The 53,224-nt window shown below is 70.0% G+C and carries 57 protein-coding genes; all 57 read left to right on the forward strand.

The genetic code is table 11. From position 1 onward, the window contains the following. The coding region (locus HYV93_24130; GenBank protein ID MBI2529060.1) for a hypothetical protein at positions 1-630 on the forward strand (630 nt) is incomplete at its 5' end. Then, the gene (locus HYV93_24135; protein MBI2529061.1) at positions 627-878 is read left to right on the forward strand and encodes a hypothetical protein; all 252 of its coding nucleotides are present in this window, start codon (positions 627-629) and stop codon (positions 876-878) included. The genes HYV93_24130 and HYV93_24135, both read left to right, overlap by 4 nt. Then, entirely contained in the window at positions 875-2,134 is a 1,260-nt protein-coding gene (locus tag HYV93_24140; GenBank protein ID MBI2529062.1) for a c-type cytochrome, read from the forward strand. Before HYV93_24135 ends, HYV93_24140 begins: the two co-directional genes overlap by 4 nt. A gap of 14 nt (positions 2,135-2,148) precedes the next feature. After that, positions 2,149-2,493, forward strand: coding sequence for a cytochrome c (locus HYV93_24145; protein ID MBI2529063.1), 345 nt, complete (start codon positions 2,149-2,151; stop codon positions 2,491-2,493). Between the two features lie 80 nt (positions 2,494-2,573). Further along, complete coding sequence (locus HYV93_24150; protein ID MBI2529064.1) at positions 2,574-3,101, forward strand: cytochrome c; 528 nt, start codon at positions 2,574-2,576, stop codon at positions 3,099-3,101. A gap of 12 nt (positions 3,102-3,113) precedes the next feature. Beyond that, complete coding sequence (locus HYV93_24155; GenBank protein MBI2529065.1) at positions 3,114-3,767, forward strand: c-type cytochrome; 654 nt, start codon at positions 3,114-3,116, stop codon at positions 3,765-3,767. Positions 3,768-4,062: 295 nt separating this feature from the next. After that, positions 4,063-5,373, forward strand: coding sequence for a citrate synthase (locus tag HYV93_24160; GenBank protein ID MBI2529066.1), 1,311 nt, complete (start codon positions 4,063-4,065; stop codon positions 5,371-5,373). Further along, positions 5,370-6,461, forward strand: a complete 1,092-nt coding sequence (locus tag HYV93_24165; GenBank protein MBI2529067.1) for a radical SAM protein — start codon at positions 5,370-5,372, stop codon at positions 6,459-6,461. Before HYV93_24160 ends, HYV93_24165 begins: the two co-directional genes overlap by 4 nt. 369 nt (positions 6,462-6,830) lie before the next feature. Further along, positions 6,831-9,578 carry a cation-transporting P-type ATPase gene (locus HYV93_24170; protein MBI2529068.1) on the forward strand — a complete coding sequence of 916 codons (2,748 nt, stop codon included), beginning with the start codon at positions 6,831-6,833 and terminating at the stop codon, positions 9,576-9,578. Positions 9,579-9,605: 27 nt separating this feature from the next. Next, positions 9,606-9,980, forward strand: a complete 375-nt coding sequence (locus tag HYV93_24175; GenBank protein MBI2529069.1) for a TraR/DksA family transcriptional regulator — start codon at positions 9,606-9,608, stop codon at positions 9,978-9,980. Positions 9,981-10,222: 242 nt separating this feature from the next. Next, a complete protein-coding gene (locus HYV93_24180) occupies positions 10,223-10,528 on the forward strand; it encodes a cytochrome c (protein MBI2529070.1) in 306 nt (101 codons plus the stop codon). A gap of 20 nt (positions 10,529-10,548) precedes the next feature. Beyond that, positions 10,549-10,995 carry a universal stress protein gene (locus HYV93_24185; protein MBI2529071.1) on the forward strand — a complete coding sequence of 149 codons (447 nt, stop codon included), beginning with the start codon at positions 10,549-10,551 and terminating at the stop codon, positions 10,993-10,995. 262 nt (positions 10,996-11,257) lie between these two features. Then, positions 11,258-11,539: a hypothetical protein gene (locus HYV93_24190; GenBank protein ID MBI2529072.1), complete on the forward strand. Its 282-nt coding sequence runs from the start codon at positions 11,258-11,260 to the stop codon at positions 11,537-11,539. Continuing rightward, the gene (locus HYV93_24195) at positions 11,536-11,988 is read left to right on the forward strand and encodes a universal stress protein (GenBank protein MBI2529073.1); all 453 of its coding nucleotides are present in this window, start codon (positions 11,536-11,538) and stop codon (positions 11,986-11,988) included. The genes HYV93_24190 and HYV93_24195 overlap by 4 nt, the downstream gene beginning before the upstream one ends. 13 nt (positions 11,989-12,001) lie before the next feature. Next, complete coding sequence (locus tag HYV93_24200) at positions 12,002-12,424, forward strand: CBS domain-containing protein (GenBank protein MBI2529074.1); 423 nt, start codon at positions 12,002-12,004, stop codon at positions 12,422-12,424. Positions 12,425-12,614: 190 nt separating this feature from the next. Next, positions 12,615-13,499: a universal stress protein gene (locus HYV93_24205; GenBank protein ID MBI2529075.1), complete on the forward strand. Its 885-nt coding sequence runs from the start codon at positions 12,615-12,617 to the stop codon at positions 13,497-13,499. 68 nt (positions 13,500-13,567) lie between these two features. After that, complete coding sequence (locus HYV93_24210) at positions 13,568-14,137, forward strand: universal stress protein (protein MBI2529076.1); 570 nt, start codon at positions 13,568-13,570, stop codon at positions 14,135-14,137. Between the two features lie 234 nt (positions 14,138-14,371). Next, positions 14,372-16,579, forward strand: coding sequence for a cytochrome-c oxidase, cbb3-type subunit I (gene ccoN, locus HYV93_24215; protein ID MBI2529077.1), 2,208 nt, complete (start codon positions 14,372-14,374; stop codon positions 16,577-16,579). Then, positions 16,576-16,749: a hypothetical protein gene (locus HYV93_24220; GenBank protein ID MBI2529078.1), complete on the forward strand. Its 174-nt coding sequence runs from the start codon at positions 16,576-16,578 to the stop codon at positions 16,747-16,749. Before ccoN ends, HYV93_24220 begins: the two co-directional genes overlap by 4 nt. Further along, positions 16,742-17,350, forward strand: a complete 609-nt coding sequence (locus HYV93_24225) for a c-type cytochrome (protein MBI2529079.1) — start codon at positions 16,742-16,744, stop codon at positions 17,348-17,350. The genes HYV93_24220 and HYV93_24225 overlap by 8 nt, the downstream gene beginning before the upstream one ends. Further along, positions 17,350-18,957, forward strand: a complete 1,608-nt coding sequence (locus tag HYV93_24230; protein MBI2529080.1) for a 4Fe-4S binding protein — start codon at positions 17,350-17,352, stop codon at positions 18,955-18,957. The genes HYV93_24225 and HYV93_24230 overlap by 1 nt, the downstream gene beginning before the upstream one ends. Continuing rightward, complete coding sequence (locus HYV93_24235; protein MBI2529081.1) at positions 18,954-19,439, forward strand: FixH family protein; 486 nt, start codon at positions 18,954-18,956, stop codon at positions 19,437-19,439. Before HYV93_24230 ends, HYV93_24235 begins: the two co-directional genes overlap by 4 nt. Next, positions 19,436-20,182 (forward strand): sulfite exporter TauE/SafE family protein, encoded by a 747-nt coding sequence (locus HYV93_24240; protein MBI2529082.1) that lies wholly within the window; start codon positions 19,436-19,438, stop codon positions 20,180-20,182. Before HYV93_24235 ends, HYV93_24240 begins: the two co-directional genes overlap by 4 nt. After that, positions 20,169-22,664, forward strand: coding sequence for a heavy metal translocating P-type ATPase metal-binding domain-containing protein (locus HYV93_24245; protein MBI2529083.1), 2,496 nt, complete (start codon positions 20,169-20,171; stop codon positions 22,662-22,664). The genes HYV93_24240 and HYV93_24245 overlap by 14 nt, the downstream gene beginning before the upstream one ends. After that, entirely contained in the window at positions 22,655-22,807 is a 153-nt protein-coding gene (gene ccoS, locus HYV93_24250) for a cbb3-type cytochrome oxidase assembly protein CcoS (GenBank protein ID MBI2529084.1), read from the forward strand. The genes HYV93_24245 and ccoS overlap by 10 nt, the downstream gene beginning before the upstream one ends. 104 nt (positions 22,808-22,911) lie before the next feature. Beyond that, on the forward strand, positions 22,912-23,598 hold the full coding sequence (locus HYV93_24255; protein ID MBI2529085.1) for a formylmethanofuran dehydrogenase: 687 nt from the start codon (positions 22,912-22,914) through the stop codon (positions 23,596-23,598). A gap of 138 nt (positions 23,599-23,736) precedes the next feature. Continuing rightward, entirely contained in the window at positions 23,737-24,036 is a 300-nt protein-coding gene (locus HYV93_24260; GenBank protein MBI2529086.1) for a hypothetical protein, read from the forward strand. 98 nt (positions 24,037-24,134) lie between these two features. Beyond that, the gene (locus HYV93_24265; GenBank protein MBI2529087.1) at positions 24,135-25,160 is read left to right on the forward strand and encodes a trypsin-like peptidase domain-containing protein; all 1,026 of its coding nucleotides are present in this window, start codon (positions 24,135-24,137) and stop codon (positions 25,158-25,160) included. Positions 25,161-25,168: 8 nt separating this feature from the next. After that, positions 25,169-25,579, forward strand: coding sequence for a hypothetical protein (locus HYV93_24270; GenBank protein MBI2529088.1), 411 nt, complete (start codon positions 25,169-25,171; stop codon positions 25,577-25,579). Positions 25,580-25,583: 4 nt separating this feature from the next. After that, a complete protein-coding gene (locus HYV93_24275; protein MBI2529089.1) occupies positions 25,584-28,784 on the forward strand; it encodes an efflux RND transporter permease subunit in 3,201 nt (1,066 codons plus the stop codon). Further along, positions 28,781-29,257: a hypothetical protein gene (locus HYV93_24280; GenBank protein MBI2529090.1), complete on the forward strand. Its 477-nt coding sequence runs from the start codon at positions 28,781-28,783 to the stop codon at positions 29,255-29,257. The genes HYV93_24275 and HYV93_24280 overlap by 4 nt, the downstream gene beginning before the upstream one ends. Beyond that, positions 29,254-30,741 (forward strand): efflux RND transporter periplasmic adaptor subunit, encoded by a 1,488-nt coding sequence (locus HYV93_24285; GenBank protein ID MBI2529091.1) that lies wholly within the window; start codon positions 29,254-29,256, stop codon positions 30,739-30,741. The genes HYV93_24280 and HYV93_24285 overlap by 4 nt, the downstream gene beginning before the upstream one ends. Then, the gene (locus tag HYV93_24290; protein ID MBI2529092.1) at positions 30,725-32,116 is read left to right on the forward strand and encodes a TolC family protein; all 1,392 of its coding nucleotides are present in this window, start codon (positions 30,725-30,727) and stop codon (positions 32,114-32,116) included. Before HYV93_24285 ends, HYV93_24290 begins: the two co-directional genes overlap by 17 nt. Before the next feature lie 131 nt (positions 32,117-32,247). After that, positions 32,248-32,472 carry an SHOCT domain-containing protein gene (locus HYV93_24295; protein ID MBI2529093.1) on the forward strand — a complete coding sequence of 75 codons (225 nt, stop codon included), beginning with the start codon at positions 32,248-32,250 and terminating at the stop codon, positions 32,470-32,472. Positions 32,473-32,506: 34 nt separating this feature from the next. Then, the gene (locus tag HYV93_24300; GenBank protein ID MBI2529094.1) at positions 32,507-32,794 is read left to right on the forward strand and encodes a hypothetical protein; all 288 of its coding nucleotides are present in this window, start codon (positions 32,507-32,509) and stop codon (positions 32,792-32,794) included. 201 nt (positions 32,795-32,995) lie between these two features. Next, positions 32,996-33,160 carry a methyltransferase domain-containing protein gene (locus HYV93_24305; GenBank protein MBI2529095.1) on the forward strand — a complete coding sequence of 55 codons (165 nt, stop codon included), beginning with the start codon at positions 32,996-32,998 and terminating at the stop codon, positions 33,158-33,160. Beyond that, the gene (locus HYV93_24310; protein MBI2529096.1) at positions 33,160-33,456 is read left to right on the forward strand and encodes a DUF2933 domain-containing protein; all 297 of its coding nucleotides are present in this window, start codon (positions 33,160-33,162) and stop codon (positions 33,454-33,456) included. Before HYV93_24305 ends, HYV93_24310 begins: the two co-directional genes overlap by 1 nt. 65 nt (positions 33,457-33,521) lie before the next feature. Continuing rightward, entirely contained in the window at positions 33,522-33,806 is a 285-nt protein-coding gene (locus tag HYV93_24315) for a hypothetical protein (protein ID MBI2529097.1), read from the forward strand. A gap of 244 nt (positions 33,807-34,050) precedes the next feature. Next, a complete protein-coding gene (locus HYV93_24320) occupies positions 34,051-34,302 on the forward strand; it encodes a hypothetical protein (protein MBI2529098.1) in 252 nt (83 codons plus the stop codon). A gap of 44 nt (positions 34,303-34,346) precedes the next feature. After that, positions 34,347-36,776 (forward strand): heavy metal translocating P-type ATPase, encoded by a 2,430-nt coding sequence (locus HYV93_24325; protein ID MBI2529099.1) that lies wholly within the window; start codon positions 34,347-34,349, stop codon positions 36,774-36,776. After that, on the forward strand, positions 36,773-37,150 hold the full coding sequence (locus HYV93_24330) for a cupredoxin domain-containing protein (protein ID MBI2529100.1): 378 nt from the start codon (positions 36,773-36,775) through the stop codon (positions 37,148-37,150). Before HYV93_24325 ends, HYV93_24330 begins: the two co-directional genes overlap by 4 nt. Positions 37,151-37,157: 7 nt before the next feature. Beyond that, complete coding sequence (locus tag HYV93_24335) at positions 37,158-38,072, forward strand: hypothetical protein (protein MBI2529101.1); 915 nt, start codon at positions 37,158-37,160, stop codon at positions 38,070-38,072. A 180-nt stretch (positions 38,073-38,252) separates the two neighbouring features. Next, on the forward strand, positions 38,253-38,552 hold the full coding sequence (locus tag HYV93_24340) for a hypothetical protein (protein ID MBI2529102.1): 300 nt from the start codon (positions 38,253-38,255) through the stop codon (positions 38,550-38,552). Positions 38,553-39,023: 471 nt separating this feature from the next. Next, positions 39,024-40,265, forward strand: a complete 1,242-nt coding sequence (locus HYV93_24345; GenBank protein MBI2529103.1) for a hypothetical protein — start codon at positions 39,024-39,026, stop codon at positions 40,263-40,265. Then, the gene (locus tag HYV93_24350) at positions 40,262-41,623 is read left to right on the forward strand and encodes a sigma-54-dependent Fis family transcriptional regulator (GenBank protein ID MBI2529104.1); all 1,362 of its coding nucleotides are present in this window, start codon (positions 40,262-40,264) and stop codon (positions 41,621-41,623) included. Before HYV93_24345 ends, HYV93_24350 begins: the two co-directional genes overlap by 4 nt. Positions 41,624-41,970: 347 nt before the next feature. Then, on the forward strand, positions 41,971-43,068 hold the full coding sequence (locus HYV93_24355) for a hypothetical protein (GenBank protein MBI2529105.1): 1,098 nt from the start codon (positions 41,971-41,973) through the stop codon (positions 43,066-43,068). Next, positions 43,065-43,820 carry a hypothetical protein gene (locus HYV93_24360; protein MBI2529106.1) on the forward strand — a complete coding sequence of 252 codons (756 nt, stop codon included), beginning with the start codon at positions 43,065-43,067 and terminating at the stop codon, positions 43,818-43,820. Before HYV93_24355 ends, HYV93_24360 begins: the two co-directional genes overlap by 4 nt. 122 nt (positions 43,821-43,942) lie before the next feature. Beyond that, entirely contained in the window at positions 43,943-44,338 is a 396-nt protein-coding gene (locus HYV93_24365; protein MBI2529107.1) for a transposase, read from the forward strand. Between the two features lie 8 nt (positions 44,339-44,346). Next, a complete protein-coding gene (locus tag HYV93_24370) occupies positions 44,347-45,444 on the forward strand; it encodes a hypothetical protein (GenBank protein ID MBI2529108.1) in 1,098 nt (365 codons plus the stop codon). After that, positions 45,441-45,767, forward strand: coding sequence for a cytochrome c3 family protein (locus HYV93_24375; protein MBI2529109.1), 327 nt, complete (start codon positions 45,441-45,443; stop codon positions 45,765-45,767). Before HYV93_24370 ends, HYV93_24375 begins: the two co-directional genes overlap by 4 nt. A 67-nt stretch (positions 45,768-45,834) precedes the next feature. Beyond that, a complete protein-coding gene (locus HYV93_24380) occupies positions 45,835-47,790 on the forward strand; it encodes a hypothetical protein (protein ID MBI2529110.1) in 1,956 nt (651 codons plus the stop codon). Further along, entirely contained in the window at positions 47,790-48,845 is a 1,056-nt protein-coding gene (locus tag HYV93_24385; protein MBI2529111.1) for an SMP-30/gluconolactonase/LRE family protein, read from the forward strand. The genes HYV93_24380 and HYV93_24385 overlap by 1 nt, the downstream gene beginning before the upstream one ends. After that, a complete protein-coding gene (locus HYV93_24390) occupies positions 48,838-50,532 on the forward strand; it encodes a cytochrome c3 family protein (GenBank protein MBI2529112.1) in 1,695 nt (564 codons plus the stop codon). Before HYV93_24385 ends, HYV93_24390 begins: the two co-directional genes overlap by 8 nt. A 333-nt stretch (positions 50,533-50,865) precedes the next feature. Next, a complete protein-coding gene (locus HYV93_24395) occupies positions 50,866-51,129 on the forward strand; it encodes a hypothetical protein (GenBank protein MBI2529113.1) in 264 nt (87 codons plus the stop codon). Positions 51,130-51,466: 337 nt separating this feature from the next. Beyond that, a complete protein-coding gene (locus HYV93_24400) occupies positions 51,467-51,910 on the forward strand; it encodes a tetratricopeptide repeat protein (protein ID MBI2529114.1) in 444 nt (147 codons plus the stop codon). Next, the gene (locus tag HYV93_24405) at positions 51,907-52,425 is read left to right on the forward strand and encodes a DUF3105 domain-containing protein (GenBank protein MBI2529115.1); all 519 of its coding nucleotides are present in this window, start codon (positions 51,907-51,909) and stop codon (positions 52,423-52,425) included. Before HYV93_24400 ends, HYV93_24405 begins: the two co-directional genes overlap by 4 nt. 30 nt (positions 52,426-52,455) lie before the next feature. Beyond that, a partial coding sequence (locus HYV93_24410; protein ID MBI2529116.1) for a multicopper oxidase domain-containing protein occupies positions 52,456-53,224 on the forward strand: 769 nt, incomplete at its 3' end.

A 53,224-nucleotide genomic window follows, 5' to 3' on the forward strand; every position in this document is an offset into this window, starting at 1 on the left:
GGCATCGCGGCGTTGATCGTCGCCATGGCGATCATCCGCCGGGTCTTCCATCTCGGGGAGTTCTTTCGCCCGATCCACTTCAACAACCTGGGCCTGCTGCTGCTCACGATGGCGTGTCTCTGGTTCTACTTCACGTTCGCCGCGTACCTGACGGGCTACTACGGCAACGAGCCGGAGGAGATGAAGGTCTTCTGGTCGAAGTTCACCGGGCCCTTCTGGATGACCTTCTGGGCCATGCTGGCCTGCAACTTCGTGGTGCCCATGGCCTGCCTCGTCCATCTTGGCCGTCACGCGGTCGGCAAGACGGTGGTGGCCTCGGTCGCGGTGGTCATCGGGATGTGGCTGGAGCGCCTGAACATCATCGTGCCCACGCTCTCCAACCCCCGGCTCCCGTTCCCCGAGGGGCAGTACTGGCCGACCTGGGTCGAGTGGGGGGAGACGGCGGGGAGCTTCGGCGTGTTCATCCTGCTCTATGTCCTCTTCGTCAAGCTCTTCCCCATCATCTCGATCTGGGAGATCAAGGAAGGGCGCGAGGTCGGGCTCAAGGAGGTGGAGGAACGCCTGCGGACATACCTCCCCGACGCGACGGAGCCCGAGCCCGCCCGCGATCGGGCGAAGGTGCTCACATGAGCGACGAGCGATCGGGGTTCGACAGGAAGGTCAGAGCCGCGCAGTGGGCGATCGCGGCCCTGGCCGTCGTCTTCATCGGCGGGATCGTCACGTGGATCGCGCATCTCATCCGCACCGCGTGGCGCCTCGGGGACGTCCCCTCGGCATCCATCGGCATTTCGCTGGTCGCGGTCCCCGTCTTCCTCGTCCTCCTGGGGGTCATCGTCTCCGTGTTCTGGGGGCTCCTCAGGGAGGGGGGCACGCGATGACGGCCCGTTTGCTGGTGGCCGGGCTGAGCCTGCTGGCAGGGATGGCGTTCGGCGCCGGTCCGGCGTTCGGCGGCCACGAGGGACTCTCGGTGCTCCTGCCCGCCAGCCCCCTGGAGGGAAGCCGGCTGTTCGCCGAGAAAGGGTGCGTCGGCTGCCATGGCGTCCACGGCGCTGGCGGCACCGCGGGGCCCGATCTCGGGCGCGGGATCCTGAACCGTCCGCTGCTGGAGATCGCCGCCGTCATGTGGAACCACGCGCCCGGCATGGAGCACCTGTTCCAGGAGAAGCGCGTGACTCGGCCGACGTTCGAGCCGCCGCAGATGGCGAGCCTGCTGGCGTTCCTCTACTACCTCGGCTCGCTGGATCCTCCCGGTGACGCGGACAGGGGCGCCATGCTCTTCGAGCAGAAGGGGTGCCAAACCTGCCACAAGGTGGGGGGGCGAGGCGGGAACGTAGGGCCAGACCTCACCGGGTACAGCCGATATGCGTCGCCTCTCTTCCTCACCGCCGGTCTGTGGAACCGGGGGCGGGCGATGGCGAGCGCCATGGAGCAGAGAAAGGTCCCGCGCCCCACGTTCCAGGGGAACGACATCCCCGACCTCTTCGCCTACATCCGGAGCGCGGGCGTGGGAACCGAGCGGGTCTATGCCCCTCCGGGGAGTCCGAAGCGCGGCGAGGCGCGCTTCACGCAGAAGCGGTGCGTGGAGTGCCACTCGGTGAGAGGCCACGGCGGCAAGGTGGGTCCCGACCTCGCGATCGGGGTCAAGGGAAGCTTCACGAGGATCGCGGGAACCATGTGGAACCACGGTCCCCGGATGTGGGCGAGGATGACCGAGGGCGGGATCGAGGTGCCCTCGCTCAGCACCGGCGAGATGTCGGACCTCATCAGCTACGTCTATTTCCTCCAGTTCATCGACCCGCCCGGTGACGCGCGGCGGGGGGCAGCGGTCTACAAGGAAAAGCGCTGCGGCAGCTGTCACGGGGCGGGCGGCACGAAGCTGGTGGCTCCCGCGTTCGCGCGCGTGGTCGAGAAGCTCAGCACGCCGCTGGCGATCATCACCGCCATGTGGAATCACGCGGGCCAGATGACCGAGACGACCGTGGAGGAGAACGTGGCCTGGCCGATGCTGAAAGGAGGAGAGATGGGCGACCTGATCGCCTACCTGCTGGGACGAGAGCGTGGACCCGGCGCGACGCCAACTGCACCCGCGCCGGCTTCATCCCGTGCGAGGAAGGACACCGCTCCGGCGAAGTGACAAGGAGGAGAACCATGCGCTCGCTTGCGATGGTCGCGGTCCTGCTGGGGGCCTTCACGTGGGCCTCCACCGCGGCCGCGGCCGACCTCGAGATCGGCAAGAAGGTCTACGAGAAGAAGTGCGCCTCGTGCCACGGCGCCGACGGCAAGAGCAATGCCAAGATGGAGCAGGCGCTCAAGGTCAAGATCCCGGCGCTCGCCGGCTCGGCCCTGAAACCCGACGCGGAGCTGCTGAAGCTCGTGTCCGATGGCAAGAAGCCCATGCCGGGCTTCGGGAAGAGCCTCAGTAAAGATGAGATCGACGCGGTGGTTCAGTACGCGAGGGCGCTTGCCACGGGAAAGGTGACTGGCGGCAAGTGAACGCCCGGGCCCGGCCTTCAGGGAGAGAACGATGAACGGCCCGTGATCACCGTCGGCGGCCCGGCAAGGGGGGGGCGCCCATGAGTAAGACCGTGAAATGGACTCTCGTCGCCGTCGCGCTCGTTCTGTGGCCTCTGGATCCGGCGTGGGGCCAGCAGCCCGTGTTCGGCCCGAGCCAGGACCCGCTGGCCGGCTCGCGCGTCTTCGGGACCAAGGGCTGTGCTACGTGTCACGCCGTGAACGGGCTCGGCGGCACCGTGGGGCCCGATCTCGGCCGCATCGCGCGGCCCCGCTCCTTCTACGACCTCGCCACCGCCATGTGGAATCACCTGCCGAGGATGGTGGAGCGCATGCAGCAGCGGGGCCTGTCCCGCCCCCACCTCGGCGTCCAGGAAACCGCGGACCTCATCGGGTTCCTCTACACTCTCAATTACTTCGACACGCCCGGGAACCCGGCCGTCGGAGCGCGGTACTTCGCCGAGAAGCGTTGCATCAGCTGCCATCAGGTCGGGGGCTCCGGGGGAGTGGTCGGCCCGAACCTGGACTTTCTCAAGCAGTTCGCCTCGCCGCTCTTCGTCGCCGCGGCGCTGTGGAACCACGGGCCATAGATGATGGAGGCGATGAAGGCCGGAGGCATCGAGCGGCCTGCCTTCATCGGTCCGGAGCTGCACGACCTCCTGGCCTCTCTCGTCCCCGCCTCCGCCGGCCCCCGAGAGGGGCCGCTCTACGTGCTGCCCGGGCGCGCCGATGAAGGGCGCCGGCTTTTCACCGACACGCGCTGCATCGGGTGTCATACCGTGGCCGGCGAGGGCGGCCGGGTGGGCCCGGACCTCGTCGGGCGCGGCGTGCGTCGAAGCCTCCTGGAGTTCTCGGCGGCCATGTGGAACAAGGCGCCGGCCATGGTCGCGGCGATGAAGGCGCGAGGCATCGCCGTCCCTCAGCTCCGAGCCGAAGAGATGGCGGATATCGTTGCCTATCTCTACGCGGTACGGTACTTCGCGGACCCCGGCAACGCGAGCAATGGCAAGGCACTGGCGAAGGAGAAAGGGTGCCTGCGCTGCCACGGCGCGTCCCGCGCGGGCGCGAAGCTGGCGAGGGACCTCGCCACGATGAAGGGGGCCCAAGCGCCGGCAGCGGTGATCGCGGCGTTGTGGAACCACGCGGGACTCCCGCTCCCGGGCCTGGCCGGGCAAAAGGGCGTGTGGCCGGAGTTCCGCCCGGAAGAGATGGCGGATCTGGTGGCGTGGCTCCAGTCATCCGGGCGACAGGGATGATTGCTCGGCCCACGTCATTGCGCTGACCCTCGGCTACCGGTTCATGTAGCGGCTGTCCCCCGAGCCCCCCGGGCCCTGGGGAGCGCCGTGGGGCAGCCGCGCCCCGGGGGGCCACCGCCGCCCCACCCGTTGCTGCGATCGTTCGCCCGGAGCCCGGAAGCTGTGCTAGTTTATCAAGGACTTGGGCTGCTGCCCTTAAGGGGTTATGGTGGCACCCCTCTTGCTCGCTGCGGGGGGGTAGCGCCCTGTGGTGGGGCGCTCAGGTTTCCGGGGCGTTGAAAACGGAGGGAGATCCATGGCTGCCAGCACGCTGACGATCACGGACAACCGGACCGGCAAGTCGTACGAGATCCCCATCGCCAACGGGGCCATACGGGCCATGGACCTCCGGCAGATCCGGACCGGTCCGGAGGACTTCGGGCTTCTCTCCTACGATCCCGCCTTCACCAACACCGCCTCCTGCATCAGCCGGATCACGGAGATCGACGGGGAGCGCGGCATCCTCCGCTACCGCGGCTACCCCATCGAGGAGCTGGCCGAGCGGTCGAACTACCTGGAGGTCGCCTACCTGGTCCTCAACGGCGAGCTGCCGACCATGACCCAGATGGACGAGTGGGTCTACGAGGTCACCCACCACACCTGGGTCCACGAGAACGTGAAGAAGTTCATGGATGGCTTCCACCACGACGCCCATCCCATGGGCATGCTCTGCTCGGCCGTGGCGGCGCTCTCGACCTTCTACCCCGAGGCGAAGAACGGGGGCGATCCGGGGATGCGGAAGCTGCAGATCGTCCGGCTCGTCGCCAAGATGCCGACGCTGGCCGCCTTCGCCTACCGCCACAGCCTCGGGATGCCCTACGCCTATCCCGACAACGAGCTGTCCTACACGGGCAACTTCCTCAACATGCTCTTCAAGACCACCGAGGTGAAGTACCAGCCCAACGCGACGCTCGAGCGGGCGCTGGAGGTGCTCTTCATCCTCCACGCCGACCACGAGCAGAACTGCTCCGCCAACGCGGTGCGGAGCGTGGGCTCCTCGGAAGCGGACCCCTACTGCGCGCTCGCGGGTGGGGTGGCGGCGCTCTACGGGCCGCTGCACGGCGGGGCCAACGAGGCCGTGCTCCGCATGCTGGGCGCCATCGGCTCCAAGGCGCATATCCCCGAGTTCATCAAGGAGGTCAAGGACGGCAAGGCCAAGCTCATGGGCTTCGGGCACCGCGTGTACAAGAACTACGATCCGCGGGCCAAGATCATCAAGCGCATGGCCGACGAGGTGTTCGAGGTGACGCGCCCGAGCCCGCTCCTGCCCATCGCCCTCGAGCTCGAGCGCATCGCGCTTCAGGACGACTACTTCGTCTCCCGCAAGCTCTACCCGAACGTGGACTTCTACTCCGGCCTCATCTACCAGGCCATGGGCTTCCCCGTCGAGATGTTCCCGGTGCTCTTCGCCATCCCGCGCACCAGCGGCTGGCTCGCCCAGTGGCAGGAGATGCGGAACGACTCCGAGCAGAAGATCGCCCGGCCGCGCCAGCTCTACCTCGGAGCCGGCAAGCGGAGCTACGTCGAGATCGGGAAGCGGGACGAGGAATCCGGGACCGACGGATGATCCCCGGACCGGTCTTCGCCTCGGCGCCGCAGCGGGTGTACTGGGAGATCACGCGGGCCTGCGATCTCGCCTGCCGCCACTGCCGTGCCGAGGCGGTCCGCGATCCGGACCGAGACGAGCTCAGCACGGCGGAGGGGCTCGCGCTCCTCGACAGTCTCGCGCGCTTCGGCCAGCCGGCGCCGCACCTCGTCCTCACGGGCGGGGACGCCCTCAAGCGCCAGGACCTGTTCCTCCTGATCGAGCGGGCCCGGGCGCTGGGCCTGTCGGTGTCGGTGGCGCCCAGCGCCACTCCGCTCCTGACCGGCGAGGCCATCCACCGGCTCCGGGCGGCGGGGGTCGAGGCCATCTCGCTGAGCCTCGATGGGGCGACGGCCGCCAGTCACGACGCTCTCCGGGGAGTGCCCGGGTGCTTCGGGCGGACGCTCGAGGCGGCGGGCACGGCGCGGGCCGAGGGGCTGCCCTTCCAGGTCAACACGCTGGTGAGCCGGGAGACGCTCGGCGACCTGCCCGCGATCTACGCCGTGGCGCGGGGGCTCGGCGCCCAGCGCTGGAGCCTCTTCTTCCTGATCTCCGTGGGACGGGGAACGGTATTGGCGCCGATCTCGGCCGGCGAGTGCGAGGATCTCTTCTCCTGGGCGGCGGGGCTGCCGCCGGGCGAGGGTCCCGTGGTGACGACCACGGAGGCCCCGCACTTCCGCCGGGTGCTGCTCCAGAAGCGGAAGGGCTCGCCGGGAGGGCGGCACGCCGCGGGCATCCGCGACGGTAACGGGATCATGTTCATCTCCCACACGGGGGAGATCACCCCGTCGGGCTTCTTCCCGCTCCCGGCGGGCTCGGTGAGGCGCGACGACCCCGTGACGGTGTACCGCGAGTCGGCGATGTTCCGTGGGCTCAGGCGCGTGGATCTCTTCGGCGGGCGCTGTGGCCGCTGCGAGTTCCGCGGCGTCTGCGGCGGCTCGCGGGCGCGCGCCTACGCCGCCAGCGGTGACCCGCTGGCCGAGGACCCGCTCTGCGCCCATGAGCCCGGCACGGGGGGCCCCGACAGGGCGCGGGAAGTGGCGGAGGCCGGACTGCCCCGCCGCCAGTAGCCAGCCCGGGAGCGGCGCATGGCGAGCCTGGCGCGCTCGGTGGCGGTGTCGCCGTTCCTCGTCGGTGATCCGCTGAGACTCGGGCCGGACGTCACCTCCGTCGCCGCCGTGATCCGGGAGAGCGGCGCCCACCCGGCGGCGGAGCCTGCCGCCCTCCGCGTGGCCCCGGGCGTGCTGCTGATCCACGCACTCGCGGAGGGGGCGGGCGGCATCGAGCTGCGCTGGGCCCAGCTTCCCCACGCGCCCGCGCTCCTCCAGGGCGGTGAGCCCATCCGAGCGGTGGCGATCCTGACCGCGTCGCTGCCGGAGAGCGGCCACGCCATGCGCGTCGCGGGCCGCCTCATGGCCTGTCTGCGCGACCCGGCGGGGATGGAGTCCTTGGCCTCCGCCGCGACCCGCGAGGAGCTGGTCACGATCTTCTCGCGCGTCGAGGTCGGGGCGGGGGAGAGCCCGCTCTCGACTGCCGATCTCCTCGCCCTCCTCCGAACCGCAGCCGGTGGGCTATCGGCCGCCGAGGCGGCGCGGCGCCGGGCCGCCTGCGGGTCCAACCGGCTGGAGCGCATCGGCCGCCGCTCGCTGGCTGCCCGCCTCCTCGATCAGTTCACGAGTTTCTTCGCCGTTCTCCTCTGGGTGGGAGGCGCCTTCGCCTTCCTGGCCGGCTTGCCCGAGCTGGGCTGGGCAATCTTCGGAGTCATCGTCATCAACGGCATCTTCAGCTTCTTCCAGGAGTACCGCGCCGAGCGGGCAGTGGAGGCCCTCCAGCAGCTGCTCCCCCTGGAAGTCGCCGTGCTTCGCGACGGGGCCGAGCTGCGCGTTCCGGCGGCGGACCTTGTCCCCGGCGACATCGTCAGGCTCGAGGAGGGAGACCAGGTGCCCGCGGACGGCCAGCTGCTCCAGGCCGCCGGCCTCAGGGTGGATCAGAGCGCGCTCACAGGGGAGTCGCATCCGGTGTTCAAGCTGCCGGCCCTCGGCGACGAGCGCGAGAACGTGCCGGTGGTCGAGCGTCACGAGTTGCTCTTCGCGGGAACCGCCGCCGTGGCGGGAGGCGGGACGTTCGTGGTCTCGGCGACGGGGATGCGGACGGAGATCGGGGGGATCGCCGGACTCACCCAGAGCGTGCCGGAGGAGCCGAGTCCGCTGCAGCGCGAGATGGTCCGCGTGACGCGCCTGGTGACCCTGCTCGCGGTGGGCTTCGGCGCTGGCTTCTTCGTGCTGGGGATGGCCACGCGAGCGCTCACGGCGGGCGAGGGCTTCCTCTTCGCCCTGGGCGTGATCGTGGCGAATGTCCCTGAAGGGCTCCTCCCCACACTGACGCTGGCCCTGGCGCTCGGGGTCCAGCGCATGGCGCGTCACCAGAGCGTGATGAAGCGGCTGTCGTCAGTGGAGACCCTGGGCGCCACGACGGTGATCTGCACCGACAAGACGGGTACCCTCACCCAGAACCGGATGGCGGCGCGCTCGCTCTGGGCCTCGGGGCGGTGCTGGAGGTCGGAGGAGGTGGGCGCAGTCCCCGAGCCCGATGTGGCCGAGCTGCTGGAGGCGGCCGTGCTCGCCTCGCAGGCGACGCTCGAGCGCGGCGATCCCACGGAAGTGGCGCTGCTCGCCACAGCGGCTGCGGCGGGGATCGAGTGGGACAAGGTCCGGTCCCGGCACGAGCTCCTGACTCCATACCCGTTCGACTCCTTCCGCAAGCGCATGACACTGGTTCGCGCCGTGGAGGCGGGGGCCTGCGCCTACGTCAAGGGGGCGGCGAGAGAGACCCTGCTCCTCTGCGAGACCATGCGCTGCGAGGGAAGGACAGTGCCGCTCACGGAAGAGCGCCGGCGGGTGATCCTCGCCGACCACGACCGGCTGGCGGCGGAGGGGCTGAGGATCCTGGCGGTCGCGCTCCGCCCACTCCCCGACGGCCTGGTCGGTCAGCCGGGGCCCGCCGTGGAGCGGGAGCTGACCTTCCTCGGGCTCGTCGCCTTGTGGGATCCGCCGCGTCCCGAGGTGGAGGAGGCTGTGAGCCTCTGCCGCCGGGCCGGAATCCGTGTCGTGATGGTCACCGGGGATTACGGCCTCACGGCGCAGGCCATCGCCCGGCGGATCGGCCTGCCGGCGACGAAGGTCGTGACGGGCGAGGAGCTCGAGCGGCTCTCCGCGGAGGCCCTGCGGCGGCTCGTGGCCGAGCCGGGCGTGCTCTTCGCGCGCACCTCGCCCGCGCACAAGCTGGCCATCGTCTCTGCCCTCAAGGCCAGCGGCGAGGTGGTGGCGGTGACCGGCGACGGCGTCAACGACGCTCCCGCCCTCCGTGCGGCCGACATCGGCGTCGCCATGGGGAAGCGCGGCAGCGATGTGGCCAAGGAGGCGGCGGTGATGGTGATCACCGACGACAACTTCGCGTCCATCGTGGCCGCCGTCCGTCAGGGGCGCGCGATCTACGCCAACATGGGGAAGTTCGTGACGTACATCTTCGCCTCGAACGTGCCGGAGCTGGTGCCGTTCCTGGCCTTCGTCTTCCTGGGCATCCCGCTTCCGCTCACCGTGATGCAGATCCTCGCCGTGGACCTCGGCACGGATCTGCTGCCGGCGCTGGCGCTGGGCGCCGAGCCCCCCGAGCCGGACATCATGGACCGCCCGCCGCGACCGCGCAACGAGCGGCTCCTCGGGACAGGGCGCCTGCTCCGCGCGTACGGCTTCCTCGGCATGGCCGAGGCCGCGTTCTCGCTCCTGGGCTTCTTCTGGACCTACTGGCTCGCCGGCTGGCGGCCGGGACTGGCCATGGCAGCGGCGGGGGGCCTCTACCGGCGCGCGACGACCATGACGCTGGCCGGAATCGTGGCCGCCCAGGTCGGCAACGTGTTCGCCTGCCGCACGGACCGAGAGTCCGTCTTCCGCGCCGGGCTCCTCCGCAACCGGGGGGTGCTGCTGGGCATCGCCGCCGAGGTCGGCCTGCTACTGGCGCTGATCTTGGTCCCGCCGCTCCAACACGTGTTCGGCCTAGCGCCGCTGAGGCCCGAGGAGTGGGGGATGCTGCTGCTCTTCCCGCCCATGATGCTGGCGCTCGAGGAGAGCCGGAAGCACGCCGTGCGACGGCTGGGTCGGGCCGGCCGGCAGCCTCACGCAGGGACCTGATCGACGCAGTTGGGAGGGAGATCACTCATGACCACCAGGCGGGAAGCGGGGGATCCGGCGCTCCTGGAGGAGTTGAGGCGCAGCCTGCGGGAGGCGCGCGCGCGGCTGCTGGCGGCAGTGGCCCGGACGGAGGAGGAGCTGGCGACGCTCGAGGCGCATCAGCCGGGCGGGCCCATGGAGGACGTGGACAAGGAGACTGTGACGGCCATCCTGTCACGGCTCGATGGGCGGGAGCGACACGAGCTGGACGAGATCCACGCGGCCCAGGCGAGGCTCGAGACCGGCACCTTCGGTGTCTGCGAGCAGTGCGGGCAGCCCATCGACCTGGCGCGGCTCCGGGCGCTCCCGGTGGCCCGCCACTGCCTCCCGTGTCAGCGTCGCCAGGAATCCGCCCCCCGATGAGCCCCGAAGGGGCGAAGAGGCCGAGCCGCGACGCGGCATGTGCCACGGTAAGGCGAGCTGAAGAGAGCCCCGAAGGGGCGAAGAGGCCAAGCCGCAACGCGACGTCCTCCACGTTCAAGCCAGATGAAGAAAGCCCCGGAGGGGCGAAGAGGCCAAGCCGCAACGCGACGTCCTCCACGTTCAAGCCAGATGAAGAATCCCCCGAAGGGGCGAAGAGGCCAAGCCGCGACGCGGCATGTGCGGTGCTACTGGTCGGAGCGCTCGCCCTGGGCGCGGCCTGCGCTGCCGCCCAGGAGAGGTCCGCACTCATCGCCCGGGGCCAGCAACTGTTCGTGGAGCAGGGGTGCCACGGCTGCCACACCGCGGGCCGGCTCGGCACCCCGCTGGCGACCGATCTCTCGCGGATCGGCGGCAAGTATTCCGAAAGCTACCTGACCCAGTGGCTGCGAGACCCGGCCGTGCAGAAGCCCACGGCCCACATGCCGCGGATAAATCTGAGCGACAGTGAGGTGCGCGCGCTGGCGGCCTATCTGGCCTCACTCCGCTAGGCAAACGGGAGGAAGCGACCATGAGACAGCTGCGCCGGATCCTGCACGCCACCGACTTCTCGCGTGCCTCGCGGCGAGCCTTCGAGGAGGCCGTGGCGCTGGCCAGGCGCGGACATGGCCGGCTCGTGCTGGCGCATGTCCTGACGCCGCCGTCGCCCTTCGTCGCCGAGGATGGCCTCGGGCAGCCATCCTGGGAAGATCTGCAGCGCCGGGCGAGGAGTGCGGCGACGCGACGGCTCGACCTCCTGCTTGGTGCGGCCAGAGGGGCCGGAGTGAGGGCCGAGTCGGCGCTGCTCGAGGGCCTTCCCTTCGAGGAGATCGTGCGCCTCGCCCGGCGGCGGCGGTCGGACGTGGTCGTGATCGGCACGCACGGCCGGAGCGGTGTCGGCCGGCTCCTCATGGGTAGCGTCGCGGCGCGGGTGTTGCGGCTGGCCCCCTGCCCGGTCCTCACCGTCCGTGGCCGCTAGCCTCCCGCAGGCGGGGACGGGAGGGGTGGGGTCGGCCCGCCCCTCTCTCGGCCCACGGGTGACCCACGTCGGGCGGCCACCTGCCGCGTAAGCCGGCGCCGAAGCGTTCTCCGGCGGTGGCATCCGCGTTGCACACTCAGGGGCGCGGGCAGGAGGAGTCTGCCCGGAGAGGGCATCCATCATGACGCGCAAGGGCAGGAAGCGGACGCGAACAAAGGCGGCCAAGCGCCGGACAACGAGGTCGAGGGAGGCGCCGGTGCCCGTGGCTGAGCTATTCGAGGCGGTCGTGGGCCGTTCGGAGAACGGCCCGACGCTGAGCGGAGGGGACGTGGACGCCGACTGGCAGCGCGCCGGGAGCTCCGGCGAGGAAGCCGTGGGCGGAAGTGTGGCGACACCGGACCAGGATGTCGTGGATGAGATCGGGCGCGCCCTCGGCGTGGAGCAGCCCACCGATGCGCCCGTGAGGCCGTCGGAGGAGATCCTGCGGGACCGGGACCGCCGCTACTGGAAGCTCGAGCGGAAGGCCGCGCGGGAGGAGCCATGACGGAAGCCGTCTTCTATCGCGTGATCGTTCCCACGGACTTCTCGAGCGGCTCGGAGGAAGCCTTCGGCATCGCCCTGCGGCTCGCCGGCGTCGCGGGATCCGAGCTGGTGCTGCTGCACGTCCTGGTCGAGACACCGCTCTTCTCGGAGGGCCCCTTCGCGAAGGACCGGAGCCGCGACGTCTTCGAGGCGGCCCGGCGCTGGGCCGAGCAGAGCCTGGAGGAGTGGGCCGCCAGGGCCCGAGCCGCCGGAGTGAGCGCGAGGATCGCGCTCAGGACGGGCGTGCCGTTCCAGGAGATCGTGGCGGCGGCCGCCGACGAGCGCGCCGACCTCATCGTGCTTGGCACCCATGGGCGCGGTGGGATCAACCGCGCCCTCCTGGGCAGCGTGGCGGACCGGGTGATCCGGCTGGCGCCTTGCCCCGTGCTCACCGTGCGTGAGCTCGGGTGAGGATGGGATGGCGGTGAGGCCCGACGGGCAGGAACGCTACGGCCAGGTGCGGGACTGGATGACGCGCGCCCCGGCGACCGTGGACGACGCCTGTCCGATCGGCGTGGCGCTGGCGCGGATGCGCAGCGCCGAAATCCGCCATTTGCTGGTCTTCGACGGCGACCGCCTCGTGGGAATCGTCTCGAGCCGCGATCTCGGGCGGCTCGCCGGCGCCCTGGGACGTGATCCTCTCGCCTCGGAGCCTGTGCGGCGGATCATGACGGAGAACCCGATCACGGTGGCGCCGGAGATGCCGGTGACCCGGGCTGCCCGGCTGCTGCTCGAGTCCAGGATCGGCGCCCTGCCCGTCCGTGACGACGACGCGATCGTCGGCATCTTCACTTTGTCTGACGCCCTCGAGGCGCTACTCTCGATGGTCGAGGGGCCGGGCGCGTGAGCGAGGTGCCCGCGCCCGCGAACGGCCACGACCGCCTTCAACAAGAGGAGGAGCGCCCGTGGGCATCCGGAAGAGCCAGGGGAAGAACAAGAAGTCGAAGCGACCCGCGGCCGCCGCGACGGTGAGACGCGAGGAGACCCTCCGGAAGGGCGCGCGGCGCGCGCGCCCCGCCTGACCGGCGCGGCCAGCCATGGCGTCTGGCAAGGGCTTTCAGGTGGTGGTGGCCACTGACGGGTCGCCTCAGGGACAGGCGGCGGTGGCGACGGCGGCAGGCTTCCCCTGGCCGACGGGCGCGAGGGCGCGAGTGGTGATCGCGCGGGGCGCGGTGGCCTGGGGCAAGATGCCCGGTGGGCTCTTGGCGGCTCTCGGTGCGAACCTCGGGCGCATCGCCGCCGATGCCCGCCGCACGCTGGCTCGTCGCCTCCGGCGCGCCGAGGCCGTCGTTCTCCCTGTGGATCCTGTGGAGGCCATCATCTCTCAGGCCCGGCGGCTCCAGGCGGGGGCGATCGTCGTGGGCTCCCGGGGCCACGGCGCCCTGGGGCGCCTCGTCCTCGGCAGTGTCTCCCGTGGAGTGGTGAGGCGAGCCCGGTGTCCCGTGCTGGTGGTCAAGGGGCGGGCGCGCGGGGCGGGCCGCGCGGTCATCGGCGTGGACGGGTCTGCAGGGGCGCGCCGGGCCGTGGACTTCGTCTGCGGTCTCCTTCCACCTCCAAGGGGCCGCGTCACTCTGGTGTCCGTGCTGGAGCCGATGCGCGCCCCTTCGCTGGGGCTACTGCCGGCCCCGGTGCGGTCGGCCCTGCGAGGGGAGGTGGCGGCAGTCCACCTCGAGCGCCTGCGCCGGAGCCGCAAGGATCTCGACGAGGCCGCGGCGAGGCTCCAAGCGGCGGGCTGGAAAACCGAGACCTGGGTCCGCACGGGAGTGCCGGCGCCTGAGCTGCTCAGGGCCGCGAAGGCGGCCCGGGCCGACTTCGTGGCGGTTGGGGCACGCGGCGTGGGCGGTGTCGAGCGGCTTCTCCTGGGGAGCGTCGCGGAGTCCGTGCTGAATGACGCTTCCGTACCGGTGCTGGTCGCCCGGTGAGGCCAGTCGCCGGAACCACGAGGGGTGTGCTGCTCTTGCGGAGCGCTTGAGTTCGGAGGGAACGAGCCATGGACATTCATCGGGTGCTGTTTCCCACGGACTTCTCGGCCAGCGCCGAAGCGGCAGGACGCGTGGCCGTGGACATGGCGCGGCAGTGGGGCGCCACGCTGCACGTGGTTCACGTGGTGCCGCCCGTCACCGACGCGGCGAACGCAGCGGATCGCCTGAGCCGCGCGGCGCAGTCGCTGGCCCCGGGCCCGGCCCCCGAGACAGCGCTCCTCTCGGGACGCGCGGCTCGCGAGATCGTGGCGTATGCGCGGGACAAGCACGTGGATCTCATCGTGCTCGGCAGTCACGGCCGCACAGGGGTGAGTCGGGCCATCCTCGGCAGCGTGGCCGAGGGAGTCGTGCGCCTGGCGTCCTGCCTCGTCCTCACGGTGCCTGCCGGGGCCGCCGTGCTCAAGGGGGCAGCCAGCGCGCCGGTCGAGGCCCCGGCTCACCCATCGCCACGCTGCCTGGTCTGCGCGGAGGGGACAGATACGCTGATCTGCGAGCCGTGCCGGACCAAGATCCGGGGCGAGGCGCTCGAGCAGAAGCTCGAGGCCGAGCGGGCCGGTCGGCGCGGCTCCGCGACTTGATGCCCTCGCCTGGGACGAACGAACCAGCACTCTGATCCGCTGCCTCGTCCGCCCGGGCGAGTGCCCGCGGGACAGCCTCCCCACGGCGCATCCGGCGTGGGGGCGGATTCCAGGCCGTGCTCATGCGGGAGCCCGAGGCGGTGACCGAGCAGGATCTCGCCCGGGCGCGATCCCGGTGTCCGCGCCCCCGGCGCGCCAGGACGGGGCGAACACGAGGAAGGAGACGGGCAAGGCATGAGTGATCGAGCCGAGCGGTTCGTCTACGACGATGGCATCGTCCGCATGTTCCTGTTGGCGACCGTGGTCTGGGGGGCCGTCGGCACGGCCGTGGGGCTCCTGATCGCGCTCCAGCTGGTACACCCGCTCTTCAACTTCGAGACGCCGTGGCTGTCCTTCGGGCGCCTCCGCCCGCTGCACACCAACGCGGTGATCTTCGCCTTCGCGGGCAACGCCATCTTCACCGGCGTCTACTACTCGGCGCAGCGCCTCCTGCGGGCGCGCATGTGGAGCGACCTGCTGGGGCGGATGCACTTCTGGGGCTGGCAGGCGATCATCGTGGCCGCCGCCGTGACGCTGCCGCTGGGCTACAGCCAGTCGAAGGAGTACGCCGAGCTGGAGTGGCCCGTCGACATCGCCATCACGCTCGTCTGGGTGATCTTCGCGGTGAACTTCTTCGGCACCGTGGCGCGGCGTCGCGAGCGCCACCTCTACGTGGCGCTCTGGTTCTACATCGCCACCCTCGTTGCCATCGCCGTGCTGCACATCTTCAACAACCTCGTGGTCGTCGCGGGCCCCATGAAGAGCTACACCGTCTACGCCGGGGTGCAGGACGCCTTCATGCAGTGGTGGTACGGGCACAACGCCGTGGCCTTCTTCCTGACCACACCGTTCCTCGGGCTCATGTACTACTTCCTGCCGAAGGCCGCGGAGCGGCCGATCTTCTCCTACCGGCTGTCCATCCTCCACTTCTGGACGCTGGTCTTCATCTACATCTGGGCCGGGCCGCACCATCTCCACTACACGGCGCTGCCGGCCTGGGCCTCCACGCTCGGCATGCTCTTCTCGATCATGCTCTGGATGCCCTCGTGGGGGGGGATGGTCAACGGCCTCCTGACGCTCCGCGGGGCGTGGCACAAGGTCACGGAGGACCCCGTCCTCAAGTTCTTCGTGGTCGCCGTCACCTTCTACGGCATGTCCACCTTCGAGGGGCCGACGCTTTCCATCAAGAGCGTGAACGCGCTCTCGCACTACACGGACTGGACCATCGCGCACGTGCACGCGGGGACGCTGGGGTGGGTGGGCTTCATGGTGTTCGGGATGGTGTACTGGCTGCTGCCGCGCGTGTTCCAGGCGGAGCTGTGGAGCCGGAAGGCGGCGGAGCTGCACTTCTGGCTCGGCACCGTGGGGATCCTCCTCTACATCGTCGCGATCTACGCCGCCGGCCTCACGCAGGGCCTCATGTGGCGGGCCTTCGACGAGACCGGGCGGCTCGCCTACCCGGACTTCGTCGAGACGACGCTCAGGCTCATCCCCATGTACTGGGTCCGGGTGGTCGGCGGCGCCCTCTACGTCGCGGGCGTGCTGCTCTGCCTGGTCAACGTCGCCATGACGTGGCGGGGCCGGCCGGCGCGGTACGCCGAGCGCGTCCAGGAGGCGCCTGCGCTCTCGCCCGGCTACCCGGCCGGGGAGGGGCAGCCGGAGGCGGCCGGTCTCTCGGCGCTGGCGCGCTTCAGACGCGCCGCGTGGCACCGGCGCTGGGAGGGCCTCCCCGCCACCTTCACCGCGTGGGTGGTGGTGGCCGTGGTGAGCGCCTCGCTCTTCGAGATCGTGCCGATGTTCCTCGTCCGGTCGAACGCGCCCAGCATCGCCGCGGTGCGGCCGTACACGCCGCTGGAGCTGGCAGGACGGGACATCTACGTGGCCGAGGGGTGCAACAACTGCCACTCGCAGATGGTGCGTCCGATCCGCGCCGAGACCGTCCGGTACGGCGAGTACAGCAAGCCGGGCGAGTTCGTCTACGACCACCCGTTCCTGTGGGGCTCACGGCGGATCGGCCCCGACCTGCACCGGGTCGGGGGGAAGTACCCGCACCTCTGGCACGTGCGGCACATGGAGGACCCGCGCTCGACGACGCCGCAGTCCATCATGCCCGCCTACGAGTGGCTGCTGCGCCAGCCGCTGGACTGGGGCTCGCTGGCGGCCAACGTCAGGGCCCAGGTGAGCCTCGGCGTGCCCTATCGGCCCGAGGAGGTGGAGCGGGCCGCCGACCTCGGGCGGCAGCAGGCGCACGGCATCGCCCGGGAGGTGGTCCGGCAGGGCGGGCCTCCGGGGCTCGAGGAGAGGAAGATCGTGGCTCTCGTCGCCTATCTGCAGCGCCTGGGGACGGACATCAAGGCGCCCCGCCCGGCCACGGCCCAGGCGCGGGCGCAGGCTCTCCGATGAGCCTCGCCGACGTCATGGGCGGCACGGGCCTCCAGCTCTTCGCGGAGGTCGGCCTGCTCCTCTCCGTCGGCGCCTTCCTGGCCGTCGGGGTCAGCACCTTTCTTTGCAGGAATCGCGACGCGCTCGAGCGCGCGCGTCACCTGCCACTGGAGCGCGACGACGATGACTAGCAGAGACACCCGCGCGGAGCGGGACCGGCTGCTCGCGCACGACTATGACGGGATCGAGGAGTACGACAACCCGCTGCCGGGCTGGTGGGTGTGGCTCTTCTGGGCCACCATCGCCTTCTCGGGTGTCTACGTGGCCGTGTACCACGCGGGCCCCGGGGCCTCCGTCATCGCCGAATACGAGGAGGAGGTCCGCCTGGCCGCCGAGCGGGAGGCACGCCAGATAGCGGCCGACGGGACGGTCACGGAGGAGGTGCTGGCCGTGCTGGAGAAGAACCTGCCGGCCATGGCGAAGGCCAGGGAGACCTTTGTCCAGCGCTGCGCCGCCTGCCACGGCGACCGCGGTCAGGGCATCATCGGACCGAACCTGACCGACGACTACTGGCTGCACGGGGGGAAGCTCACCGACATCTATCGCACCATCCGCGAGGGCGTGCCGGACAAGGGGATGGTCCCGTGGAAGGGCCAGCTCCAGCCCGCGGAGCTGTCCTCGATGGCGGCCTTCGTGGGAACGCTGCACGGGAGCAACCCGCCCAACGCCAAACCGCCCCAGGGCGTGAACGCCGCCGGACAGCCGGCGCCGGGGGCCAGGGCGGGGAGCTGATGCCGGCAACGCTGCCAACCTCCTCGGCGGCGAAGCGCATCCTCCCCACCCTCAACCAGGACGGGACGCGGCGCTGGCTCCGGCCGAAGCTGTCGCGCGGCCGCTTCCTGCGCAGGCGCCGCGTGGTGGCCTGGGTGCTCGTTGCCCTCTTCACCTTGATCCCCTACCTGCGGATGGGCGGCAAGCCGCTCATCCTGCTCGACGTGACGCGTCGGCAATTCACGCTCTTCGGGACCACCTTCCTGCCCACGGACACGGCGCTCCTGATGCTGCTGCTCGTGGGGCTCTTCCTGACCATCTTCTGGCTCACCGCAGTCTACGGTCGCGTCTGGTGCGGGTGGGCCTGCCCGCAGACCGTCTACATGGAGTTTCTGTACCGGCCCGTCGAGCGGCTCATCGAGGGAGGGGCGAGGGCGCAGTCCGGGCTGGACGGCCGCCCGTGGTCGCCGCGCCGGCTCCTCAAGCACGCGGTGTTCCTCGGGCTGTCCATGTTCCTCGCCCACACCTTCCTCGCCTACTTCGTGGGCGTGGAGGAGCTGCGGCAGTGGGTGACGCGTTCGCCGCTGGAGCATCCCGCGGCCTTCCTCGTCATGGCCACCACGACGGCCCTCATGTTCGTCGACTTCGGCTGGTTCCGCGAGCAGGTGTGCATCGTCGCCTGTCCCTACGGGCGGCTGCAGTCGGTGCTCCTGGACCGGCGCTCGCTGATCGTGGGCTACGACCAAGGGCGCGGCGAGCCCCGCGCCACTTACAGGCAGCGCAGAACCTCGCCCGCCGAATCCGCGGAGACGCGGGCGGGCGACAGCCCGGGTGCCCGCGTCGTGGTGGCGGGCGACAGCCCGGGTGCCCGCGTCATGGTGGCGGGCGACAGCCCGGGCGCCCGCGTCGTGGTGACGGGCGACAGCCCGGGTGCCCGCGTCTGGGGAGATTGCATCGACTGCGGGGCCTGCGTGGTGACATGCCCCACCGGCATCGACATCCGTCAGGGGCTGCAGATGGAGTGCATCCACTGCACGCAGTGCATGGACGCCTGCGACGCCATCATGGCCAGAATCGGCCGGCCGCGCGGGCTGATCCGCTACTCCTCGAAGGATGAGCTGGCCGGCGCGCCGCGCCGTCTCCTCAGGCCGCGCATCGTGGTCTATCCGGCGCTGGTGCTGCTGGTGTGGGGCGTCCTGGGCGTGGCGCTGGCCGAGCGCGCTCCGGCCGAGGTCACGGTGCTCCGGGGCCTCGGCAGCCCGTTCACCGTGTTGCCCTCGGGGGAGGTATCGAATCAGCTGCGGGTCAAGATCGTCAACCTCCGCAGCGCCGACCGGGATTTCCGGATCGAGCTGACCGGGGCCAACTCGATCCGGCTGGTGGCCCCGGAAAACCCGCTTCGGGTCGCTGGCGGCCAGGCCGCGACAGCGACCGTTTTCCTCCTCGCCCCGCGGGGCGCCTTCGCCCATGGCCGGCGCGACGTGCGCCTCCGCGTGGAGGACGGGGCGGGTTTCGGTACGGAGGTGGAGTACCGGCTCATCGGGCCCGACGACGAGGACGACGACGACGACGAGGACGAGGAAAAGAAGAAGAAGGACAAGAAGGACAAGGAGGGCAAGAAGAAATGAGGGGGCGGGGATGGTACTGGCCCGCGGGACTGATCGCGCTGCTGGCGGTGTCGGCCGCGGCCAACATCGTGTTCATGCTCGTGGCGACGGACGATCCGTCCTTCGCGGTGGAGCGCGACTACTACCGCAAGGCGATCCTGTGGGACGAGACGATGGCGCAGGCCGAGCGGAACGGCGCGCTGGGATGGTCCGTCACACCGCGTCTCGAACCGGTGCCGGGCTCGCCCCGGCTGATGACGCTGCGGGCGCGCGTCACGGACCTCTCCGGCGCCGGCCTGCGCGATGCCCTCGTCCGCGTGGAGGCCTTCCATGGCGCAAGGGCCGGGCAGGTGGTGGGCGGCACGCTCCGGCCCGGGGCGGGCGGCTACGTGGCGGCGCTCCCCATGGCGCGGCCCGGACTCTGGGAGCTGCGCTTCCGGGTGGAGCGAGACGGCGCAGTGTTCACCCAGGTGCTGACCCACGAGGTCACGGCGGCGCCATGACGGCGCTCCTGGTGACGGTGCTGGGCTCGAGCCTCCTCGGGAGCCTGCACTGCGCTGGGATGTGCGGGGGGTTCGTGGCGCTCCACTCGGGTGCGGCCACCTCGTGCCGGCGGTCGCGGAGCGCCGTTCTGGCCCACGGGGCCTACAGTGGAGGCCGTCTCGTGGCCTACGCGCTCCTAGGGGGCGGCGCGGGGGCGCTCGGGGGGGCTCTCGACCTGGCGGGGGCATCGGGTGGGATCCATCGTCTCGCGGCCCTTGTGGCGGGGTTCTTCATCGTCGTCTGGGGCGTGGCGGGGCTGGCGGAGGCGCTTGGCTTGCGTCTCCCGTTGCCCGGCTCCCCACGGGCTCTCGGGCGCGTTCTGGGCCGCGGCATGGAGCTGGCTGGGAAGTGGCCGGTTCCAGCCCGCGCGCTGGTCACCGGGCTTCTCGCCGCGCTGCTCCCATGCGGCTGGCTCTGGGCCTTCATCGTCACCGCCGCCGGCACGGGCAGCGCCGCCGCAGGGGCTCTGGTGATGGCGGTGTTCTGGGCCGGCACGCTGCCGATGCTCGCCGGCGTCGGGGTGCTGCTCGAGACCGGGGTCGGGAGGCTTCGCCGGCAGCTGCCGGCGGCCACCGCCGTGGCGATGATCCTGGTGGGGCTGCTGGCCGTCGCCGGACGGGGCGGGTCCGCGGCTCCACACACTGCTCACGTTCCGGCGGCTCCCGCGGCCGCGCATGGTCCTGCCTCCCATGCCGGTCGCTGAGAAGCCCGCGCCCGAGACCTCCTCCGCAGCCCGGGGGAAGGAGAGCGCGTGCGCCCATTGCGGGCTGCCCGTGCCCGCGGCGCTCAGGGAGGCCGATGCGCCCAGACAGTTCTGCTGCGCGGGGTGCAGGGAAGTGCACGCGCTGCTGCAGGAGCATCGGCTCGGGCGCTACTACGAGCTGCGCGCCGCCGCAGAGCCCCGCGCCCCGGCCGCCCTCGCGGGAGGCGGTGACAAGTCCTACGCCGAGATGGACGACCCCGGCTTCCGGGGGCGTTGCTGCTGGGCGGCTCCGGGGGGTCTCGAGGCCACTGAGCTCTACCTCGAGGGCGTGCACTGCTCGGCCTGCGTGTGGCTGCTGGAACGCTTGCCGCGCCTCTGCCCGGGGCTCGTGGAGGCGCGGCTCGACCTGCCGCGCTCGCGGGCGCGCCTTCTGTGGGACCCGCGCTCCGTGTCGCTTTCGGCCATCGCCCGGCGGCTCCACTCGATCGGCTACCCGCCGCATCCCTGCCGGGGACGTCGCGCCAGGGAGGCGCAGCAGCGCGAGGACCGGATGATGCTGGCCCGCATCGGGCTGGCCGGGGCGGCGGCGGGCAATGTGATGGCCATCGCCTTCGCGCTCTACGGCGGGATGTTCCACGAGATGGAGCCCGAGCTGGCGGCACTCTTCCGCTGGGCGAGCCTCGTGGTGGCGCTGCCGTCGGTGATCTGGGGAGGCGGCGTCTTCTTCAGGGGCGCCTGGGCGGCGCTGAGGCTCCGGATCCTGCACATGGACGTGCCGATCAGCATCGGGCTGCTCGCGGGCTTCCTCCACGGCGCCTGGAACACTGCACGCGGCGGAGGCGAGGTCTACTTCGACTCGGTGACCACGCTGGTCTTTCTCTTGCTGGTGGGGCGTTATCTCCAGCAGCGCCAGCAGCGCCTGGCGGCCGAGTCGGCCGAGCTGCTGGCCTCGCTGGCTCCTTCCTCGGCTCGGGTCATCGAGGGCGCGGCGACCCGGGAGGTGCCGCTGGAGGCGCTGGGGGCCGGGGCGCTGGTCGAGGTGCGTGCGGGAGAGACCGTGCCCGCCGACGGCGTCGTCGAGCGAGGCCGGTCCCGGCTCGACACTTCGCTCCTCACCGGGGAGTCGCGGCCCTCGACCGTGGCGCCCGGCGACCGGGTCCACGCGGGCACGGTCAACGTTTCCTCGCGGCTCGAGGTCCGCGTGGAGTGCGCGGGGGAGGAGACCCGCGTGGGCCGGCTCATGGCGCTGGTGGAGGAGCATGCCAGGCGACGCGCCCCCATCGTGCAGCTGGCTGACCGACTCTCCGGTCGTTTCGTCCTGGCCGTGCTGGTCCTGGCGGCGGCCACCTTCGCCCTGTGGATGCGGCTCGACCCGGCGCGGGCCGTGGACCATGCCGTGGCGCTGCTCATCGTCACCTGTCCCTGCGCGCTCGGGCTGGCGACGCCCCTGGCCGTGAGCGCCGCCATCGGTCAGGCGGCGCGGGCCGGCATCCTCGTCAGGGGAGCCGACGTCCTCGAGAAGCTCACCCGCCCGGGACTCCTGTGGCTCGACAAGACGGGAACGCTCACCGCGGGGCGCACCGCGCTGGTGGAGTGGTGGGGAGAGGAGGCGGCAAGGCCGCTGGTCGCCGCGGTGGAGGCCCACTCATCGCACCCCGTGGCCCGCGCCCTCTCCGAGGCGCTGGGCGACGGCAAGCCCGGCCCCGGGATCGACGTGAAGGAGATGCAGGGCGCCGGGATCGAGGGGTGGGTGGGCGGGCGGCACGTCATGGTGGGAGCTCCGGAGTGGGTGGCGACCCGGGCCCGGGACGTTCCCGGGGAGATGCGGGAGCGTCTTGGCGCCGCGCGCGGCGCCGGGCTCTCTCCCGTGCTCGTGGCGGTGGACAGCCGCGTCGTGGCGGTGGCGGCGCTGGGCGATCCGCTGCGGCCGGATGCCCGGCTGGCCGTCGAGCGCGTGAAGGCCAGGGGCTGGCGGGTCGGTGTGCTGTCCGGCGACGATGCCGCAGTGGTGGCGGCCACGGCCGGCCAGCTCGGGATCGGGCCGGGGGCCAGTCGTGGCCGCGTTTCGCCGGAAGGGAAGCTCGGGGTGGTGACGGAGGGGCTCGCCGAGGGCACGGTGGTCATGGTGGGCGACGGAGTGAATGACGCCGCGGCGCTGGCGGCGGCCACCGTGGGTGTCGGTGTCCACGGAGGCGCTGAGGCGGCGCTGGCGGCGGCCGACGTCTACATCACGCGGCTCGGGGTGGGGCGCGTGGCCGATCTCATCGACGGCGCCCACCGCGCCATGGCGGTGGTCCGGCGCAACCTGCTCTTCTCGCTCCTCTACAACACGGTGGGCGTGTCGCTGGCGATGGGCGGGCTCCTCGACCCGCTGGTGGCGGCCGTGCTGATGCCGGCGAGCTCGCTCACCGTGATCCTCAGCTCGTATCGCGCGCGCATGTTCCCCCGCGCCCCGGAGGAGGAGGCAACGGCATGGCGGTGATGTTCATCCTCCTCCCGCTGGCCCTGCTCTTCTCGGCCGGAGCGCTCCTGGTCTTCGTCTGGGCCGCCCGGTCCGGGCAGTTCGACGACCTCAGCACGCCGGCCCTGCGGATCCTCCACGAGGAGGACGCAGACGAGCCGTGAGGCACGTCACGGGATCCACATGACAGATGGCCGCACCCGCGCCTGGGACCGCGGCGCTCCGGCCACCGTTGTGGTATGAGATGGAGTCAGACAAGGAGGCGGTCATGACTCGGCTCCCGCGACCCTCCGAGCAGCTCCGCCGGAAGCACCCCGCGGAGCGGCCGCTCGGCGAATGCGCGTTCGACGATCTTCTGGCCGAGGCCGGGAGGCTTCACGGCCAGCTCTGCCCGGGCCAGGTCCTCGGCGTGAGGATGGCGCTGGCCGGCTGCCGCGAGGTGGGCGTCGAGCGGCCCCGGAGCGCGGGCAAGAGCCTGGTGGTCCTGGTCGAGATCGACCGCTGCGCCACCGACGCCATCCAGGCGCTCACGGGAGTGACCCTGGGCAAGCGGACGCTCAAGCATCTCGACTACGGCAAGACGGCGGCCACCTTCGTCAACATGGCGACGGGCACCGCCGTGCGGGTGGCCGCGCGCGAAAGCGCCCGGGCGAAGGCGGCCGAGTGGGCCCCGTCCGAGCCCGACGCGCGAAAGGCGCAGATCCTGGCCTACCGGCACATGCCTGAGCGCGAGCTCCTCGCGCTCGAGCGCGTGACGGTGAAGCCCGGCTGGCTCGACCGGCGGCGAGTGCGTGTCTACTGCGACTGCTGCGGCGAGGGGATCAATTACGAGCGCGAGGTTCACACCGGCGATCGCACGCTCTGCCGCCCGTGCAGCGGGGAGAGCTATCTGGTCGCCCCATGCGAGCGGGCCACCTCCGCGCTCGAGGCGCCCAGCCACCGGACAGGGGCGTGAATGCCTCAGTCCCATGGATTCCATGAACGGGCGCCCGACCGCCGGTGCAGGGAGACCCGAGATTCCGGACACTTGGAAGATTGCAGTCGGCAGGCGCGGGTGGCAGATTGCTTGCATTCGAGAGCCTCAGGTGCTTTCATGACTGGTATGCGTGGGCTTGGAGTCCGGGGAGAGCAATGGGCGCTCGCAGGCACTCTGGTCCTGGCGGTCGTCCTGGGGCTCTGCCTCCTCCACGGCGCCACGGGCGGAGCGCATCACGACGAGATCTCGCCTGACCTCTGCACCGGGCTCTTCCTGCTGGCCTTTGTCGTGACCCTCGTGTTTCTCGCCGAGGTCGGCGCCCTGCCGGCCGATCCGCTTCGTGCCGTCCTCGCCGTGTCACGTCACCTGCTGGACCCGCCTCCCAAGCGCGGCTCGCTCCCCCAGTCCATCTCTTAGTCCATCTCTGCTGCTCGCGGTGCGGATGCGCATGCATCCGGCCCTTGGGGATCTGCTCTCGACGCCGGAGGTCCATCGTCCGGGTCGTGGAGGGAGGCATGTCGAAGTCGCGGATTACCGTCCTGGCGCTCCTGGTCTTCGGGCTGGCGCTGCTGGGGCGCGGGGAGCCCGCCGGGGGTCGATCTCATGCTGACGGCCGCGCGGGAGTCCCGGCCGTGGTGGCGCGGGTCCTGCCCGCGGTGGTCAGCATCACGACACGCCAGATCGAGCGCGATCAGTTCAACCAGCCGGTAGCGACGCGAGGGCTGGGCTCCGGGATCATCGTGGACAGGCGCGGCTACATCCTCACCAACAGCCACGTGGTGGAGGGGGCCGAGGAGATCAAGGTCACGCTGGCCGACGAGCGCTCCTTCGCGGGCCGGCTGGTGGGCGCCGACCCGCTCAACGATCTCGCCGTGCTGAAGATCGAGGGTCAGCGGCTGCCCGTTGCCCTGCTGGGCGACTCGGCGCGGCTCTCCGTGGGAGAGACCGTCGTCGCCATCGGCAATCCGCTCTGGATCGAGGGCGGTCCCACCGTCACCGTCGGCGTGGTGAGCGCGCTGGGGCGCTCGATGGAAGAGCCAGGGCTGCCGGTGCTCCACAACCTCGTCCAGACCGATGCCGCCATCAATGCGGGCAACTCGGGCGGCCCGCTCGTGAACCTCCTCGGGCGGGTTGTCGGCATCAACACCGCCGTGATCGCCTCCGCTCACGGCATCGGCTTCGCCATCTCGATCAACACCGTGAAGCCGATCCTCCGGGCGCTCGTCGAGATCGGGCGCGTGGTGCGTCCCACGCTCCGCCTCGACGCGGTGAGCGTGACGCCGCAGCGCGCGTACGCCAATGGGCTCCCGGTGGAGCGCGGCGCGCTCGTGACCCGCGTCGAGCCCGGCGGGCCGGCGGAGGTCGCAGGCATCCGGCCGGGAGACGTGATCACGCGCCTCGCCGGCGAAGGCGTGAGGGACCTGCATCACTTCCACGCCGCGCTCTGGCGGCGCCGGGCGGGGGATGCCGTGGAGGTCACTCTCTGGCGAGACGGGGAGACCCTCACCGTCACCCCGGTCCTCACGACGGATCGGCCATGAGGCATGGCATGGACAAGGCCGTTGGGCTCGCGGCGTTGGCCCTGATGGCCGCGACCCCCGCCGCCGCCCTGACGCCACCGGCTGCCGCCGCGGTGGTCGTCATCGAGACGGCGGCGCTCCGCCCCTCCGTCCTCGCCACCACGGTGGGCCGGCGCGTCACCTTCGTCAACCGCTCGGGACGCCCGGCCCACGTGGAGTTCCTCCCGGGGCACGGCGACGGGCACCGGGTGTTCCAAGTGCCCGGGCAGATCTGGGCCGTCTTCAACCGTCCCGGCCGCCACCACTACGTGGTGCACTTCTCCGTGCGGCGGGAGGCCGACCTGAGAGGCGCGGTGGACGTGGCCGAGGATCCGAACGGACGGCCCGCGTATCCGGAGTGCACCGAGCTCAGCGTGATGGGAGAGTGCCTTGAACCGTGACGCCGTGGACACCACCCGAAGTAGCCGGGGCCGCGGGAACATCAGCCGCTGGTCCATCGAGCACCCGTACATCGTCATCGCCTTCTACCTGGGCGTGGCGCTGCTGGCCGCGCTGGTGATCTTCTTCCAGATGCCGAGGCGGATGATGCCGTACGTGGAGAGCCCCATCGTCGCCGTCGTCTCGATGATGCCGGGGCTGTCGGCGGAGGAGATGGAGATCTACTTCTCCAAGCCCGTCGAGGAGCGCATGGTGGACCTCAAGAACGTCCACTTCGTCCGCTCCACCTCGCAGGAGGGCTTCTCCATCGTCAGCGTGGAGTTCTGGTACGGCACGGACATGAAGAAGGCGCTCTTCGACGTCCAGTCGCTCATGAACGTGGTGCAGGCCGACCTGCCCATGACGGGCGCCAATCTCAAGCCCTCCTGGGTGCTGGCCATCGACCCGCTGAACATCCCCGTGCTGTCGCTGGCCGTGACGGCGGAGGGCTATGACGCGGTCCAGCTCCGGACCCTGGTCGAGAATGAGGTGGTGAACCGGCTCAAGACCGTGAAGGACGTCTACTCGGTCGTGCCCTTCGGGGGGCAGAAGCTGCAGATGCAGGTCGTGGTGGACCGCGAGCGGCTGGCCGCCTACAAGATGAACCTCATGGATCTCAAGAACGCCCTCGACATGCAGAACCTCTCCCGGCCGGCGGGAACGCTCACCTTCCAGGACCGCGAGCTCCTGGTCAGGACGGACACGCGGGCCCGGACTCCCGAGGAGGTGGCCGCCTACCCGATCACGAGCATGGACGGGCGCGTGGTCTATGTGAGGGACGTGGCGGAGGTGATGAATGCGGCCCGGGAGCAGCGGAGCCTCTACCGCCTCAACGGGAAGGAGGCCGTGGAGGTCTCGATCGTCCAGCAGCCGGAGGCCTCCTCCGTCAGGGTGATCCAGGAGGTCAAGGCCAAGCTGGCGGAGATCCGGGAGGACTTTCCGCGCTTGACGTTCGACGTCGCCTACGACAACTCGACCTTCGTCGGCTTCCTCATGGACAACATGGTGGAGGAGCTGGTGATCGCGGTGCTCCTCACCGGACTCGTGGTGTTGTTCTTCCTCGGGACCATCCGGGGGACGCTCATCTCCGTCATCACGATTCCGGTATCGCTCGGCATGGCGCTCCTGGCCATGGTGCCCCTGGGGATGACGCTCAACAGCTCGACCCTCATCGGCCTGCTCCTCTCCATCGGTCGCCTGGTGGACGACTCGATCATCGATATCCACTCCATCGAGCGCCACCTGCGCATGGGCAAGTCCCCTAAGGACGCCGCCGTGGACGGCATCACCGAGGTGCGGCTGGCGGTCCTGGCCATCACCTTCATGCTCTGCGTGGCGCTTCTGCCGCTGGCCTTCTCGGGGGGGATCGTCCAGTTCATGTTCGAGGGGATCGTGTGGGCCATCATCCTGGCGCTCCTGGCCTCCGCGCTCGTCTCTTTCACGCTCACCGCGCTGCTGGCGGCGAACCTCTTCGCGCCGCATGCGGAAGAGGCCGCGCGCCGGCGCGGGTTTCTCGCGCGCTGGTTGCTGGACCCGAGCCAGCGCGCGCTGGAGCGGCTCGAGTCCGGGTACCGCCGGAGCCTCGCCTGGGCCATCGCGAACCGTTTCGTGGTGCTCGGGGGCGCCGTGGCCACGATCCTCGTCGGGGTGGCGCTCTACCCCAAGATCGGCAGCGAGATGATGCCCCTGGCCGACGTCTCCCAGGCCTTCGCCCAGCTCGAGGCGACGCCGGGGACGTCCTCCGCGCGCACCGCCGAGATCGCTGCGGAGATCGAGCGGCTCCTGCTGAAGCAGCCCGAGATCGTCAAGGTCTCCTCCGAGGTGGGCTTCGAGCCGGGCGGCACCTACTTCACGGGCTACAGCATGGGGTCGGTGAACTCTGCCTTCATGATGATCACCCTGGTGGACTCGTCCAGGCGGAAACGGGACATCTGGCAGGTGATCGATGGCGTCCAGCAGGAGGCGCTACGGACCATCCCCGGGATCCGCAGGCTGGCCATCAAGGAGATGGGAGCGGATGTCATGGCCTCCAGCGCCGCGCCCATCCAGGTCATCCTGTTCGGGCCCGACCTCGAGCGCCTTTCCGAGATGGGCGGGGACCTGCGGCGGCTGGCCGAGGAGATCCGCGGCTTCTACCAGGTGACGACCTCCTGGGCCCAGAGCCTGCCTCAGCTCCATGTGGTCGTGGATCGCGTTCGGGCCCAGGAGATCGGCCTGACGGTGAACGAGGTGGCGGACCAGGCCTACTACGCGCTCAAGGGTGGTCTCACCAACGAGTTCTACCGGCTCGACAACCGGCGGCAGTTCACCATCCTGGTGAGATATCGAGGCGATCAGCGGCGTGACCGGACCGACCTCGAGCAGGTGAAGATCGTCGGCAAGAAGGGCGAGGTGCTGCCGCTGCTCTCGGTGGCCCGGGTGGAGGAGCGGCGCGGGCCCACGCTCATCGAGCACGACAACTTCCGCCGCGTGGTCTCGGTGCTCGGCTACTACCGCAAGGGCGGCCCGCCCAGCATGGAGCTGTCCATGGATCTGGTCATGGCCGCCCACGAGAAGCTGGACTTCCCCCCCGGCTACGGCGTGGAGCTGCGCGGGGACATGACCCAGATGGAGGAGTCCTTCCAGCGGCTCCTCAGGGGCCTCTATCTCGCCGTCATCTTCATGTTCCTGCTCCTCGTGGCGCAGTTCCGGAGCCTCATCGAGCCGTTCAACATGATCTTCTCGCTGTCGCTCATGGTCACCGGCATCCTGGGCGGACTGCTCCTCGCGCGCCAGACGTTCTCGACGGTCTCGATCCTCGCGGTGGTCATCCTCACGGGGATGATGATGACGGTGGCCGTGCTCATGATCGACCTGGTCCTCCGGCTGCGCGGCGAGGGAGTGCCGCGCGACGAGGCCATCCTGGCCGCGGCGCCCGTGAGGCTCCGGCCCATCCTCATGACCTCGCTGATCAGCATCGTCGTGCTGATCCCCGTGGCCTTCTTCCCCCGCACGGGCATCGATGCCTACGCCCCGCTGGCCACCGTGGTGATCGGCGGGCTCTCCATCGGCACGCTCCTGGCGCTGTTCGTGGTCCCGGTGCTGCACACCTACACGGACGACCTGGCCGCTCTCGTACGTGGGCTCGCCCGGCGACTGCTGAGGCGACGCGGGGAGACGGCGGCATGAGCCCGCGGGTCCGCTACCTCTCGACGACGCTGGCCCTCCTGGCGGTGGCCGCCGGCTACGCGCTGAGCCAGGGCTGGCTGGAGCGCCAGAGCCCGCGCCCCGTGCTGCGGGAGGCGGGGGTGCGACCTGTGCCTCCGCCTGCGCCCGCGCCATCGGCGCGTGAGATCCTGGATCGGGGTCCGGCGGTGGGGCTCTCCAGGGAGCAGGCCGCGCGGCTCCGGGCCCTCGACGCGGAGTGGACGAGGCAATCCAGCGACCTTCAGGCCGCCATCGACGACGAGGAGCGGCAGTTCTCGGCATTCATGAAGGAGGCTCAGGGCGGCCGCGGGGCCAGCCTCCAGGAGATTCAGCGGCGGTCGGCGAATCTGAGAGACCTGAGCGCGACGCTCCGGGAGGCGCGGTGGCGTCACGGCCTCGCCTCGGCCGAACTCCTGACCGAACAACAGCGCCGGACCCAGGGAGATGTGCGATGAACTTCAACCAGGCTGACCGAGACCCCCTCCTGATGACCGACGACCGCCATGAGGTCGCCCGCGAGCCGGGGGGACGGGCGCTCGGCGCCAGGCGGGTGGTGAGGCTGGTCGGGACGGTGGTGGTCGTGGCCGCCGTGGTGCTCGCCGGGATCTGGGCCTACCAGGCCAACGTGGGATCGGGCCGTGCGGCGATGGACATGAGCATGCGGGTGACGAGCGGAGGCACACCGTTCCCGGTGGGCGCCGCAACCGTGGAGAGGGGCGCCATCGCCGGCACGGTGACCTACACGGGCAGCGTCGCACCCTTCAACGAGGAGGAGATCTATCCGCGTGTGACCGGCCGTATCGTGGAGATGACGGTGTATCCGGGGGATGCGGTGCGCGCGGGCCAGGTCGTGGCCCGTCTGGACGACGTGGAGCTCTCCTCGCGGGTTCGCGAGGCGGAGGCGATGCTGGCGACGTCTCAGGCGGGCCGGGCGCAGATGGAGGCCGACCTGTCTGCAGCGCGCCACGGCGTCACCCAGATGGAGAGGGAGCTGGCGATGGTGGAGGCCGAGGTGGCCTACGCCCGCGCGCTGATCGCGCGGACGGAGCGCCTGTTCAACGCCGGCGCGGTCTCGCGCCAGGAGTACGAGAGCGACAGGGCCATGGCCGCGGCGGCCGAGGCCAAGCGGGAGGCCGCCCGGGCGAAGATCGAGCAGGCGCGCGCCATGGAAGTCTCAGCCAGGCGGAAGGTCGAGGCATCCGAGTCCATGGTGATCCAGAGCCAGGCCGGGGCCCGGACCGCCCAGGTGGTGCGCGACTACGTCACCATCCTCGCCCCGAGCGCGGGCTACGTGGTGAAGCGTCTGGTGGCGCCGGGCGTCCTGGTGCAACCCGGGATGGCCATCCTCAAGATCACCCAGATCGACCGCGTGAGGCTCCAGGCCAATGTCGGCGAGCGGGATCTTGCCTCGATCAGGGTCGGCTCCCCCGTGAAGGTGGCGACCACGGCAGGAGGCCCGCCCATCGCGGCGCGGGTGACGGCGGTGTTCCCGTTCGTGGACCAGGGAGGCCGTACGGCGGTGGTGGAAGCGATCGTGGGAAACGCCGGCCGGCGGCTGCTGCCGGGGCAGTTCGTGAGCATGGAGTTCACGACGGGCGAGCGCGGGAGCGCGCTCCACGTCCCCCGCGGGGCGGTGTCACGACTCGGGGACAAGGCCACCGTGTGGGTGATCAAGGACGGGCGGGCGGAGCCGCTGCCGGTGACGACGGGGCTCGAGGGCCCGGAACGCGTCGAGGTCACCCAGGGGCTCGTGGGCGGCGAGCGCGTCGTGGCCAGGGGCCACGAGGGGCTCTACGCCGGTGCGCGCGTGAGCGAGGTCGGGGAGGGCGGCGCGCGGCGCCCGGAGATCGCGGAGCCGAAGAAGGGCATGGAGGGGATGCCGGGGATGGAGCAGTCACCCGCGAAGCCAAAGGAGGGCGGGCATGGCGGCGGTCACTGAGCGCCTGGGGAACGACTGGGGGATGGGCGCGGCGGCGGCAGTGGTGGCGGGAACGCTGCTCCTGGCGGTGACGGCTCACGCCCAGCCGTTGCCCCGCATCGAGGGTCCGCTGACCATGGAACAGGCGGTGGACATCGCCCGCCAGAAGAGCCTGCGCGTGAAGGCCGCCGGCGCCGACGCCCGCGTCATGGACTCGATGCGGCGCGAGGCGCTGGCCCCCTTCTGGCCGCAGCTCTCCGCCAATGGCTACTTCGCCGACCAGCGCATGGCCCCGAACGTCTACACCTCCGCCGGCAACACGATGGCGAAGAACTACCAGGTGTTCAATGCCGACCAGACGCGCGACGGCAACTTCACCGCCATGTACCCGCTCTTCTCCGGGGGGCGCGACTGGTACGGCTACAAGGCGGCGGTGGCGCGAGCTGATGCCGGGCGCCAGATGCTCCGCGGCGTGGAGGTGGACGTGGCGATGCAGGCCCGTCTCGACTACATCGCCGCTTTGCGGGAGGAGGAGAACAGGCGAGTGACCGGCGACCTCCTGCGTGACATCGACGAGCGCCTTCGCGTGAGCCGTCAGATGTTCGACGCCGGCCGCATCCCGCGCTACTACCTCCTGCGGGACGAGGCCGAGCGCGCCAACGCGGTCCAGATGGACGCGATGGCGCAGAGCCGCGCCGAGTCTGCGCTGGTGGCGCTCAAGACCACCCTCGGCGTGGACCTCTCCTCGCCGATCACGCTCTCGGATCGCCTCGAGCTCGTTCCCGCGGCGCTCTCCGTGGACGAGGGCATCCGTCAGGCGGGCGAGATCCATCCGGACCTGAAGGCGGCGGCCAAGCAGCGCGAGGCCGCGCAGGCCGAGGTCCGCGCCGCCTACGGGAACTACTTCCCCCAGGTGTCGCTGTCCTACATGTACGACTGGGCATGGATGAAGAATCGCGCCTGGGAGTCGCAGGAGGAGAACATGCGGATGCGCGGGGAGACGAGCGAGGGCTACTCGATCGGGGTGGTGGTGACGCTGCCGCTCTTCGATGGCTTCATGCGGGAGAACGCGCTGAACACGGCGAAGGCCAAGCTCGAGCGCGCCGCCCACGCCGAGGGGCTCACCCGCCAGCAGATTGCCAAGGAAGTCAACCAGGCGGCGCTCATGCTCACCGCGGCCGAGAAGGGCGTGGAGGCGAGCCGCAAGGGGCTCGAGCAGGCCGAGGAGGAGGCCCGCATCGTCAAGGAACGCTTCGAGGCTGGGCGGGGAATCCAGGTGGAGATCCTGGATGCCCAGGTGAGTCTCACGCGCGCGCGGTTCAACTCGGTGGCGGCGCTGGCCGAATACCACACGGCGCTGGCCATGTGGCTCCGGGCCACCGGCCGCATCCGGTGAGCGGCAGGCTCGGGGGCAGGGGAGGGAAGGCGATGGGAGGCCGGATGATGGGCGTACTGCCGGGGTGGCTCGTGTCGACCGCGCCGTCGCTCCAGGAGCGAATGTCCGAGTGGGGGTGGGGGCTGCACCCGATGTGGGGGGTCTGGGGCGCCTGGGGCATCGGCATGATGATCATGGGGCTGATCTTCTGGGCGGGGGTGATCGTCGTGATCGTGCTCGGAATCCGCTGGCTCGCGAGCCAGGGGAGGGAACCGAGGCCCGACACGGCACTGGACATCCTCCGCCAGCGGTACGCACGCGGCGAGATCGGCAAGGAGGAGTTCGACTCGAAGAGGCAGGATCTGGCATCTCGCTGACCGGGAAGGGGCGGGGGGCCTGCCGGAGGAGATCATGAGAAGGCAGGAGAGCACGCCACGGCCCTCGCCGCGCCGAGGGTGGCGATGGGCGGCATCGGGAGCGCTGGCGCTCATCACCGTCGTGGCGTCCGCATTCTGGTGGTCGGCGGGCTCGCCGGACGCCGTGGGGCAACCGCGCCTGGTCGTGGACCGCACCGATGTGGACCTCGGCGACGTTCGCTTCGAGACGCCGGCTCGGGTGCTCTTCACGCTGACCAATGCGGGCGATGCGCCACTGCACCTGAAGGAAGTTCCGAGGGTCCTCGCCAAGGCGGGCTGCTGACCGCCTCCCGCGGTCGTCGGGCAGACGACCATCGCTCCGGGTACTTTCACGACCCTGTCGCTCGCGTTCACGATGCACGCAGGGATGGGCGGCTACCACGAGTTCTGGGTCCCGGTGAAGGTCAACGATCCAGCCGCTCCCGAGCAGCGGCTGGTTGTCCGGTCCAACTGGGTCCCCTGAGTCCCGGCGACGGGGCGGGTCGTGGAGATCACGAAGCTGCCGTATCCGGATCGGACGCTCGACGTCGTCCTCTCAACATGGACCTTCAAGGCCCTGGCTGACCCGCGAGCGGCCGTTCGAGAGCTCTTGCGCGTCATCTACGGCTTTTCGACACGGCCCGAGAGCGGTCTCGCCGGAGGTTCGTGATGACGAATGGACAACGACCCCCTGACACGGGCCCCTGGTTTCGGACGCGTTCAGGCTTCGCGCTGATTGGCTTCCTGCTCATCGCTGGATTCTTCCTTGTGACCGAGCACACCGCCCACCTCCTCGGGATCCTCCCGTACCTCTTGCTCCTCGCATGTCCGCTGCTGCACTTCTTCCTTGCTCGGCGCGAGGAGCGCGAGGTGCAGGCGGAGTGTGGCGAAGCGTATGCGCGTTACGCCCGGCGAGTGCCGGGGTTCATCCCGCGCTTCCGAGGGCGAATCGAGCGGCGGGTATGAGCGAGGACGAGCGACGGAGAACCCGTCAACACGGCACGTTGGTGGGGCGGGCAAAGGAGACAGTGATGACGACGAGAAGTCCATGGAGGATCGGAGTCACGATGGCGTTGACGGTCGCGATCGCCTATACCGTCTGTACGCTCGCCTATGCGTTGATGCCACAACTGGGGATCGACTTCCTGAATGCGCTGTTTCATGGACTCGATTTCCGCAAGCTCGGGGCGCCTGGGCCGTTCACCTTGATGATGTTCGTCTATCCTCTGGTTGTCATGGTGGTCTGGGGGTTCGCGGTCGGGACGCTCTTCGGCTGGCTGCACAACAGGCTGCATGGCGGGAGCGCCCGTGGTTGATGTACGAGAGCTGGTCGGCGGGCGATGGGTGGGCTGCGTACGGGCGGAGATGAGGTTGGGAGAAGGCGTGGCGGTGGCGCCGTGTCGCCGGGGGCCGGCCCGGGACGCTGGGTCAGCTGGCCATCGCCGATGACGAGGGGCGGCTGATCGGCGTCCTGACCGGAACAGGGGGGCGTCACCGGGATGGCGGGTCGGCTAGCATTCGCTCGCGCGCGGCCGGATGCTCAAGGATGGCGCGCGGTCCGTGCGGATCCTCGATGAGGAGGTCCCGGTACGGGCTCGCATCGAGGCGATTCACAGGCTCTCGGCTCATGTGGACGCCGACGGGCTCATGCGCTGGCTGCGTACAGCATCCCGGTCCCCGGAGCGGGTGTTCGTGGCCCACGGGGATCCCGATCCGGCGAAGAGCTTGGCGGATCGGATCTGGATAGAGCGCGGCTGGGACACCATGGTCCCGGCATATCGGGTGGGGGTCGACCAAGGAGGAGGACGGTGAAGCTGAGCGACGAGCTGCGGCGTGTGGAGCTGGCAATTGATAACCTGACCTGCTCCACCTGTGCCAAGAGCGTCGAAGAAGCGCTCCGGAGCGTCCCCGGCGTCAAGGCGGTCGCGGTCAACCGAGCGTCGGGCGTCGCGTTCGCCGATCACGATCCGAATGAGACCTCGGTCTGGGCCCTGTACGGGGCACTCAAGGCCGCGGGCTATCGTACTGGTAGCGCCAAGGTGCGATTCCAGATCAAGGGCATGACCTGCGCATCCTGCGTGACCGCGATCGAGGGGGCGCTCCGGGCAACGCCGGGAGTCCTCAACGCCCACGTGAGCCTCGGCAGCGAGGAGGCGCTCGTCGAGTACGTCCCCGTCACGACCGACCTCCAGGCCGTGAGAGCGGCCGTGGCGTCCGCGGGGTATGCTGTGGCCGACACGCCGCCCCCGGCGAGTTCGAGCGCCCTCGATCGGGAGACGGAAGAGCGCGGCCGGGAGTATCGGACCCTGATGCGCCAGTGGTGGTTCGGCGCGGCGGTCGGGACGTTCACGATGATCATGAGCTATCCGTGGCTCTTCCCGGGGCTGGGCACCCTGTTCCCCCGGGACAGCCACCGGCTCTGGTACATGTGGGCGGGCATGGGCGTCGCCTCGCTCGCGGTGATGCTCTACAGCGGGCGCCACTTCTTCACGGGCGCGTGGCAGGCGCTCAAGCACCGGTCGGCGAACATGCACACCCTGATCGCCCTGGGGACCGGGGTGGCCTGGATCTACTCGACCATCGCGCTGCTCTTTCCCGGCATGTTCCCGTCGCAGGAGTTCGCCGATGTCTACTACGACGTGACGGTCGTTGTGATCGCGCTGGTGGACCTGGGGCTCGCCATGGAGCTCAAAGCGAAAGGGCGGACCTCGGAGGCGATCAAGAAGCTGATCGGCCTTCAGGCCAAGACGGCACGCGTCCTGCGTGACGGCCAAGAGATCGACATCCCGGTGGAGGAAGTTCTTGTCGGCGATACCGTGGTCGTCCGGCCTGGGGAGAAGATCCCCGTGGACGGGAAGGTGCTCGAAGGGACCTCCGCTGTGGACGAGTCCATGGTGACGGGCGAGTCTCTCCCCGTGGAGAAGCAGGTGGGCGACGAGGTCATCGGCGCCACGATGAACACGACGGGGGCGTTCCGCTTCCGGGCCACCAAGGTGGGCAAGGACACGGCGCTGGCCAACATCGTCCGCATGGTGCAGGACGCTCAGGGCTCCAAGGTCCCCATCCAGCGCATCGTGGATGTGGTCTCCGGGTACTTCACGCCGAGCGTGGCGATCCTGGCGATCCTGGGCTTCATGATCTGGTACACGTTCGGGCCCGAGCCGCGCGTGGTCTACGGGCTCATCGTGGCGGTCACGACGCTCATCATCGCGTGCCCCTGCGCCCTGGGCATGGCCACCCCCATGTCCCTCACCACCGGCGTGGGCCTGGGGGCGCTCAACGGCATCCTGATACGTGGGGGCGATGCGCTGCAGTCGGCGGAGAAGCTTCAGACCGTGATCCTCGACAAGACGGGCACGATCACGCACGGCAAGCCGGTTCTGACCGATGTCGTGCCGGGGCCCGGCGTCGAGGAGGCGACCCTGCTCCGGCTGGCTGGCGGTGTCGAGAAGTCCTCCGAGCACCCCCTGGCGGCCGCCATCGTGGAGGGGGCTCAGGCCAGGGGGCTGGCGCTGCCGGACCCGTCGAGCTTCGCCGCCATCCCCGGGCACGGCATCGAGGCCACCGTGGAGGGCCGGGTGCTTCTCCTCGGCAATGCCAAGCTCATGCGGGACCGCAAGGTCGAGCTGGGCGACCTCGAAGCCCGGGCTCAGCAACTGGCCGACGATGGCAAGACGCCGATGTTCGCCGCCCTCGACGGCAAGCCGGCCGGCATCGTGGCCGTTGCGGACACGGTCAAGGCCGACTCCCTGGCGGCGATTCAAGCGCTCAAGGGGATGGGGCTCGAGGTGGTGATGATGACCGGTGACAACGAGCGCACCGGGAAAGCCATCGCGCGCCAGGTAGGCATCGAGCGGGTCCTCGCCGAGGTCCTGCCGCAGGACAAGGCCTTCAATGTCCGGAAGCTCCAGCTCGAGGGCAAGCGCGTGGCGATGGTGGGCGACGGGATCAACGACGCGCCGGCCCTGGCCCAGGCCGATGTGGGCTTCGCCATCGGCACCGGCACCGACGTCGCCATCGCTGCCTCGGACATCACGCTGATCAAGGGCAGTTTGGGCGGGGTCGTGACGGCCATGCGCATCAGCCGCGCGACCATGCGCAACGTCTACCAGAACCTCACCGGCGCCTTCATCTACAATATCCTTGGTCTCCCGGTGGCCCTCGGCGTCCTCTATCCCGTCTCCGGCATCCTGCTCTCGCCTCTCCTGGCGGCCCTGGCCATGTCCTTCAGCTCTGTGACCGTCATCGGCAACGCCAACCGGCTCAAGCGCTGGAGGCCGTCATGAGCTGGGACCGGGTCGTCGTCGATGTGGCCGGGCTGGCGCTGATCGCCGTCATCGTCTGGTTCTTCTGGCTCGTGAAGGCCACGGGCGTCCATGCCGCGGCAACGAGCGGCGGCTACCAGGAGCAGATGGTGCTCGTGAAGGGGGGCTATACGCCCGACGTGATCGTGGTTCAGGCCGGCAAGCCGGTGCGCCTTAACTTCGTCCGCCAGGAGTCCGCCTCGTGCTCGGAGATGGTGCTGCTGCCGGCGTTCGGGAAGTCCGCGAAGCTCCCAGAGGGTGCGACGGTGCCCGTCGAGTTTCTGCCCAAGGAGAGAGGGGAGTTCGAGTTCGCCTGCCAGATGGGCATGCTGCGCGGCAAGATCGTGGTGGAGTAGCCAGCAGATGCGACTCGTATCGTCCGTCGCGATGGCGCTGCTGGCGGTGACGGTGGCCGCCGCCCAGCCCGAGGCCGTCGAGGTTCATCACATCCACGGACTCGCCTTCGATCGGCGTGAGCCGGGAGCGCTCTTGGTGGCCACCCATACAGGGCTTGTGCGAATCCGGCTCGGCGCGAATCCGGAGTGGGTGGGCGCAAGCCGATTCGATCTCATGGGCTTCACGGTGTCGTCGGCCGATCGTGGGATGCTCTACGCGAGCGGCCATCCCGATCTCCTCACCTACCGGCGTGAGGGCCACGGGATTCTCGGCTTGCTCCTGAGCCGTGATGGCGGCCGGACCTGGGAGGGTGTGGCCCTGAAGGGCCAGACGGACTTCCACGCGCTCACATACAGCCCGGACGGCGGGGGAGAGCTCTTCGGCTGGAGTGTCGCCGGGCAAACCGGTCTTCATCGCATCTCGACCAAGACCTGGGCAGCGCAACGACTCGCTGCCCACGGCGTCAGAGACGTTTTGGCCCTGGCGGCCAGTCACGACCTACCGAGCCGACTGGTGGCCGGCACGCCGGGCGGCCTCCTGCTGAGCCAAGACCGCGGCGTGACCTGGCGCTCGGTCGCCGGTATCCCGCGTGATGTCCCGGTGACGGCAGTGGCGTACAGCCCCACCGAGAGGAGGCGCGTGTACGCCTACGTGGTCCGTGCTGGCTACGGCCTCATGCGGAGCGACGATGCGGGCGCCACGTGGCGACCGACGGGCCTAGCGGCCAAGCCCGACGAGGCGGTGGTCGCCATCGCCATCGCACCGGGGCCCGCCAGCAAGGTGGCGGCCGCAACGACGGCTGCGTCCGTGTTTGTGTCAGATGACGGGGGCAGGTCGTGGAGACCCGTGCTCGACAGGGGGCGTGTCCCCACGACCCGGTGATCGGTACCGCCCGGAAGGTTCACACGGAGATCTCACAATTGCGTCTCACCGGAGCCCGGGGCGGGTGAAGCCGGCTCGCGGAGCGATGCGGAAAGGGGGTGTGGTGACGGTCTACACGGCGTGACAGAGGCTCTGCTGTGACCCATGCTGTCAATCTGGAGGTGCGAACGGATGCGGGTGATGAGGATGATGGCGCTGGTAATGCTCGTGGTCGCCGTAGCGGTGACGGGGTACGCGCAGAGCGGAGGGATGGCTCCCGAGCAAATGAAGATGATGAGCGGCCAGATGAAGACGATGAGCGACCAGATGAAGGGCGGGAAGATGACCCCCGACCAGATGAAGATGATGGGCGAGCACATGCAAATGATGGCGGATCGGATGAAGGATGGCCAGATGACCCCTGACCAGATGAAGACGATGAGTGAGCACATGAAGATGATGACCGAGCACATGAAAGGCAAGATGAAGGGCAAGATGTAGTCGTTTGCCCGAGGCAGGCGTTTCGGCGGTCCCTCGATGGGCGATGCGGTGTCGCCCCTCGTGGGACCGCTCGCCTGCATTCTTCATGAACGCCACCGGTGATCGCGATATGACCCCCGGGCTTGAGCGACGATCTGCCAGGCGGTGGCCTTTCTTGACGCTGTCGCTGTCCCCCAAGGCTGACAGGGACCGGGCCGATGTCGGGCGCCCGCCAGGGATCCTGAGGGCGGTTTCGGCTTGGCCGCGGACGCGGCTTGTCGGGCGACGGGGTGTGGCCCTGTGGGCGGGCCGGAGGCTTCGATCGGGTGGTCCCGGGGCTATGGGGCGTCGACATCCCAGTGGCGCGGGGAACTCCCAGCCCCCGGGAGCGCCTGTCAGGCAGGGACGTGGGTAGAGTTCTCCAAGGGTTGGGGCCGTCGGCGGTGTCTGGCATCTCCCTTGCTCGCTTGCGCCCCTCATAGGACCCGCGCCATGGCTCCACACATCACGACTCCGCCCTTTCACGACCTGGAGCAGCAAGCTCGGCGGCTGCAGCGCTTCTTCGTCGCCCTCGTCGTCATTGTCGCGCTCCTGCCAGCGGTGGTGTTCGTGTTCCTGGAGATCGGCCATCACCGCAACCACAGCCGACAGGCCGCCGGCCGACTGGCCGAATCTCTCATCGGCCACGTTGGGCGCTCGGGGCCGAACCGCGTGACCATCTCCGAGATGGTCCAGGCAGAGATGGGAGCCAACGACATCGTGTTTCTACGGCTGGTCGCGGCGGATGCGGGCCACAGCCTCTCATTCGGTGCGCCAGGGCAGCGGGTATTCCCTACGCAAATCAGTGTCAGCCTGCCACCAGCGGCCGCGCCATTTCTCGAGCTGCAGGTCCAAGGCGACGACCGTGACTTGCTGCGTCGGGTCAGTCGTGTCTTCGTCATCCACCTCCTGGTCGCGAGCGCCCTGGCCCTCATCGTCTACCGCCTGCCGATGCGCGCCCTCCGTCTGGCCCTCGATGAGGGGAAGCGGACGTACGAGGAGCTCCTGCACGCCGACAAGCTCAGCGCGATCGGCGAGGTGTATGCGGGGCTCACGCACGAGATCAACAACCCGCTCGGTGTCATCCTCTCCCGCGTGAGGCTCCTGCGGGGGACGGCCGCGGAGCGGGGGCTCCCCGCGGACCTGGCCGAGGACCTCGAGATGATCGACCGGCATGGGAGCCGGATCGCGGAGATCATCCGGGGCCTGCTCGCCTTCGCCCGGAAGACGACATTCGAGCTGACGGAGACCGACCTGAACCGCGTCGTCGCCGATACCATTTCGTTCCTCGAGACACCCTTCGCGAAGCAGGGGGTGCGCCTCAACATCCTCCTTGAGTCGATCCCGCCGTTGCGGGCGAGCCCGGATCACCTGCAGCAGGTGCTGGTGAACCTCTTCAACAACGCGCGCGATGCGATGCCGAACGGGGGAACCCTCACGATCCGTACGCGGCTGAACGACCGTGACCTCGTGGTGGAGGTGCAGGACACTGGCCCGGGCATCGCCCCCGAGATCCAGGGGCGCATCTTCGACCCGTTCTTCACGACGAAGCCGGTGGGCCACGGGACCGGGATGGGGCTCGCGGTGAGCTACGGCATCGTGCGGGCTCACGGCGGGGACATCGAGGTCGAGAGCAGCCCGGGACAGGGCGCCCTCTTCCGGGTCCGCCTTGCGGCGGGGGGTGGACGGCCATGAAGCGGCCACGCGCGAGGGTGCTCGTCGTCGACGACGAGCCAGACATGGCTCGTAATGTGGGGATGATCCTTGTCAACGCGGGGCTGGAGGCGATCGTGGAGACGGAGAGCCTGCGCGCACTGGAGTTGCTGGAGCGCGAGCGACCTGACCTCGTCGTCGCCGATCTGCGGATGCCGGACCTGGACGGGCTGGCCCTGCTGCAGCGGGCCAGGCGCCTGCATGCCGGGCTGCCCGTCGTGATGCTGACCGCCTACGCCTCGGTGGACTCCGCCGTCGAGGCGATGAAGAAGGGGGCGAGCGACTACCTGGCGAAGCCCTTCGCCCCGGAGGAGCTCGTCCTCCGGGTGGAGAAGGCGCTGGCCTGGGTCGAGCTGGCGGAGGAGAACCGCTACTTGCGGGAGCGGGTGGCGAGCGGCGAGCGGGGCGCGCGGCTCGTGGGCGAGAGCCCGGCGCTGGCGGAGGTCATGCGGCTGGTGGACAAGGTGGCGGCCACCGACGCCAAGGTTCTTCTCGTGGGCGAGAGCGGGACGGGCAAGGAGTTGATCGCCCGGACGATCCATCAGCGCGGCCCCCATCCGGAGGCGCCGTTCTTTGCCATCAACTGCGGGGCGCTCACCGAGAGTCTCCTGGAGTCCGAGCTGTTCGGCCACGAGCGGGGCGCCTTCACCGGCGCTGTGGCCACGAAGAGGGGGATTTTCGAGATGGCGAGCGGCGGGACCCTCCTCCTCGACGAGATCGGTGAGACGAGCCTTGCTTTCCAGACGAAGCTGCTCCGGGCGGTACAGGAGGCCGAGTTCTTCCGCGTGGGCGGGACGCGGCCGCTGAGGGTGCAAGCGCGCCTCGTCTCGTCGAGCAACCGGGATCTCCGCAAGGCCGTCGCCGAGGGGCGCTTTCGCGAGGACCTGTTCTACCGCCTGAGCGTCGTCACGGTCACGGTGCCCCCGCTCAGGGAGCGCGGGGAGGACATCCCGCTGCTGGCCTCCCACTTCCTGCGAGTCTACGCCACCCAGATCAAGAAGAAGGTTCACGGGATCCACCCCGACGCCATGGCGCTGCTCGCGCGCTACCGCTGGCCAGGCAATGTCCGGGAGCTGGAGAATGTCATCGAGCGCGCGGTGATCATGGTGGAGGGCGACGACCAGATCCTGCCTGAGGACTTGCCGGGCGATCTCGTGAGCGAGCCGGTGGTGCCCGCGGGGCCGATGGACGGCGTACGGGAGGCCGAGCGCGACGTGATCCTGCGGGCGCTCCGCGAGTGCAACTGGAACCGGAGCCTCGCCGCCAAGCGGCTCGGGATCGGCCGGCGCACCCTGTACGACAAGCTCACGCGGCTGGGGATTTTGCTCCACCCCTCATAGCCCGATCGCGCTTCGCCGCCCGCACAGACTGTGCGGCACACCTGGGCGGGCGGCCGCACAGCCGCTGGGCTCGCCCCGGCCGGAACCGGCCGCGAACGCCGCGGCCCGCCCCGAAACGCGCCACACGGCCCGGGAAACAGCCTCCACCACCCTGCCTGTCCCTCGCCGCGCCACATGGCAAGGCCCTTGCCTCACCTGGGTACGAGAGCGCGAGGGTGCGCCGGAGGAGGGGCTTCGTGGCCAGTGCCGGACGTGACGGCTGTCGGTGGAAGACGCGATCGCGAGGCTTGCCGTGGCTCGTGGCCGCCTCGGCACTGCTCACCCTGCTTGCCGCTGGATGCGCCACGGTGCCGGAGAGGCCGGAGCAGGTGCGCCTCGTCTGGCCGCCGCCGCCGCTCCCAGCCCGGATCGAGTTCGTCCGGAGCGTGGTGAGCGACGAGGACCTGGGCAAGGACACGACCTTCTCCCAGACGCTCGTCGCCTTCCTGGCCGGCGAGAAGCCGCCGCCCAACCGGGTCGCGGAGCCCGTGGGACTCGCCGTCTCGGACGACGGACAACGCCTCTACGTCTCGGACTTCGCCCAGCTCGCCGTCTTCGTCTTCGATTTCACGCAGCGGACGTTCAGGAAGATCGGGGAGAAAGAGCCACTGGCCCGGCCCGTGGGCGTGGCGCTGGACGGGGAGGAACGGCTGTACGTGGTCGAGCAGCTGAAGAAGGGCATCAGCGTGTTCGACAGGAACGGGACCCGGGTCCGGTTCGTCACCGATCCCAGCCTGGAGCGCCCCTCCGGCATCGCCCTCGACCGGGCGCGGGGCCGGATCTATGTCGCCGACACGGCGCACACCAAGTCCCAGGCGCATACGGTCAAGGTCTTCGACATGACCGGCCGACTCCTCAGAACGATCGGCCGGGAAAAGGGCGAGAGGGAGGGGCAGTTCCTCTTTCCGACCTACCTCGCCATCGACGCCCCGGGGAACCTCTACGTCAGCGACACGCTCAACGCCCGCGTCCAGGTCTTCGATCCCGAGGGGAAGTACGTGAAGAGCATTGGCCAGCGCGGTAACGCCTGGGGGATGTTCGACAAACCCAAGGGTGTCGCGCTGGACAGCTTCGGGAACGTCTACGTGGCCGACTCGGGCTGGAGCAATGTCCAGATCTTCAACCAGAAGGGGCAGATCTTGCTCTTCTTCGGCGGGCGCGGCCCGATCCCGGGGATGCTGAAGAACCCCACGGCGATCGCCATCGACAGGAAGAACCAGATCTATGTCGCCGACTATCTCAACCACCGGGTCGAGATGTACAGGCTGGTGAACACGACCGCCCAGGACAGTGCTCTCGATCCGGTCGGCGGCACAGGGGGAGGTGACCCGGAGCGGAAGAAGGAAGCGGGGATGAGCCCCGCCCAGAATGGCCTGCTCTCGACGAAAGGAGATGACACGAGATGAAAGCGCTGAAGTTGATCCTGATAGTGGCGGCAGTGGCGCTCGCGCCGGCCATCGCATGGGCGGCCGAGGGCGCCGGCGGTGGGCTGGCGGATACGGAGCACGACTTCTCGGGCCTCGGCACGACGACCCTGACGGGTCTCTGCACCTTCTGCCACACCCCCCACAAGGCCTCGCAGACGACGCTGCTGTGGAATCACAAGCTGTCCACCAACAACTTCACGTGGGACGTTCCCAAGACCACGGCCGGCACCGAGTTCCCGACCATCGTGGGAGACACCTACAAGGGATCGACGGCGAAGTGCCTCAGCTGCCATGACGGCACGGTGGCCGTGGGCGACCTCGCGTGGTGGGACGGGGCCGCGAACCCCACGGCAGTCGGGGGAAAGGGGGCCCTCCCGGCCGGTGACAAGCACATCATCACCAGCGGCGCGGGTGGCGCCAGCATGAAGGGGAACCACCCGGTGGCCATGCCGTACCCATACGGCGGAGTGGCGAACACGTATAACGGGAAGACGACGGGGAGCGCGTTCGAGGCGACCGAATGGAGAACTCCACCCGTGCTGCCGGTTCGCCTGTTCAATGACGACAGCAGCGGGAACATCACGGCAGGGGCCGTCGCAGCCAAGAGCGGCATCGAGTGCTCCTCGTGCCACGACCCGCACAACAAGCAGACCGAGGACATGCGGTTTCTCCGCGGGACCATGGGAGGAAACACCACGGCCTACATCTGCCTGAAGTGCCACATCAAGTGATCCGGGCCTGATCCACCGGAGGCCTGGTCTCGCAGGCGGCCAGGCCTCCTTTTCTTGCCGACGTCTTCCAGCCCGCAGTGATCACGTCGCCCTGGAGACGAGACGGGACAGGAGTTGAAGGCGTGAGTCAGGAGCGCAGCGAGGCTCGGTGCTACGACATGCTCCGGCAGGCACGCTGGCCGAACGGGATGACGTGCCCCGGATGCGGCGGGAGGCGGATCACGACTCATTCGAGGTCTCCGAGGACGCCGCGGCGGCGCTATCTGTGCCTCTCCTGCCGCCGGACGTTCAGCGATCTCACGGCGACACCCCTCGCCCAGACCAATCTTCCGCTGGCCAAGTGGTTCGAGTGCCTGCGTCTGCTGCCGGGTCGCCACACGACGGCGGGTCTCGCGAAGGCGCTGGACGTGAAGTGGGACACCGCGGTGCGGCTGCAGCGGCAGCTGGCGACCAGCCCGGGGCGGCCCGGCCTTGTCCAGCGGCTTCGCCAGATCCTGGGTGAGGCGGATCACGGCTGAGAGGGGCCATGATCGGACGCCGGGCGATGCTCGCGCTGGCGACAGGGGGCGGCCTGGCCGCCCTGCTGCTCGCCGGGTGCAGCGCGGAGACGCGGCAGAAGATCCTGCCGTACTTCTTCGATGGCTTCGCCACGACCGAGCAGAAGCAGCGGCCGCCGACCCGGCGCATGCGGCGGGATCTGCTCCAGGACATCGACGGGCTGAAGCGCGAGCTCGCGGAGGCGCGCGCGCTGGCCAAGGCCCGCGAATCGGCGCCCTCGGAGGCCACGATTCTCCCCGCGGAGCGCGCAAAGAGCTGGCAAGAGGTCTCGGGCGATCTGCCGAAGGATGGCGCGGGGCGTGTGGACTGGGTGGCCGCCTTGAAGGCCCGGGCCATCGCCCCGCGCCCGGCCATCGACCCCAAGGGCCCGGCACAGGCGCCCCTCGACCTCGACGTGGAGCTGGCGGGCTCGAGCTCCCGTGTCTTCCGTGTCAGCTTCTCCCACGCGGCGCATACCGAGTGGCTTGCCTGCGCGAACTGTCATCCCGGGATCTTCTCTCTCAGCCGGCGGGCCCCGCCGACCCTGGTCACGATGAGGAAGATCGTGGCTGGCGAGTACTGCGGCGCCTGCCACGGGAAGGTGGCCTTCGCCATCGAAGGCGGGTGCGCTCGGTGCCACACGAAGGTCCCCGCGACGGCCCAGTGGCAGCCCGCCGGGGAGCCCCGGAAGCCGATCGAGCGTGCCCGGCGATGGAGCGAGGCCATGACGCTCCTGCCCGTCACCGAAGGTGCCCCGGACTGGAGCAAGGCGCTGGCCCGAGGGGTGATCGCGCCGCGTCCCGGCGTGGGCCCGAAGGCCGAGGACGAGGCGGTGCTCGACCTGGACGTGGTGAGGGCACCGGGCGGCGACGAGCAGTACAAGGTGGTGTTCCCCCACTCGGCGCACACAGCGTGGGTGGCCTGCGATAGCTGCCACCCGGACCCCTTCCAGCAGGAGGCGGGCAAGACGCCGATGTCCATGGACAGGGTCAACGACGGGCAGCTGTGCGGGCAGTGCCACGGCAGGGTCGCGTTCTCGACGGATGCCTGCGGCCGATGTCACCCGGCGCTCGCGGAGGCCAAGTGAAGGGCCTCCTCGCGCGGGTGGGCAGCGCGTTCCTCGTCGCGATGGTCGCCGGAGGTGTCGCGCTCGCAGTCGAGGGCGACGTGGTCTTCAAGCGACAGGGCGGCGAGGCCGGCACGCCGCCGGCGGTGTTCCCGCACTGGATCCATCGCATCCGCTACAAGTGCTACGCCTGCCACCCCGCCCCCTTCGAGATGAAGGCGGGGGCCACTCCCATCACGATGGATGCGATCCAGGACGGGAAGCTCTGTGGCGCCTGCCACAACGGCAAGATCGCCTGGGAGATCAGCTTCGGGACCTGCAACCGGTGTCATGCGGAGCGATGAGGGAGCGGCTGAATGCTGGGTCCGTCTCGCACTCCTGGTCGTCGCGGCACTTGTCGTGGGGCCTGGCGTGGCCCCGACCCACGCCCAGGTGTTCCGGCTCGGGAGCTGGGGCGGGGCGCTGGAAGGCGTGACCGATCTCAGGCGGACCGACACGAGAACCGGCGAGCAGCGAGCCCGCGCGGAGGCGTTCCACTCGGAGGAGCGCCTCAATGTGCGGAACACCGGAGCGTACCTGTACGACCCGAGGCTCCTCACCCTCTCGCTCGGGGGGAGCTTCGGCTACGCGAGGGATACGCTTGAGACGGACGGTGAGACCGCGTCCAGCGATGGGATCCTGCTCGGGTATGACGCGTCGGCGACGGTGCTGGCCGACCAGCCCTTCTCGCTCAACCTGTTCGCCGACCGGAGCGAATCCATCGTCTCGCGCGAGCTGGCGGGGCAGGGCGAGGGCGTGAGCGAGCGCCGCGGCGGGACCCTCTTCGCGAGACGGGTGTACATCCCCTCCTCGCTGAGCTTCCGCCAGGAGCTGCAGGACGAGGAGTCTCGCATCGCCGGCGCCGTCACGCGCCGCGGCGCCAGGCGGAACGTTCTGCGGTATGAGGGGCAGCGCGGCTGGGAAGACAGCGAGACGAGCTTGCTCTACGAATTCGTCGACGAGTCGGATCGGTTCTTCCCCGCGCTGGGCTTCCGGAGCCACGAGGGGCAGGTCAGCTACGGCCTGGATTTCGGGGAGGAGCTGAACCGGCACTGGGACTCGAGGATGCGGTACCACACGCGCACGGGGCTCTCGGAGTCGACGACCTGGAGCGCGGATGAGTCGCTGCGCGTCGACCACACCGAGGCGCTCCGGAGCAGCTATCGCTACTTCCTCTTGCGCTCTGACACCGCCGGGGGTGCCAACACCACGCACAGCGCGGTGGCGAGCCTGCAGCACCGGCTCTACGAGAGCCTGACCACGACGGCCGCTGTTGACGGCATCCGCCAGTTCCTTCCCCAGGGGGAGAAGGACAGCTACGGAGGCCGCCTGAGCTGGGGCTACACGAAGCGCCTGCCGCTTGGCGGGAGGCTCACCGCGGGGCTAGGCGGAGGCCTGCGGTACGAGGACAACCGGTTCGACGCGGCGGAGACAGCCGTCTCCCAGGAGTCCCATACCGCGGCGACGCCCTTCGCGCTGCCGATCGCTCTGGCCAACCGGTTCGTCCGCGCCGCCTCGGTGGTGGTCACGAAGACGGGGGCGGGGCCTCTCCCGGCGGGCTGCCTCCTGCCGCCGGGTCCGCCGACAGCTCTCGTGGCCGGCCAGGATTACACGCTGCGGACGACGAACGATGTCACCGAGATCGTGCCGATCCCTTGCGCCGGCGCCACGCCGGGGATCAACGCCGGCGACACCGTCGTCGTGGACTATCGGTTCAGCGTGCCGCGCTCGCTCACGCTGACGACGGCGACCCTGCACGGCAACGTCGCCGTCGACTACCGGTGGATCCGGGTCTTCGCCTCGCATGAGCAGACCGGTCAGGACCTCATCGCCGGCCAAGACAGCCGGCTCCTCGACGACCAGCGCTCGGACACGGTCGGGGCCGAGCTGCGGTATGACGGCGGTCGGGCGCGCGCGAGCCTGCTCGGCGAGGCGCGCCGATTCGCCTCGACCCGGGTCAACTATGAGAGTGTCCGGGCCAGCGGCCTGGCGAATATCGTGATCCTCCCCGAGCTGACCCTGGGGCTCAGCGCGGACGGAACGCGCGCCGTGTTCTCCGATCCCGAACGGGAGACCACGAGCCAGACCGCCCGCGCCACGCTGACCTACGCGGTCGGCAGCACGCTCTTCGTCGACCTGAGCGGGGGCCTCCGGAGGCTCGAGGACAGCGCCCAGCCGACGGAAGAGCTGATCGAGGCGCGGCTCCTGGCGCGCTGGCTGTTCCGGAGAGTCGAGGTGGCGCCGACGTTCGAGTTCCTGGACCGCCAGCGGGGAGGCACCCAGACGCGAGAGTACCGGGCGTTGTTGAAGACTATCAGGCGGTTCTGATGAGAAAGGGAGCAAGCGCGAAGAGTCCGGCGCTCGGCCTGCTTCTCGTCGCGATTGCCGCGACGGGCTGTGTGCCGGCCAGGATGCCCCCGGCGCCGGAGCACCAGGCGGTGTCCGCCCGGCGGGCGTGGCCGGCGCCGCCGGCGCGGCCGCGGATCCGCTTCGTGCAGAGCGTCTCGAGGCCGGCCGATCTCGGGGTGGAGCCGTCCTTCTGGGAGCGGCTCGGGCAGATCATCGTCGGTCGCGAGGAGGCGTGGCTGATCCGGCCCATGGCGGTCGGCGCCAGGGGCGGGGTGATCTACGTGGCGGACGCGGGCGGCCAGGCCGTGTGGGCCCTCGAGGTGCGATCCGGGCGATTCCGGAAGACGCAGATGGCGGGACGGGGGCCCCTGGTTTCCCCCGTCGGTCTCGCCCTCGCGCCGAAGGGCCGCGTCTACGTGGCCGATTCGTTCCTGCGGTCGATCTTCGTGCTCGACGAAGACCTGAAGGTGACCACGACGATCACGGGCGAGGCGCTGCATCGCCCGGCCGGCCTCGCCTTCGATGCGGCGCGGGACCGTCTGTATGTGGCCGACAGCGCGGCACACACCGTCTGGATCTACACCGGCGAAGGGGTCCTGCTGGAAAGTATCGGCCAGCGCGGGACACGCGAGGGTGAGTTCAACTTCCCCACCCACGTGGCGGTGGACAGCACGGGCACCCTCTACGTGACGGACTCCCTCGGGTTCCGCGTCCAGATGTTCACCGCCGACGGGCGCTTCGCGTCGATGTTCGGCCGGCACGGGGATGCGTCGGGCGAGTTCGCGCGGCCGAAGGGCGTGGCTCTCGACAGCGAGGGGCATATCTACGTGGTCGAGGCGCTCTTCGACGCCGTTCAGATCTTCGATCGCCGCGGCCGGTTTCTGCTGTCGTTCGGGGAGCGAGGCCTGGGGCCCGGCCAGTTCTGGCTCCCCACGGGGGTGTTCATCGATCCCGACGACCGGATCTACGTGGCGGATGCCTACAACCAGCGGATCCAGATCTTCGAGTACCTGAGGGGCGGGGGCGATGAGTAGGGTTTTCGTCGCCCTCGCGGTGTGCGCGGCGCTGCTGGCCCCTGCGGCCGCCGGGGGGGCCGGCATCGTGGACACCGTCCACAACCTCTCCGCGACCGGCGCGGGCGCCGTGAAGGCCCCGGGTGTGGGGGAAGTCTGCATCTTCTGCCACACCCCTCACAGGGCCGGCCAGACCGTCGCGCTGTGGAATCGTGACCTCCCGGCTAGGACGTACAATCTGTACGGCAGCTCGACCCTGGAGGCCACGCTAAACCAGCCCACCGGAGCCTCCCGCCTCTGTCTCTCGTGCCACGACGGGACGACAGCGCTTGGCAACCTGCGCGTGGCGCCCGCCACGGGACCGGCGACCCTCGGCCCCCTCACGGGACGCGCCTCGCTCGGGACCGACCTCTCCGACGACCATCCCGCGTCCTTCCTGTTCGACACGGCCCTGGCCCTCAAGCAGGGGCAGCTCGTGGACCCCACAGGGCTCCCGAAGGCGGTGCCGCTGGACAGCACGCGGCAGCTCCAGTGCACGAGCTGCCATGACCCTCACGAGAACCGATATCGGAAGTTCCTCCGTGTGGACGACCGGTTCGCGGCGCTCTGCACGGCGTGCCACCGGCAGCGGAACTGGGTGGGGTCGGCGCATGCGACCTCGGTGGCGACCTGGAATGGGAGCGGCACGAACCCCTGGCCGAGCTCGCCCTACACGACGGTGGCCGACAACGGGTGCGAGAGCTGCCACCGGCCCCATGCTGCGCCGCGCCCCCCCCGGCTCCTGAGCGACCCCCAGGAGCCGGCCGTCTGCCTCGTCTGCCACAGCGGGAGCGTGGCGGCGACGAGGCTGGACCCGGAGTTCCTCAAGCCGAGCGCCCACCCGATCACCGCGACGAGCTGGACGCATGAGCCGCACGAGGATCCTGCCGCCATGGCCCGTCACGTGGCCTGCACCGACTGCCACAACCCGCACCAGGCGATCACGACGCCGGGCAGCGCGCCCGCCGTCCCGGGGCGGCTCCGGGGCGTCCGGGGGCTGAACCTCGCGGGGGCCAGCGTCACCGAGGTCCAGCAGGAGTACGAGGTATGCTTGAAGTGCCACGGCGTGCGCGATCAGACGACGCCCGGCGTCGTCCGGAGCGACAACACGCGGAACATCCGGCTGAAGATCAGCCCGAGCAATCCCTCGTACCACCCAGTGGCGACCAACGGCAAGAACGACGCCGTCGGGGGGTTGGAGGCCGGCTGGTCGGCGGGGAGCCTCCTCTACTGCACCGACTGCCACAACAACGACGAGTGGACGCCCGCCGGGACGCGGCCCCGCGGCTCGCATGGCTCGCGCTACACGCCGATCCTCGAGCGCGAGTACCAGGTGAATGATCCATCGTCGGAGTCGTACCAGGCCTATGCGATGTGCTACAAGTGCCACAATCGTAGCGTCCTGATCGAGGATCGCGCTCGGACGTTCCTCCACAAGAAGCACGTCGTCGACACGCAAGCGTCGTGCGCCGTCTGCCACGACGCCCACGGCTCGCGCCAGAGCATCCGGCTGATCAACTTCATGCTGCGCGACCGGACCGGGAAGACGGTCGTGAGCCCCTCACAGGGCCAGAAACGCCTCGAGTACATCTCGACCGGGCCCGGCCGCGGCACGTGCTATCTCCTCTGCCACGGCAAGAACCACGAGCCGAAGACATACCCCGACTGAGGAGACCCTCGAGGCGACGGGGGCGGCTGTCGCCACAGAGGATCGAGGTGCATGTCGGAGAGCTGGTCCGATGGCGGAGTGACGCCCCAGGGAGACTACGCCTCGAGACGGACCCGCATCGTGGTGCCCACGAGGTGGTCGAGCGTTCGAGCGACATCCGCGCGGTCTTTCGCCGTCCCGGGGAGCACTGGTACACTGCGCTCAGCAGCGGGAACGGTCGGAGCCCCCATCACGGCGTGGTGGTCGTCCGGCAGCCGGGGGGCCAGGCGGGGGGAGCCGCGATTGACAGTCCTGAGACGCCGTGGTAAGCCGAAGGCACACTGGGATGTGCGCATGAAGCGATTTCTCGTGATCCTCTTTGTGTGTCTGCTCGGAGCAGGGGTCGCAGGCTGCGCGCTGCATCCCGACGGCCTCCTGGGCGACCAGTCCACGGCGGGCGGGGCGCACGGACCGGCGTGCGCCTACTCGCTCACCGCGACGGCGTTCGCCGCCGTCCCGGTCCTGCCGTTCGCCGAACGGCTGGTGCCTCCCCGCCGACTCTCCCGCCTGCCGAGCCGGGCGGGTTCGCTCTTCCAGCCTCCGGAGCAGTCCGCGTAGTTCTCGCTGACGCTGGCTTCCCCTCGCCTCGAGCGGGGACGCCCAGCGGCTGACACGCGTCCCCGTTCTTCGGTGGATCCGAACGCTTATCGGGGCTTTCTTCGCCCGGCGTAACCGCCCGTGCGTGTGGCCCCGCGGAGGTGAGAGAAATGACCTTCGGGCACCACGTCCCGCTCTTGCCATGAGGCTGTGGGGCAGTCGTCGCGCGGCTCTCGTCCTCTCCGCAGTGCTGATCGGAGGGTTCGGGCTGCTACTCGGGGTGTTGATCGTCGCATTCGTCGAACCCCGCGCGGAAGGCGGGCCCATGACTGGCGGATCAGCGGGCGGGATGGCGGGAATGGCGATGCCGTCCGCCACGGCTGGTGCCGGTGGGGGCCGGGCGGGGGAACTTTCGGCAGCCCACGCCGATGTCGAAGCGGGACGGTTCGGCCAGGCGGTCTCGGTGTACGAGCGGGTCCTTCGGGAGGACATGCACAATGTCGAGGCGCTCATCCACCTCGGCATGGCTCTCGGCGGGGTTGGGGAGGCGGACAGGGGACTGGGCTACGTGGATCGCGCGCTTGCCATGGACCCGGACAATCCCCACGCACTCTGGGTCAAGGCCGTGACGCTATTCGAGGCCAAGGCCCAGTACGCCGAGTCCATTGCGGTGTGGGAGCGGTTTCTGGCGCTGGTGCCGGAATCCGCCAGGGACGCCGGCACGGCTCGCGGCTCTGTCTTGCGGGCCAGGGAGCGGCTCGGGGGCCCGCAGCGGCCAGCCCCGGGAAAGGGATCGCCATGAGCAACGGGCAGGAACGCAGCATCAAGAAGGACAGGAAGCGCCAGGAGCGGCTGGCTGCCGAGCGGCGAAGGGGGCGTGGACGGATCGCGAAGCGGTGGGGTCTCTACGCGGCCGTAGGCCTGCTGGTCGTCGGGGGCGGGGGCGTGCTCGTCACGAAGGCAGTCACGGCGAAGGTCTACCCGCCCACGGGTATGAATCCCCACGTCGAGTCCTACCCCTCGTGCCGGATCTGCCCGTCGTCGATTCCCGAGGAGATGCAGCGGCACATCCTGGAACACCGGGAGCCGGGGGAGCCTGGCGACCGGCCCGGGATCTTGGTGCAGTACAGCTGCGCCCCCTGCTCCGAGGTGGTCGCGAAGTTGACGCGCATCGTGGAGCGCTATCCCAGGGGTGTCTACCTCGCGCCGTACCCCCGGATGAGTCCGCGCGTGGCGCTGACCACGCTCGGCGTGCTCGAGGCCATGGAGGACGTTGATGAGAGCCGCATCGTGGCATTCATTCAGAAACATCTGTGAGAGAGAACGCCTTGGCACGGAGGACGGCGGATGAATGAGATCGCTGCACGAGTGACCCAGGTGCTGCTCCTCACGGGGTTGCTGCTGGGAGCCCTTCCCGTCGCGGCCCAGCCGGCGACACCCGACCCTCATGCGTACCTCACGGCTGCGGCCGTCCGGAAGATTCCTCCTCTCCCGGACACCGTGACGATCAGGCCCACCAGGCGTACGCGCGAGTACACGCTGGACATCCGGCCGGGGCCGTGGGAGCCCGCGACGGGCGTCAGGGCAGCGGCCATCACCATCAACGGGACGGTGCCGGGGCCCGTCATCCGCGCGACCGAAGGCGACAGGGTCGTCGTGACGGTGAAGAATAACCTGGAGGAGTCCACGGCGATTCACTGGCACGGGCTTCACGTGCCCAACGCGATGGATGGGGTGGAGGGGCTCACCCAGGAGGGGATCAACCCCGGCCAGGCCTTTCGATACGAGTTCCTCGCCAGCCACGCGGGCACCTTCATGTACCACTCCCATTCCCATGCGCGGGCCGTGGAGCAGATCGACGCCGGCCTGTACGGGATGTTCATCATCGATCCCCAGAACACCCGGGGGCACCCGCGGTTCGACCGGGAGGTCCTCATGATGCTCTCCGCCTGGGCCATCGCCGAAGGAGGCGAACACGGCGCCACGCCGGGCGGCCATGCGAACGCGATGGCGGGGATGGCGTACAACTACTTCACCATCAACGGCAAGGCGTTCCCGCTCAACGACCGCTGGGCGGTGCGGGAGGGCGATCTGGTGCGGGTGCGGATCGCGAACA

The sequence above is a fragment of the Candidatus Rokuibacteriota bacterium genome (assembly GCA_016188005.1).
GTDB lineage: Bacteria > Methylomirabilota > Methylomirabilia > Rokubacteriales > CSP1-6 > UBA12499.

What these genes read in the sequence shown, in the direction of transcription:
- HYV93_24135 (MBI2529061.1), top strand. Translation starts at nt 627, where the DNA reads ATGAGCGACGAGCGATCGGGGTTCGACAGGAAGGTCAGAGCCGCGCAG.
- HYV93_24140 (MBI2529062.1), top strand. Translation starts at nt 875, where the DNA reads ATGACGGCCCGTTTGCTGGTGGCCGGGCTGAGCCTGCTGGCAGGGATG.
- HYV93_24145 (MBI2529063.1), top strand. Translation starts at nt 2,149, where the DNA reads ATGCGCTCGCTTGCGATGGTCGCGGTCCTGCTGGGGGCCTTCACGTGG.
- HYV93_24150 (MBI2529064.1), top strand. Translation starts at nt 2,574, where the DNA reads ATGAGTAAGACCGTGAAATGGACTCTCGTCGCCGTCGCGCTCGTTCTG.
- HYV93_24155 (MBI2529065.1), top strand. Translation starts at nt 3,114, where the DNA reads ATGAAGGCCGGAGGCATCGAGCGGCCTGCCTTCATCGGTCCGGAGCTG.
- HYV93_24160 (MBI2529066.1), top strand. Translation starts at nt 4,063, where the DNA reads ATGGCTGCCAGCACGCTGACGATCACGGACAACCGGACCGGCAAGTCG.
- HYV93_24165 (MBI2529067.1), top strand. Translation starts at nt 5,370, where the DNA reads ATGATCCCCGGACCGGTCTTCGCCTCGGCGCCGCAGCGGGTGTACTGG.
- HYV93_24170 (MBI2529068.1), top strand. Translation starts at nt 6,831, where the DNA reads ATGGAGTCCTTGGCCTCCGCCGCGACCCGCGAGGAGCTGGTCACGATC.
- HYV93_24175 (MBI2529069.1), top strand. Translation starts at nt 9,606, where the DNA reads ATGACCACCAGGCGGGAAGCGGGGGATCCGGCGCTCCTGGAGGAGTTG.
- HYV93_24185 (MBI2529071.1), top strand. Translation starts at nt 10,549, where the DNA reads ATGAGACAGCTGCGCCGGATCCTGCACGCCACCGACTTCTCGCGTGCC.
- HYV93_24195 (MBI2529073.1), top strand. Translation starts at nt 11,536, where the DNA reads ATGACGGAAGCCGTCTTCTATCGCGTGATCGTTCCCACGGACTTCTCG.
- HYV93_24205 (MBI2529075.1), top strand. Translation starts at nt 12,615, where the DNA reads ATGGCGTCTGGCAAGGGCTTTCAGGTGGTGGTGGCCACTGACGGGTCG.
- HYV93_24210 (MBI2529076.1), top strand. Translation starts at nt 13,568, where the DNA reads ATGGACATTCATCGGGTGCTGTTTCCCACGGACTTCTCGGCCAGCGCC.
- ccoN (MBI2529077.1), top strand. Translation starts at nt 14,372, where the DNA reads ATGAGTGATCGAGCCGAGCGGTTCGTCTACGACGATGGCATCGTCCGC.
- HYV93_24220 (MBI2529078.1), top strand. Translation starts at nt 16,576, where the DNA reads ATGAGCCTCGCCGACGTCATGGGCGGCACGGGCCTCCAGCTCTTCGCG.
- HYV93_24225 (MBI2529079.1), top strand. Translation starts at nt 16,742, where the DNA reads ATGACTAGCAGAGACACCCGCGCGGAGCGGGACCGGCTGCTCGCGCAC.
- HYV93_24230 (MBI2529080.1), top strand. Translation starts at nt 17,350, where the DNA reads ATGCCGGCAACGCTGCCAACCTCCTCGGCGGCGAAGCGCATCCTCCCC.
- HYV93_24235 (MBI2529081.1), top strand. Translation starts at nt 18,954, where the DNA reads ATGAGGGGGCGGGGATGGTACTGGCCCGCGGGACTGATCGCGCTGCTG.
- HYV93_24240 (MBI2529082.1), top strand. Translation starts at nt 19,436, where the DNA reads ATGACGGCGCTCCTGGTGACGGTGCTGGGCTCGAGCCTCCTCGGGAGC.
- HYV93_24245 (MBI2529083.1), top strand. Translation starts at nt 20,169, where the DNA reads ATGCCGGTCGCTGAGAAGCCCGCGCCCGAGACCTCCTCCGCAGCCCGG.
- ccoS (MBI2529084.1), top strand. Translation starts at nt 22,655, where the DNA reads ATGGCGGTGATGTTCATCCTCCTCCCGCTGGCCCTGCTCTTCTCGGCC.
- HYV93_24255 (MBI2529085.1), top strand. Translation starts at nt 22,912, where the DNA reads ATGACTCGGCTCCCGCGACCCTCCGAGCAGCTCCGCCGGAAGCACCCC.
- HYV93_24260 (MBI2529086.1), top strand. Translation starts at nt 23,737, where the DNA reads ATGACTGGTATGCGTGGGCTTGGAGTCCGGGGAGAGCAATGGGCGCTC.
- HYV93_24265 (MBI2529087.1), top strand. Translation starts at nt 24,135, where the DNA reads ATGTCGAAGTCGCGGATTACCGTCCTGGCGCTCCTGGTCTTCGGGCTG.
- HYV93_24270 (MBI2529088.1), top strand. Translation starts at nt 25,169, where the DNA reads ATGGACAAGGCCGTTGGGCTCGCGGCGTTGGCCCTGATGGCCGCGACC.
- HYV93_24280 (MBI2529090.1), top strand. Translation starts at nt 28,781, where the DNA reads ATGAGCCCGCGGGTCCGCTACCTCTCGACGACGCTGGCCCTCCTGGCG.
- HYV93_24285 (MBI2529091.1), top strand. Translation starts at nt 29,254, where the DNA reads ATGAACTTCAACCAGGCTGACCGAGACCCCCTCCTGATGACCGACGAC.
- HYV93_24290 (MBI2529092.1), top strand. Translation starts at nt 30,725, where the DNA reads ATGGCGGCGGTCACTGAGCGCCTGGGGAACGACTGGGGGATGGGCGCG.
- HYV93_24295 (MBI2529093.1), top strand. Translation starts at nt 32,248, where the DNA reads ATGTGGGGGGTCTGGGGCGCCTGGGGCATCGGCATGATGATCATGGGG.
- HYV93_24300 (MBI2529094.1), top strand. Translation starts at nt 32,507, where the DNA reads ATGAGAAGGCAGGAGAGCACGCCACGGCCCTCGCCGCGCCGAGGGTGG.
- HYV93_24310 (MBI2529096.1), top strand. Translation starts at nt 33,160, where the DNA reads ATGACGAATGGACAACGACCCCCTGACACGGGCCCCTGGTTTCGGACG.
- HYV93_24315 (MBI2529097.1), top strand. Translation starts at nt 33,522, where the DNA reads ATGACGACGAGAAGTCCATGGAGGATCGGAGTCACGATGGCGTTGACG.
- HYV93_24330 (MBI2529100.1), top strand. Translation starts at nt 36,773, where the DNA reads ATGAGCTGGGACCGGGTCGTCGTCGATGTGGCCGGGCTGGCGCTGATC.
- HYV93_24335 (MBI2529101.1), top strand. Translation starts at nt 37,158, where the DNA reads ATGCGACTCGTATCGTCCGTCGCGATGGCGCTGCTGGCGGTGACGGTG.
- HYV93_24340 (MBI2529102.1), top strand. Translation starts at nt 38,253, where the DNA reads ATGAGGATGATGGCGCTGGTAATGCTCGTGGTCGCCGTAGCGGTGACG.
- HYV93_24345 (MBI2529103.1), top strand. Translation starts at nt 39,024, where the DNA reads ATGGCTCCACACATCACGACTCCGCCCTTTCACGACCTGGAGCAGCAA.
- HYV93_24350 (MBI2529104.1), top strand. Translation starts at nt 40,262, where the DNA reads ATGAAGCGGCCACGCGCGAGGGTGCTCGTCGTCGACGACGAGCCAGAC.
- HYV93_24360 (MBI2529106.1), top strand. Translation starts at nt 43,065, where the DNA reads ATGAAAGCGCTGAAGTTGATCCTGATAGTGGCGGCAGTGGCGCTCGCG.
- HYV93_24370 (MBI2529108.1), top strand. Translation starts at nt 44,347, where the DNA reads ATGATCGGACGCCGGGCGATGCTCGCGCTGGCGACAGGGGGCGGCCTG.
- HYV93_24385 (MBI2529111.1), top strand. Translation starts at nt 47,790, where the DNA reads ATGAGAAAGGGAGCAAGCGCGAAGAGTCCGGCGCTCGGCCTGCTTCTC.
- HYV93_24390 (MBI2529112.1), top strand. Translation starts at nt 48,838, where the DNA reads ATGAGTAGGGTTTTCGTCGCCCTCGCGGTGTGCGCGGCGCTGCTGGCC.
- HYV93_24395 (MBI2529113.1), top strand. Translation starts at nt 50,866, where the DNA reads ATGAAGCGATTTCTCGTGATCCTCTTTGTGTGTCTGCTCGGAGCAGGG.
- HYV93_24400 (MBI2529114.1), top strand. Translation starts at nt 51,467, where the DNA reads ATGGCGATGCCGTCCGCCACGGCTGGTGCCGGTGGGGGCCGGGCGGGG.
- HYV93_24405 (MBI2529115.1), top strand. Translation starts at nt 51,907, where the DNA reads ATGAGCAACGGGCAGGAACGCAGCATCAAGAAGGACAGGAAGCGCCAG.